Genomic DNA, 45,599 nt, shown 5'->3' on the forward strand with positions numbered 1-45,599 from the left:
GCCCACCGAGGCCAGGGCGTCGCCCATGACCTCCAGGTAGGCGCCGCGGACGTTGAGGCTCTCGCGCTGGCCGCCGCGCAGCAGCAGCAGCGCGACCACGTTGGCGGCCAGCCCCACCGCGGCCACGGCCACCACCCAGGGGCCGGCGACCGGCTGGGGGTCCAGCAGCCGCCGCACGGCCTCCACGGCGACGAAGGCGCACAGGGCGAAGAGGGTGAGGGCGTTGACGGCGGCGGCCAGCACCTCGGCGCGCTGGAGGCCGAAGGTGCGGTCGGCGCTGGGCGGCCGGCCGGCGATCCACACCGCCACCAGGGCCAGCACCAGGCCGAAGGAGTCGGCCACGGTGTGCCCGGCGTCGGCCAGCAGCGCCAGGCTGCCCGAGGCGGCGGCACCGGCGACCTGCACCACCGCCACGCCCACCATCAGCGCCAGGGCGGCGGCGAGCCGCCCGCGGTTGGCGGCGGCGGCCGTGGCGTGGCCGTGCCCGTGGCCGTGTCCGTGGCCCATGCGGATCCTCCTCGCGCGGGCGGCGCCCGAGACCGTACTGTTCAGTCGCCACTGTTTATACAGCCCGGACTGTCTATACAGCAAACGCTGTAAAATGGTTTTCATGTTGACTTCCGAGCAGCGCCTCGCCGCGATCCAGCGCCTGGGCCGGGCGCTGGCCGATCCCACCCGCTGCCGGCTCCTGCTGGCCCTGCTGGAGGGCCCCGACTACCCCGCGCACCTGGCCGACCAGTTGGGTCTTACCCGGCAGAACGTCTCCAACCACCTGGCGTGCCTGCGCGAGTGCGGCCTGGTGGCCACCACCGCGCGCGGCCGGCAGGTCAGCTACCAGTTGGTCGACGCCGCGCTCGTGCACGCCCTGGAGGACCTGCTGCGCGTGGTGTGGGGCGTGGCCCACGAGCACGTGCCGCCCGGCGAGACCGCGCCGGTGGCCGCCGGCTGAGCCGGCCGCTCGCGCTCCCGGCCGCCCGCGCCCGCCGGCCCTTGCCCGTTCCCCCGTCTCTCTTCGGCCCGCCGCCGCGCGCCCTCCCGTGCGCCGTGCGGCGCCGTGCCGCCGCCCCTCGCGGGTTCCCGCCGGGCCTGGCCGAATGCGGTCCGCCCGCCACCGTCCGCCGCCCGCCGCGCCCAAGCGCGCCGCCGGTGCGCGGCGTCGGCGCCGCTCAGCGGCCGGGGATGCCCCTGATATCCCCCTGACAGGCCCCTGACACCGGCCTGATGTCGGCCCGATCACGGTGAATTCCCGGCATATCGCGAAGTATCGTTGAAATCGCGTGCCCGGCAGTACCCCACTCGGATCCCCGTTTCGAGACAGCCGTGTGGGTGTCCATCGATCTACCGCTCGTCGCAGCGGTGCCGTTCGCAGCGCGACCATCCTTATCCAAGGAGCAACGACTCTCATGTCCCACACTGCCAAGTCCGTTCTTGGCGTCCCCTTCGGCCCCTTCCCAGCGGGCACGCGGCGGAGGGGGGCGCGGTGAACCGGCTCGCACAACTCTCCCTGGGCAACCGCGCCCTGATCCTGCTCATCACGCTGGCCGCCGCGGTCTTCGGCACCCTGGCCACCGTCAACACCGAGCGCGAGCTGATGCCCACGCTCGACGTCCCGATGGTCATGGTGAGCGCCCAGTACCAGGGCGCCTCGCCCGAGGTCGTCGAGACCGAGCTGGCCGAGCCGCTGGAGCAGGCCGTCCAGAGCGTCCCCGGCGTCGTCAGCTACACCTCCACCTCCAGCACCGGATCGGTGCAGGTCACCGCCGAGTTCGACTACGGCGACAGCAGCGAGGACGTCGTGCGCGACGTCCAGCAGGCCGTCGACCAGGCCGAGGGCATGCTGCCCGAGGACGTCGACCCCTCCGTGATGGCCTTCGGCACCGACGACATCCCCGTGGTCATGCTGGCGGCCGGCGCCGGAGACGGCGACGAGCAAGCCCTGGCCGACCCGCTGGAGGAGCAGGTCGTCCCCGAGCTGGAGTCCATCGAGGGCGTCCGCGCCGCCACGGTCACCGGCGTGCGCGAGTCCTCCGTCGTCATCACGCCCGACGACGACGAGCTGGAGGAGCGCGGGCTCACCGCCAACGACATCACCAGCGCGGTCCAGGCCGGCGGCGCGCTCACGCCCGGCGGCGACATCACCGAGGACGGCCGCACCCTGACCGTCACCACCGGTGACCAGTTCGAGTCGGTCAAGGACGTCCGCGACCTCCTCGTCACGCCCGGCGGACAGGCCGGCGCGGGCGCCGGCGCGTCAGCGGGCGCCGCCGCGGGAGCCGGCGCCGCCGGCGCGGCGATGCCCGGCGCGGCCACCGCCGCCCCCGAGCCCGTGCGGCTCGGCGAGATCGCCGAGGTCGAGCTGCGCTTGGACGAGCAGTCCAGCATCACCCGCACCGACGGCGACCCCAGCCTCGGCGTCATGGTCACCAAGACCCCCGACGGCAACACCGTCGAGATCTCCGAGCAGGTCCAGGCGGCCCTGGACGAGCTGGAGCCCATGCTCGGCGACGACGCCCAGATCACCGTGGTGTTCGACCAGGCGCCGTTCATCAACGACTCCATCGTCGCCATGGCCGAGGAAGGCGCGCTGGGCCTGGCCTTCGCGATCATCATCATCCTGGTCTTCCTGGTGTCGATCCGCTCCACGCTGGTCACGGCGGTGTCCATCCCGGTCTCGCTCCTCGTGGCGATGATCGGCGTGCAGGCGTTCGGCTACTCCCTCAACCTCCTCACCCTGGGCGCGCTGACCATCGCGGTCGGCCGCGTGGTGGACGACTCCATCGTGGTGCTGGAGAACATCAAGCGGCACATGTCCTACGGCGAGGACAAGTTCCACGCCGTGCTCACCGGTGTGCGCGAGGTCGGCGTGGCCATCACCGCGGCCACCCTGACCACCATGGCGGTGTTCCTGCCGATCGGGTTCGTCGGCGGCCAGGTGGGCGAGCTGTTCCGGCCCTTCGCCGTCACCGTCAGCCTGGCGCTGGCCGCGTCCCTGCTGGTGGCGCTGACCATCATCCCGGTGCTGGCCTACTGGTTCATGCGCCCGCGCGTGGTCCCGCCCGAGGAGCTGGAGCGCGTCAAGGCCGAGGAGTACGCGCGCGAGCTGCGCACCCCGCTCCAGCGCGCCTACCTGCCGGTGATCCGGTGGGCCACCCGGCACCGCATCATCACGCTGGCGGCCTCGGTCCTGCTGCTGGGCGCCACGTTCGTCGCGGCGGCCAACCTCCAGACCAACTTCCTGGGCAACCAGGGGCAGAACACCTACCAGGTCACCCAGGAACTCCCCGTCGGCACCTCGCTGGAGGAGGCCGACCAGGAGGCCGCCAAGGTCGAGGACACCCTCCAGGGCCTGTCGTGGGTGGAGTCCTACCAGTCCTCCGTGGGCGGCGGCGGCCCCGAGGCCATGCTCATGGGCGGGGGCGGCGCCGACACGGTGACCTACACCGTCACCTCCGACCCCGAGGAGGACCAGGCCGTCATCGAGGACCGGCTGCGCGACGCCCTTGAGGACGTCGACACCGACTCCGAGCTGCGGCTGGCCACGGGCGGCATGGGCGGCTCCACGCTCCAGGTCGAGGTCCGCGCCGAGGACCAGGACACCCTGGTCGACGCCGCCGGCATGGTCGAGGACACCGTCCGCGAGATCCCCGGCGCCGCCGACGTCGAGAACAGCATCGCCGCCGCGCAGCCCGCGCTGGAGGTCGACGTCAACGCCCAGGACGCCGCCGATGAGGGCCTCACCGAGGCCGCGATCGGCCAGGCGGTCTCCCAGGCGTTCCAGGGCGCCGAGGTCGGCACCGCCGCCATCGACGGCGCCCAGCGCGACCTGGTGGTGCGCGACACCGCGCGGCCCGCCACGGTCGAGGACCTTGAGGACCTGCGCATCGCCACGCCCACCGGCGGCGAGGTCCGGCTCGGCGCCGTGGCCGACGTCGAGGAGGTCATGCAGGCGCCGCAGCTCAACCGCTCCGACGGCGTGCGCAGCGCCACCGTCTCGGCCACCCCCACCGCCGAGGACCTCGGCGGGGTCACCACCGAGCTGACCCAGGCGCTGGACGAGCTGGACCTGCCCGAGGGCGCCACCGCCGAGATCGGCGGTGTCAGCAGCGACCAGACCGAGGCGTTCACCCAGTTGGGGATCGCCATGATCGCCGCGGTCGCGATCGTCTACCTGATCATGGTGGCGACCTTCAAGAGCCTGATGCAGCCGCTCATCCTGCTGGTCTCGATCCCGTTCGCGGCCACCGGCTCGATCGGCCTGCTGCTGGCCACCGGCCAGCCGCTGGGCCTGGCCGCGATGATCGGCATGCTGATGCTGATCGGCGTGGTGGTCACCAACGCCATCGTGCTCATCGACCTGGTCAACCAGTACCGGTCGGAGGGCATGGAGCTGCGCGAGGCGGTCGTGGAGGGCTCGCGGCACCGGCTGCGGCCCATCCTGATGACCGCGCTGGCCACCATCTTCGCTCTCACCCCGATGGCGCTGGGGATCACCGGCGGCGGCGCGTTCATCTCCCAGCCGCTGGCGATCGTGGTCATCGGCGGCCTGGTCACCTCCACGCTGCTGACCCTGGTCCTGGTGCCGGTGCTCTACACCATGGCCGAGGGCCGCAAGGAGCGCCGCGCCCAGCGGCGCCAGGCCAAGCGCGACGCCGCGGTGGAGCGCGAGCGCCAGAAGCGCGCCGACGACGCCCCGGAGTCCGCCGAGGACCCCGCGGCGGCCGAGGCCGACCCCGCCGGCAAGCCGCGCGGGTAGCCGCCCGGCAGCGGGCACAGCGGTACGGCGGTACAGCACGACGGCGGCCGCCGCGGGAGCCTCCCGCGGCGGCCGTCCGCGTCGCGGCAGGCCCGCCCGCCTTCGCCGTTTCCGTTGCGTTCCGCGCAACGCCGAGGCGCCGATTTGTGATCGGCCCTCTACGGAAGGCAAGCTGCACGCATGGATCCCAAGGAAGCCGACCTGGACGACCTGGTCCGCGAGGAGCTGGGCGACGAGCCCTCGCAGGAGGCCAAGGACTACGCGCGCGAACTGTATGAGAAGTACCGCCTGCCGGCACCGCCCCCGGAGGGCGCCTGACCCGGCCGGCCGCACCATGCGGTCAACGGGCGTGCGCGCCCGGTGCGCCCGGCCGCCGGGCGCGCGAAAGTTGCGCGTGGCGGCACCGCCGACCCGGGTCCCCTCCCCGATGAGGGGCCCCGCACCGGCGGTGCCGCCACGCGCGCGGGCGCGCCGCCGAAGGGCGGGTCAGGCGCCGGCCGGTCCGGCCGCCCCGGCCTCGCGGGGGTCCCACACCAGCTCGAACCACACCAGCCGGCCCAGGCCGTCGGAGCGGGGCTCGGTGCCCCACTTGGCGGCCAGCGCCTCGACCAGGTCCAGACCGCGGCCGTGCTCGCTGGTGTCGTAGGGGTCGCGGTGCTGGGCGCGCGGCTGCTCGGGGCTGCCGAGGTCGCGCACCTCCACCCGCGCCCAGCCGGGCGCCAGGTGCACCGACACCTCGAACTTCCCCCCGGGCAGGCCCGAGGAGCTGTGGGTGATGGCGTTGGTGGCCAGTTCGCTGGTCAGCAGCGTGGCCGTGGTGGTCTCGGGTGAGGGGGCGACCATCCGCTCGACGAAGCGGCGGGCGTACTGGATCTGGCTCGCGAGCCCGGGGAACCGGCGGCGCGCGGGCGGACGGGAGGCTCCTGGGATGGCGTGGCGCTCTTCCATGGTGTTCGCCGGACGTTCGGTGGACGGGTGGGTGATGCCTGGGGCGACGGGCGGCGCGGTACGCGGGCAGGTCCGGCCTCGCGGCCTCGCCGTCGGGATGTCGGGCACGTGGATCTCACTCCCCTGCGACAGTGGCGGACCGTCACACCGCGGACGAGCCGCTGTGACGTCGAGCGGTGCCCGCGGGGTGCGTCCGATGCCCGGATCCGGGTCACGGCGCGGGGCCGCGGGCGTAGGGGATCGCTCTTCGGATCGGTGACGTGCGTGGAATCGGTCTCGGTACGGGTGCCTCACAGGTCGAAAGGGCACGCCCGGCTTCAGAATACGCGGGTTGACTTCTGGTGAACCAGGTGGGGGTGATGAGTGACCGTCCCCCCGCGCCGAACCGGGCCGCGGCCGTGCTCCGGGCCGGAAACCGGCTACATCACGGGCGGTCACGGGTAGTCACAGGTTACGAACGGGTGACCGGATCCGGTCGGGCGGCGCCGCCGGCGCGCGGCGCCACCGGGCCGCCCGATCGGCGGTGGCGCTGCTCACGCGGTGCCCGCCCGCCGGCGCGAGGAGGTGGCTGGACAACGCGTGTGGCGAAGTTGTCAGTGCATTAACGGCGGATTCACTCAGACGAGTCTCTTGTCCGTAAAGGTCAAGGACGTTCGGGTACCCCCCGCCACCCCGGACACCGGCCCCCGGAGCGGCCCGCGCGACCCCCGCGACAGCGTCGCGCGGCCCCCCGCCCGGCGGCCATCCCCGTGAGCCATAGGAGGACCCCAGTGCCGCAAACCGCGCCTCACCGTCGCCTGCTGCCGCTGCTCGGCCAGGTCGGCGGCGGCCGTTCCCGGACCACCTGCCGCTTCCGCTGCGGCGACGCCTGCTTCCACGAGGCGCCCAACCGGAGCGACAACCATGAAGCTCACCGGCCCGGCCGCCGGCAGCGAACTGCTGCGCACCGAGGCCGACCCCCAGGGCACCCGGGTGCTGGGCATGCTCAACAACTGCGCCGGCGGCATGACCCCGTGGGGCACCATCCTCACCTGCGAGGAGAACTTCAACCAGTACTTCGTCGGCGGCGAGGGCGCCCCCGAGGACGCCAAGGCCGCGCTGGCGCGCTACGGCATCGCGACCTCCGGCGACACCCGCGAGGGCAACCGCCGCTTCGACCGGGTCGACGAGCGCTTCGACCTGTCGCGCCACCCCAACGAGGCCAACCGGTTCGGCTACGTGGTGGAGATCGACCCGTTCGACCCCGACTCCACCCCGCGCAAGCGCACCATGCTGGGCCGCTTCAAGCACGAGGGCGCCACCACCCGCCTCACCCGCGACCGCCGCGTCGCGGTCTACATGGGCGACGACGAGCGCTTCGACTACATCTACAAGTTCGTCAGCGCCGGCCGCTACCGCGAGGGCTCCCGCCGCGCCAACAGCGCGCTGCTGGACACCGGCACGCTGTACGTGGCCCGCCTCAGCGGCGACAGCCCCGACAAGGAGTTCGACGGCTCGGGCGCCCTGCCCGCCGACGGCGCCTTCGACGGCCGCGGCGAGTGGGTGCCGCTGTGCACCGACAAGAAGAGCTTCGTGCCGGGCTTCACCGTGGCCGAGGTGCTGGTGCACACCCGCCTGGCCGCCGACGCCGCCGGGGCCACCAAGATGGACCGCCCCGAGGACATCGAGGCCAGCCCGGCCACCGGCAAGGTCTACTGCGCGCTGACCAACAACTCCGCCCGCGAGCCGGGCCAGGCCGACGAGCCCAACCCGCGCGGCCCCAACCGGTTCGGCCACATCCTGGAGATCACCGAGAGCAACAACGACGCCGGCGCCACCCGGTTCCGCTGGGACGTGCCGATCGTCTGCGGCGACCCCGAGGACCCCAGCACCTACTTCGCCGGCTACGACAAGTCCAAGGTGGTGGCGATCTCCTCGCCGGACAACCTCACCTTCGACGAGCGCGGCAACCTGTGGATCTCCACCGACGGCCAGCCCGGCACCATCGGCGTCAACGACGCGCTGTTCGCGGTGCCGGTCGAGGGCCGCTACAAGGGCGAGCTGAAGGCGTTCGCGTCGGTGCCGGTGGGCGCCGAGTGCTGCGGCCCCTTCATCACCGAGGACCAGAAGACGGTCTTCATCGCCCCCCAGCACCCCGGTGAGGACGGCACGTTCGACCAGCCGCAGAGCACCTGGCCCGACGGGGACTTCCCGCGCCCCTCGGTGGTGTCCATCTGGCACGGCCGCGGCCACGACATCGGCCGCTAGCCCCCAGACGCGCCCAGCGCCCGCCCGCCGTCGGTTTCGGGCGGCGGGCGGGCGTGCGCGGGCACCGGGCGCAGACGTCCGGTTCGGGGCGGGGCGGCACCGGATGGAATGATGGGGCCCATGGTGCGAGAACACGACGTCCCCCGGCTCGACGCGCCACCGGCCGGGGTGCACACCGCCGACCCCGCCCGCTACGACGGGCGCATGCCCTACCGGCGCAGCGGCCGCAGCGGGCTGGACCTGCCCGCCGTGTCGCTGGGGCTGTGGCAGAACTTCGGCGACGACCGGCCGCTGGAGACCCGGCGCGCCATCCTGCGCCGGGCCTTCGACCTGGGAATCACCCACTTCGACCTGGCCAACAACTACGGGCCGCCGGCCGGCGCGGCCGAGGTCAACTTCGGCCGGATGCTGCGCGAGGACTTCCGGCCCTACCGCGACGAGATCGTGATCTCCACCAAGGCGGGCTACGACATGTGGCCCGGCCCCTACGGCAGCGGCGGGTCGCGCAAGTACCTGCTGGCCAGCCTGGACCAGTCGCTGGCCCGCATGGGCCTGGACCACGTCGACATCTTCTACAGCCACCGCTACGACCCCTCCACGCCGCTGGAGGAGACCATGGGCGCGCTGGCGCACGCGGTGCGGTCGGGGCGGGCGCTCTACGCCGGGATCTCCTCCTACTCCGCGCGGCGCACGGCCGAGGCGGCGGCGCTGCTGCGGGAGATGGGCGTGCCGCTGCTCATCCACCAGCCGTCCTACTCGATGGTCAACCGGTGGATCGAGGAGCAGGACCTGCTGGGCGCGCTGGAGCGCGAGGGCGCCGGCTGCATCGTGTTCTCCCCGCTGGCCCAGGGCCTGCTGACCGGCCGCTACCTGGACGGGGTGCCCGCCGACTCCCGCGCTCAGCGCGGCAAGGCGTTCTCGCGCGACTGGCTGAAGGCCGACGTGCTGGAGCGGGTGCGGGCGCTGGACGCGCTGGCGCGGCGGCGCGGGCAGACGCTGGCCCAGTTGGCGCTGTCCTGGGTGCTGCGCGACGAGCGGGTGACCTCGGCGCTGATCGGTGCCAGCAGCGTGGAGCAACTGGAGGAGAACGTGGCGGCGGTGCGCGGCCCGGCGCTGAGCGACGAGGAGTTGGCCGAGATCGACCGGCACGCGGTGGACCTCGGGGTCAACATCTGGCGGCGCTCCAGCGACGCCTGAGGCGCGCGGGCGGTGCCCGCGCGCCCGAGCGCGAGGGGCGCGGGCACCGCCGGACGGCCGGCGGGCGGGCCGCGCGGGCGCTGCGGGCGCCTGTGGACGGTCTGAGCGGAAGCGTCCGGAGGTGGTTTATATTCTGCTGTGAAGTGCGGGGATGTGAAGAAAAACTACGCTCGTTGTGCTTTCTTGATAGGCCGGTAACCTTCCGGTGTCCGAGAACAGCCCAAACTCGTGTCAATTCGGATCACTGACCGTGAATCGGATGTAAGTGGATTGCGGTCACGCCGGGGAGCCGATCCTCTCCTGCGGGACTGGACTCCATTCCTCGCGCCCGTCTGAATGTAGGTAGGCACAGAACGCACTCTGTGGGCCCAGAGGACTTGCGCCGATCGTTCACAGCAGGTCCGAACCGGTCCACCCGGGCGAGACGTAGGGGCATCCGTTGGCGAAGTTCCTGATCAGGAGACTGCTCAGCTCACTCATACTGGTCTTCCTGGCGTCGAGCCTGGCCTACCTCCTGGCCGCCACCACGCTCAGCCCGCGCTCCAACTTCGAGCAGCAGCAGCCGCCGCTCAGCGCCGAGGCGATCGAGCGCGAACTCGACCACCTCAACCTCAACGACCGCACCCCGCTCGCCGAGCGCTACGCGACGTGGCTTTCCGGTGTGGTGGTCGGTGATTTCGGCCAGACCATTACCGACCAGAGCGTCAACGAGCACATTGCCAGAAAAGCCGGGGTCACCCTGCGGCTGATCGTGGTCGGCGCGGTCATCGGCGCCACTTTGGGCGTGGCCGTCGGCGCCTACTCCGCGGTGCGCCAGTACCGCGCCTTCGACCGGGCCTCCACCGTGGTGGCGTTCTTCCTGCTGGCCGTGCCCACCATCGTGATCGCCGTGGTCCTCCAGGTCACCGCGGTGTGGATCAACGACGTCACCGGCCGCCAGCTCCTGGAGTACGGCGGCGAGTACACCGCCAACCTCGACGCCGGGTTCTGGGGCACCCTCGCCGACCGCGTCCAGCACGCCATCCTGCCCACGCTTACCCTGGTGCTGTCGCTGTTCGCCGCCTTCAGCCGCTACCAGCGCAACATGATGCTCGACGTGCTCGCCTCGGACTTCGTGCGCACCGCCATGGCCAAGGGCCTCACCCGGCGGGCCGCCCTGTTCAAGCACGCGCTGCGCACCGCCATGATCCCCACCATCACCTACTTCACCTTCACCTTCGGCATCCTCATCGCCAACGCCACCTTCACCGAGAAGGTGTTCGGCTGGCACGGCATGGGCGCCTGGGTCGTGGACTCCATCGTGACCAACGACGTCAACGCGGTGGCCGCCGTCACCTGCTTCATGGCCGTGTGCGTGATGGCCGCGTCGTTTCTGTCCGACGTGCTCTACGCCTGGCTCGACCCCCGGGTGCGGGTGAGCTGACCGTGCCCACCGCTTCCGCGTCCCCGCGCCCGGCCGGCCCCCCGGCCGCGGCGCCCCGCTGCCGCCCGGCGTTGGAGGAGATCCCGTGAGCATCGCAACCGAGCGCGAGGCCCAGGCGCCCGACGACATCCCCCCGGCCATCACCGGCCGCTGGTCCTCGCTGGCCAAGGAGGTCCTGGGCACCCCGCGCGTGGTCGTGGGCCTGGTGATCATCGGCGCCCTGGTGCTCATGGCCTGGATCGGGCCGCTGTTCAGCCCGTGGGAGTTCGACGAGCGCGACTTCTTCGCGTTCCGCAGCCCGCCCTCGGCCGAGCACTGGTTCGGCACCAACACCACCGGGCGCGACGTCTTCCACATGACCATGGTGGGGCTCCAGCGCTCCATCGTGATCGGGCTGTGCGCGGCCGTGGCCACCACCGTGGTCGCCGCGATCGTGGGCGCCTTCGCCGGCTACTACCTGGGCCCCACCGACCGCGTGCTGATGTGGATCACCGACCTCTTCCTGGTGCTCCCGCAGTTTCTGATCCTGGCGATCCTCTACCCGGTGCTGCGCGGCTCGGAGTGGCCCGTCTTCGTCATCCTGCTCGCGGGGCTGATGTGGATGGTCACCGCCAAGATGGTGCGCGGCATGACCATCTCGCTCAAGGAGCGCGAGTACGTGCTGGCCGCCCGCTACATGGGGGTCAGCAGCGGGCGCATCATCCTGCGCCACATCCTGCCCAACATGTCGTCGCTGCTGATCGTCGACATCACCATCAACGTCAGCGGCGCCATCATCCTGGAGACCGCGCTGTCCTACTTCGGATTCGGCGTGCAGCCCCCCGACGTCACCCTGGGCTCCCTCATCGCCGAGGGATCGCGCCAGGCCCTGGCCTTCCCGTGGACCTTCTGGTTCTGCACCGGGCTGCTCATCCTGCTCGTGCTGGCGGTCAACCTGGTCGGCGACGGCCTGCGCGACGCCCTTGACCCGCACTCCAGGCGCAGGAGCTAGAGGGGAACCATGACCGCCACCACCGCCCATGCCCACGGCGACGCCGCGCGGCCCGACGGCACCGACACCCCGGTCCTCCAGGTCACCGACCTGGAGGTCACCTTCCCGGGCACCCGCGGCAGCCCCGACGTCACCGCGGTGCGCGGCGTCAGCTACGAGCTGCGCCGCGGCGAGATCCTGGGGATCGTGGGGGAGTCCGGGTCGGGCAAGTCGGTGTCGTCGCTGGCCGCCATGGGCCTGCTGCCCGACTACGCCCGCGTGAGCGGCTCCATCCGGCTGCACGGCGAGGAACTGCTGGGGCTGGACGACCGCGCCATGGCCGCCAAGCGGGGCCGGGCCATCGCCATGGTCTTCCAGGACCCGCTGTCGGGGCTGACCCCGGTCTACACCGTCGGCGACCAGGTCGCCGAGGCCGTCCGCGCGCACAACCCCCACTTCGGCAAGGCCGCCGCGCTGGCCCGCGCCGTCGAGCTGCTCACCCTCGTGGGCATCCCCGACGCCGAGCGGCGGCACCGCTCCTTCCCCCACGAGTTCTCCGGCGGCATGCGGCAGCGGGTCATGATCGCCATCGCGATCGCCAACGACCCCGACGTCATCATCTGCGACGAACCCACCACCGCGCTCGACGTCACCATCCAGGCCCAGATCCTGGAGGTCCTCAAGACCGCGCAGCGCGAGACCGGCGCCGCCATCCTGATGATCACCCACGACCTGGGCGTGGTGGCCGGCCTGGTCGACCGCGTGCAGGTCATGTACGCCGGGCGGCTGGTCGAGACCGGGCCCGTCGACGACGTCTACTACCGCACCCGCATGCCCTACACCATGGGCCTGCTGGGCTCGGTGCCGCGCCTGGACCAGGACGACAAGACCCCGCTCATCCCCATCGCCGGCAGCCCGCCCTCCCTCACCGACATGCCGCCCGGCTGCCCGTTCGCCCCGCGCTGCCCGCTGGCCGTCGAGGCGTGCACCCAGGCCGAGCCCGCGCTGGAGCAGGTCGGCGCGCCCGGCCACCGGGCGGCCTGCGTCCGCGCCGGCGAGATCCAGGCCAACGGCTGGACCGCGCGCGACGTCTACCCCGTGCCCGAGATCGGCGACCCCCCGCAGGCGGCGGTCCCGCGCGAGGACCGCACCACCGTGCTGGAGGTCGAGAACCTGGTCAAGCACCACCCGCTGACGCGCGGCGCGCTGTTCAAGCGGCGGGTGGGCACCGTCTACGCGGTCGACGGCGTCAGCTTCGACATCCGCGAGGGCGAGACCCTGGGCCTGGTGGGGGAGTCCGGCTGCGGCAAGACCACCACCCTGCTGGAGATCCTCAGCCTGGACCGCCCCCAGAGCGGGGCGGTGCGGGTGCTGGGCACCGAGTCCGGCCGGATCGGCGGGCGCGAGCGCATGCGGGTGCGGCGCGACATGCAGGTGGTGTTCCAGGACCCGATGAGTTCGCTGGACCCCCGCATGCGGGTCTTCGAGATCGTCGCCGAGCCGCTGCGCACCCACGCCTACCCCAAGGACAGGCTCCAGGCGCGCGTCATCGAACTGCTGCGGCTGGTCGGCCTGGAGGCCGAGCACGCCGCCCGCTACCCGGCCGAATTCTCCGGCGGCCAGCGCCAGCGCGTCGGCATCGCGCGGGCGCTCGCGCTGGAGCCCCGGCTGATCGTGCTGGACGAACCCGTCTCGGCGCTGGACGTCTCGATCCAGGCCGGGGTGGTCAACCTGCTGGACGACCTCAAGGCCCGGCTCGGCCTGGCCTACCTGTTCGTCGCCCACGACCTGTCGGTGGTGCGCCACATCGCCGACCGCGTGGCGGTGATGTACCTCGGCAAGATCGTGGAGATCGGCGAGGTCGCCAACCTGTACCGGCACCCCACCCACCCCTACACCCAGGCGCTGCTGTCGGCGATCCCGCTGCCCGACCCCGAGAAGGAGCGGCGGCGGTCCCACATCGTCCTGGAGGGTGACCTCCCCAACCCCGCTGACCCGCCCTCGGGGTGCCGCTTCCGCACCCGGTGCCAGAAGTTCGCCGTGCTCGGCGAGGAGGAGCGCACCGCGTGCCGGGAGCGCGAACCGGAACTGCGGCGCCGCGTGGAGGGCGCGGCCGACCAGGCCGCCGCCTGCCACTACGCCGAGCGGCAGGAGCCCCTGTGACCGTCGGAGGGCCGATCGCGCCCACCCGATCCCCCAGGAAAGTGATCAGTGAGGAGACTCCCGTGCGGATGAGACGCGCCGCCAAGCTCGGCGCCCCCCTCGTGGTCCTGGCCCTTGCGGCCAGTGCCTGCGGCGGTGGCGGCGGAGACGAGGGGAACGAGAACCAGGAGACCCTGGCGGACATCCCCGCCATCGACATCAACCAGACGGACCGCGCCGACCTCCAGGAGGGCGGCACCTTCCACTGGGGGATCAACGAGTTCCCGCCGCAGTACCAGGTGCACCACACGCAGGGCAACCTCGCCAACGCCGAGCGGATCGCCTCGGCCGTGCTGCCCCAGGCCCACAACTTCGACGAGAACGGCGACCCGTACCCCAACGAGGACTACGTCCTCTCCAGCGAGATCAGCGACGACGGGATGACGCTCACCTTCGAGCTGAACCCCGACGCCGAGTGGTCCAACGGCGAGCCGATCACCTGGGAGGACTACGCCGCCCAGGTCGAGACGGTCGGCGGGCACCGCGACAACGACAGCGAGTTCGAGATCGGCGACAAGTCCGGTTACGAGCGGATCGGCGACGTCGAGCAGGGGGACGACGAGTACGAGGTGATCTTCCACTTCGACGAGCCCTTCGCCGAGTGGCCGCGCCTGTTCGACGCCCTGTACCCCAAGGAGTACATGGAGGACCCGGAGCGGTTCAACGAGGACTACGAGCTGGCCTTCCCGGTCACCGCCGGGCCGTTCGGCGACGTGGAGTTCGACGAGACCGCGCAGACCATCACGGTCAACCGCGACGACAACTGGTGGGGCGAGCCCGCCATCCTCGACTCGATCGTGTTCCACACCTACGGCAACGACGCGCTGCCCGGGGTGATGAACAACGGCGAGATCGACGGCTTCTACCTGGGCTACGACGCCGCCGCCTACGAGCTGCTGAGCGACGCCGAGGGCGTGCGCCTGACCAAGGCCATCGACAACGCCTACCGGCACATCACCTTCAACGCCGGTGAGGGCCGCCTGCTGGCCGACCGCGAGGTGCGCAACGCGCTCGTGCACGCCATCGACCGGTCGCAGATGGCCCAGGCCACGCTCAGCGGCGTCAACTGGACCACCGACCCCACGGTCAACCGGCTCATCCGCTCCACCCAGACCGGCTTCCGCGACAACAGCGAGGGCTTCGGCGAGTACGACCCCGAGCTGGCGGCGCAGATGCTGGAGGACGCCGGGTGGACCCTGGAGGGCGAGGGCGAGGTCCGGACCAAGGACGGCGAGCGCCTCGAACTGGACTGGGTGATCCCCTCGGACCTCCAGAACACCGCCGACGAGGCGGAGATCGCCAAGGCGCAACTGGCGGAGGTGGGCGTGGCCGTCAACGTGGAGACGGTGCCGAGCAACTCCTACTTCCCGGAGTACATCGTGCCGGGCGAGTTCGACGCCACGACGTTCGTGTACTCCAGCACCAACCCCTACGCGGGGTACTTCGCCGAGAACTTCACCGGCCCGGTGGGCGAGGACGAGGACGGCAACCCCACCTGGGGCAACAACCTGCACTTCTCCTCCACCGACGAGCTGAACGAGGCGTTCGACGAACTGTCGAAGGAGACCGACCCCGAGGCGTACGCGGAGAAGGCCAACGAGATCGACCGCATGCTGTGGGAGGAGAGCATGGCGGTGCCGCTGTTCCAGCGGCCCGGCATCTACGCGGTGAACCCCAACGTCGCGAACTGGGGAGCCAACGGGCTCGCCTCCATCCAGTACACGGACATCGGGTTCGTGGAGTAAGCGGAGTGATTCCTTAACCGACCCGAGCGAGCGGACCCCCTCACCCGCCCGCCCCGGCCGCGCCACCCCGCCCGGCCGCCATCCTCGCGGTACCCGTTCGGTGCCCCCGCCCTGCCCCGGGCGGGGGCACCGCCATGTGTGTGGGGGCGGGTGGGGCTGTGGGATCGGCGGACGCGAGGGCCGGGAGGGGCACCGCCATGTCGGGGCGGGGCCGGGTGTGTAAGGGGGACGGGGGAGCAGGGGAGCGAGGGCGTGCGCGGGTGTGTGCGGGTGTGCGGGGCGGGTGCGGTGGGACGCGCGTTCCGTCTAGACTCGTCCGCTGAACCGCGCACACCGGATGCTCCGGAACGCCCTCCGGCGCGCGGCAGCGGCGCCGCACGGCGAAGCGGTCCCGCGCCGGTGAGGCGGGCGGCCGTGGTGGTCACGGCGGTCACAACGATCGGGCACGGCAGGCAGCACCACGGGCCGGGGAACGCCGCCGCCGGAAACGGCGCGCGTTCGCGCGGCGGAGTGGAGCACGGACGCGGATCGCGACGGGGACGGCGCAACTCGCGGGGGATGGACGCATCCGAACACGAGTCGGCGGAGGGACAATGGTCGAGTTCGTCCGGGCCTGGATCATCGGCGCGGTGTCGTGGTTCATGCTCACCAACATCGGCGCGCTGGCGTTCCGCCTCCTCGCCCCGCCCGAGCACACGCAGAGCTTCGGCTGGGCGCTGCTGTGGCTGGGCGGGATCGGGTTCGCCGCCTACTTCCTGACCGTGGTGGCCACCGCCCTGGTCCACCGGGCCCCCGACCGCCACGACCTCGGCCGCAACGCCCTGGCGGTCCTCCCGGCCCCGGTGGTGGGGAGCTCGGTCGACACGGGCCGCCTGCTGGCGGGCACGGGCGTGAACTGGCCGCTGTACGCGAGCTGGACGGCCATCGCCCTGGTGGGCGCGGTGCTGGCCTTCCTGCTGATGCGCCGCCTCCAGCGCCCCGCCGTCGTCGAGGCGGAGACAGGCGCCCGCGTCCGCGTCCCCAAGACCTACTGGGACCGCACCGACGCCGGCTCGCCCGAAGACGCGACCGCACCGGACGAGCCCTCATCTCCCGCCGAGCCGGAAGAACAGACCCCCACCCCCAACCCGACCCCCGACTCGACACCCACCCCGGACTGACAGGCATGCGGGTGAGCCGGTCCGGCCCCATGGCACCACCCGGGTAGGCGACCGGCACCGCCGCAACCTTTTCGGTCGATCATTTCGCCCCCGGGGAGAACAAGCCGCCTGAGCACCGCGAGCGACACCGGCGGGAATCGGCGGTTGGGCCGTTCCGCTTGGACGTCGCCGGGAGGAGCAGCAGGTGGGGCTTGCCGCCTGGGCGATCTCGCCGAGGGCGGGGGTTGGCGGGGACTGGAGCGAAGAGCCGTAGGCGGTGGCCGTGGGCGGAGCAGGTCCATGAAGTAAGTGAGCCTGGCGGTCGAGCGGGCGGGCAGGCAGGGTAGGTGGCGGTCGCTGTCGTTGCCGTCCACAGTTCACGGTGTGCGTCCGGGGAGCGGTGGCCGGGCGGCCGCGGACAGGCGGGCGCCTGCGGCGCTGCCGAGGGCGAGTGCGCTGAGGGCCACGGCGGCGGCGACGGCGTCGGCCGTCCCGGCTCCGCCGGGGCCGGTGGCATGTGCGGTGATCTCAGCGACCGCCCCCACGCCCGGCACCGCCAGGGCCGCCGCGAGGCGGCGGCCGCGGCGGTCGCGGTGGGGACGGGGATGCGCGAGTCCACCGGCGAAGGCCACCAGGGCGTAGCCGACGAGCGTGGTACACCCGATCCAGGCCAGCCTGCCCGGCGACTCCGCCAGGGCACCGGGCGGCAGCCAGGCCAGGTGCGCCGCGGCGCCGGCCACCGCCCACCCCGTCCACACCGCCGCCCCGACCGCCCAGGCGCGCAGCAGATCAAGCAAACCGTCCTCCTCGTGTTCGTGTTCGTGTTCGTCGTGGGTCGTGGTCGTGGCCATCGGAATGAGCCGCGTCGCCTTTCTCCTCCACAGCGCACACGTCCGCCCCCTCCCGCCCCCGGTGGCCGCCTCAGTCGGTGCATGCCGTCAGGGGGACGAGGTCGCGGCGGCCCTCGCCATCGGGTGCGCCGAGGTAGCGGGCGCCGGTGGCGGTGCGGGAGACCGACTCCCATCCCGTCGAGCCGCCGAAGGCCCATCCGGCGAGGACGGCGTCGGCGGTGAACTCCCTGCCATCCGTGTCGACGGCGTACCGGACGGTGCTGTAGGTGGCCTCGGCGTGCAGCAGCCGGTCGAAGTCGCTGACCGGCACGCCGCTATCCCCGCCTCCACCGGCGTCGGTGCCGGCGCCCTGGTCGACCCGCGGGTCGGTGACGTCCTTGGGGCGGCCGGTGGTGGAGAGGAAGGACAGGGCGAGCAGCGGCTCCCCGCCCTCCAGCCAGGCGCGGACGGTCGCGCGGTTGGCGTCGGTGACCTTCAGGCGTGCCGTGCCCTCCGTCTGGCCGTGCTCGTCCTCGGCGTTGACGACCTGGATGGCGACCTCGGTCAGGCGCCCCGTCCGCCGGTCCCGGGTGGTGGTGAGGGCGGCGCTGACGAGCCGGTCGCTGGCGTTTTCGGGGGTGAGGACGGAACGCGGCACCAGGCGGCCGACCTCACCGGCCTCCTCGAAGGTGAACCCCACGGTCTCGGCTACGGTGCCGCGCCGCTCGTCGATCTCGCGGGAGACGTGCCCGCTGCCCTCGGCGCTCGCGGACACCAGGTGCAGCAGGTCCACGCCGCTGGCGACACCCTGCCCGCCCGGGCGCGGGTCGGCCCCGTCGGCGGAGGGGGCGGCCGGGCCACCCGCGCCGCCCGCGTCGGAGCGGTCGGGGTGGCCGGGGCGGCGCCCGCGCCCGCCCAGCGTGGCGCCCAGGTCTCCCGTGAGCCGCAGGCCGCCGTCGACCACGACCGCGCGGCGGTCGGGCGGGGGCAGGGCGCCGGTCCCGCCGCCGGTGCCGGCGCCGCCGCCGCCGGTGCCGGCACCGGCGCCGCCGCCTCCCAGGTGCTCCTCCAGCAGGCCGATGATCTGGGCGCCCACCGCGTCGAAGGCGCCGCTGTCCTCGGTCAGTTCCGCCAGGTGGACCGACCGGGCCACACGTTCGCGGAAGTCGGCGGCGGCGCGGCGGTCGGCGAGGGTCCAGGTCTCGACCGCCGTCACTCCGCCGCGCACGCCCGCCGCGATACCGGCGTCGACCTCGGCGAGGTGCCCGACGCCGACGCCCCAGCGGAAGGGGCTCGGCAGGTCCGCGGCGGCGTCGAAGCCCCGGGCGAGGCTGACCTCCACGGTGCCGTCGGAGCTGACCCGCTCGGCGATCCGGACCTTGCCGCCGGGGGACACGGCCACAGAGACGCCGGTGGCCGCCGTCATGGCGGAGGAGCCGGTGGTGCAGCCCTGCGGGCGGAAGGCGGCGTCGCGGTCGGCGGCGGCGGAGTCGGCCGCGGCCGCGCCTGCGCCCGCGCCGCAGTCCGCGAGCCGCAGGACGGCGCAGACGGCGCGCTCGACCTCCGCCAGGACGCGCCGGCCGGGTTCCGTCGAGCCGGCCACGCCGATGAGCCCGACGGCCGCGCCCGCGACCAGGGCGACGACACCCGCGTACTCCAGAATTGCCCCGCCGCGCTCGGCACGGAGGGGTCGGCGGCACAGTGCCATGGCAAGCCTCGCAAAGACAACGACCGCGGCAGGTGCGGTCGGGAACAGTGCGGTCAGGCCGGAGGAGCCAGGCACAGGTCGGCGGCGCGATCACCGCACAGCCGCGCGGGGACGATGCCGGGCACGCCGTCACAGCGGGCGGCGGGGCTGGGCATCGGTGCTAGGGCGCGGTCACCGTCTCGTCGGTGCTCCAGTCGGTCAGGGTCAGGGCGAACCAGCGGTTCTGCAAGCCCGTGCGGTCGGGCGGAAGGTGCTGGTAGTACACGAGCGGCCGGTTGGCGTCGTCCACCCACAGTTCGACGTCGACGGCGGCCTCGCCGAGGCCCATGTCGACCAGGGTGGTGTACTCGCTCCGGGCGAAGCCGACCGCGTGCTCCCGGAGATCGTCGATGTAGGCGGTTCCGCGCCAGTGCGCGGTGGGGGTGCCGTGGACCTCGACCGCGTCCACGAGGCGGAGGTCGGTGCTGACGGCCAGCGCGGCCGTGATGTGCGAGCAGTTGGCGCCGCGCGCGGCGGTGAGGTCCGGCAGGTAGTCGGAGGGGACGTCGGCGGCGCGGTAGTCGTCGCCCAGGGGCCAGAAGTCGCCGCCGGAGGCGCTGTGCAGGCCGTCGTCGGTGGCGACCGATCCGCTGGCCTGGACGTCGGCGGCGGAGGTCTCGTCGCCGTCGTAGTCGCGGCCGGGGACGAAGTCGGGCTCCAGCACGTAGCGCGTCGCGTCGCCCTCGACGCGGTAGACGCCCGAGCCGTCGCCCGAGCAGCTCAGCCGCCCGCTGTTGAGGACGGCCATGCCGCTGCTGTCGAAGCTCTGCAACCGCCACGCCGCGGAGTCCTCGGCGTCGAGCGCGGCGGTGACGGCGTCGGCCAGCTCGGTCCGGTCGGAGGCGTCGCCCGGGGTGGGCACGGCCGAGCCCTGCGGCTCAGGCGCCCCGGAGGCACCCACGCAGGCGGACAGCGCCGCGACGCACACCGCCGCCGCCGTGCCGGCGACCACCCGCCGCACCACGCGCGCCACAATCGCGCCTTTCAACGCGTCTGCCGCGGCCACCGCAGTTCCGCCCACACACACACTCAGTCCGCGTATCCCGCGCATCCCACGTACCGCACTCACCCTTGCGGCACCCGCGCCTGCCCGACCCACAGCGACTCCCAGTGCGGGTTGCCGATCACCTGGGTGACGTTGACCGGGTTGCCGGCGTGCACCATCTGCCCGTTGCCGATGTACATGCCGACGTGCGTGGGCGGCTCCATCTCGGGCATGGTGTGGAAGAAGATCAGGTCGCCGGGCTGGAGTTCGCCCTTGGAGATGTTGGGCAGCGCCGCGATCTGGTCCCAGGTTGTCCGCGGAATACTCACCCCGGCCTCGCGCCACGCCTCCATCATCAGCGAGGAGCAGTCATACCCGCTGCGCCCCGTGGCCCCCCAGATGTACGGCTTCCCCTGCTGAGCCAACGCGAACGCCACCGCCACCCGCGCGTCCCCCTCGCCGCGAACCTCCCCGTCCCAGGTACTGGAGAAGGTCCACACATACTCCTCAGGCTCCTCGGGCCGCTCATGCTCGACCCAGCTCTCACCCCCGCACTCGGGCCCCTCAACGCGACACACGTAGTCGCGGGTCGCATCGTGCAGCACATCGGCGATGGAGGAGGACGAAAGCCCGATCACGACCACAGCGGCAATGGAAACAAGAGCCGCCGTCTCCATAATCGAGGCCCCACGATCCCCCCGCCGCCCCCCAACCCGAGCCAACGGCGTCACGAACTTCCCCACCGGACCACTCCTTATCCGCCTCAGCCGACCGGGACGTCGTCGATCGGGTCAAAACCGGGGATCTCGACCGACACAGTGGTGGTGTCGGAGGGCACCCGGTAGGTCGTCCAGTAATCAGTGCTCTGGTTCGGCTCGATAAGCGGGTCATAGGGGGAGAGCGAGACGTACCCCGAGCAGAGGCAATTAGTTTCGGCGTCGATCAGCGGGTGGTGCCTGGTACTCGATGAGTTGTCGAGTAGAGTGACGCCGCTGAGGTGGGTGTGCCGATAGTCATAAACGGGATTTGAGAAGTTGTTGGCGTGAATGTTTTCCGTCCCGTTGTTGGTGATGCGTACCGTAAGGACGGTGAGTTCGCTGCTTTCTGAGCGGGTTAGCTCCAGAACTTCCGCCGTCGCCTCCGAAACGTTCTCGAGGTCACCGTTGCTTGTGGCCGTGCCGAGCGTTTGCGAAGGAGAAGCCCCTGGTGAGGCATGGGAGCCCTCCGGCGGGGAGGGTGTGGTCGCAGTCGCCGAGGCGGTTGAGAAAGGAACAACGAGTAGCGGGACCGCGATCACCGTCCAGGCCAGGCAGTGCACAATATGGCGTTTCATATTCATGTGCTTCCTTATTTCGCGAAGGTTATCGTGACCCGGCGGTTTTTCGATCTCCCCTCCTCGCTGTCATTGTTGGCAATGGGTTGACCGGAACCGTGACCTGCCACTTCATAGGAGATCCCATCCTTCTCCACGAGTTCGGCCAAAGCATCACGTACAGCTCGCGCCCGGTCTTCGGAAAGCGGGACGTTGACGCTGTCGTTCCCGGTGTTGTCGGTATGGCCCTCCACGCTGACTGTCTGTGCGGAGGAACCGTCGATCTCTCTGGCGACTTGCTGGATGACCTCTTCCGCGGCTTTGTCGAGAGCCGATTCGTTGGTCTCGAACAGAACGTCCGAAGAAAGGGAGATCGCGACCTCTTCGGAGGTCTCCTCGCGCGTGGAGTCATCCTCCAATCCTTCCTGGAGGCTGCGCACATCCCATATTTGCGGCGGAGAAAGCCCCTGGGCCGGTTCCTCGACCCTCTCACCTGGAGAGTCAGTCAGGGGAATGTCCATGATCGGGGGCGCCGCGTAGGACATGAAGATCATGTGCTTAACACCGTCGGGCGGAGCTGGGAACGCGACCCACGCTCGCACCGACTCGCCAGGTGCGAGGGAGGTGTTGTTCCAGGACTCGCAATAGCAGGTGCCATCCTCGTAGAGAAGGGGAAGATGTTTCTTGCTGTTGCTGCCGTCGATCAAGGTCAAGGACTGAAGATCACCCGGTTCGTCGCCTTCCTGCGGCGGTGAATAGATGGATACGGATTGGGTCGGGCTGACGTTCGATATTGAGAGATCGAGTGTGACGACATCGGAGTTCTGGCGGTTCAGCGAGTGGACATCGATGCGGAACTCGGAACCGATCTCGGTAGACGATGTCGTGGTACTGGCAACGACATCGCCGTCGCCGTCCTCGGAGTTGCCTCCGGTGGGCGGGGCTCCCGATTGTTCGGTGTCTATGGAGTCGTCACCGCCGCCGTCGCCGGAGGAGTCCGAGCTCACGCAAGAGACGGCCACCGCGCAGACCAAGAGCACCAGAAAAAGAGACGTACCACCGTGGCGGAGGCGTGAAGGTATTCTCCAATTTTCCACGAGCATCCCTTTTCCGTGCAGAGTTTGACCGGGACGGGCGTGCAGGAATGACAGCAGCCAGAGCCTGTCCTAGACGGAGGTCCCGATCGGTTTGTAGATGTATTGGCCCTCGCTGTTGGTAAGCCGTACATCGATGGCCCGCCGCGCCTGATTGACGTCGGTGATCTGGACGCCGTCACAGACCAGACCGCCGAGTTCCAGGCCGGATATTCCATACTCGCATTCCGGTATCACGACCTCGGCAATCGCTGCGGCATTTCCGGTATGATTCTCGTCGTGTTCCGGAGTGCCGCAGTCGATATCGGCCCAGTGGCGAGTTCGGTCTTGTTCGAGTTCGGCCTGGCACTCAGCGCTTCGTACCTCGACGCGCACGATATTGCCCAGATTTCCTTGGCTGTCGTCGCTTGCTCGTATGTCGTCGAGGATCGCTCCGTTCTCCTGGGCGTACTGCTCGGCCCTACTTCTTCCTTCTGCGGGATCGTAGAGACGGCTGTAAGGCATGTTGCTCTGGGCCAGTTCCTGCGCGGCGTGTTCGCGGGCGACCCCGGCGGCGGCCAAGGCAGCCGCGTCAGCGGCCGTCTGTGACTGTGTCCGCAGGTCATTCGCATTTCCGAGCCGGATGAATAGCAGCATGATCGCTACTAGCGACAACGTCAGGCCCACCAGCAGGTACAGGTTGGCCTGGCCACTGTCCGACGCTCTTAGGCGGTGCCGCAGGGCTGACATCACAATCCTCGATCGGCTGTCAACTAGCCCATTTCGGCGAGCAACTCGTCGACGCGCTGCTCCAGGGTGTTAACAAGGTTGTCGAATACCTGCAATTGCAGCAGCGCCACCGCAACTCCGGCGACCAGGACGATCACCGCCGCGTACTCCAGGATGCTGGCGCCCTTGTCTTGTATGGGCTGGGTGAGGTGTTTTGTGATCATTGCTCGTGTTCGGGCTTGTAGGGACAGCAGACGGTAATGCATTCAGCCCTCCCGGGGGTGTGCGAAGGGCTTGGGGGCCCTGGCGACAGTTATTAAGTTACGGGGGCCGGGACCTGTTGTGTAGGGGTGGGGGCCGGGTGTGGATGGGGGGTTAGCCACCGAGGACTCCGGTGAAGTCGATGCCCGAGCCGAGGATCATGGCGCCGCCTACCAGGAGGAGCAGGCCGGGGAGCATGGTGGCGGCGGTGATCCCCGTGACCCGGGGGTTGAGGCGCTGGGCCTTGCGGCGCATGTACTGGGCGTCCTGGCGGCGCATGTCCTGGCCGATGTTGAGGAGGGTGTGGGAGAGCGGGGCGCCCAGTTCCTCCGACTGCTGGATGGCCGTCACGAACTTGCCCAGGGCCTCGTTGCTGTTGCGCTGGCGCAGGGCCTGGAACGCCTCCCGGCGGCTGGTGCCGAGGTCCATCTGGCGCAGGACGATGCGGAACTCGTCGGCCAGGGTGCCGGGCATGGAGTCGGCGACGCGGGCCAGGGCCTGGCGGAAGGCCAGACCCGCGCCGACGCTGACCGCCAGGACGTCGAGGAAGTCGGGGAGCTGGCGCTGGATGTCGTCCTGGCGCTGGCGGGTCTTCAGCAGCAGGTCGGCGTCGGTCAGGACGACGAAGCACAGCGCCAGCATGGCGAGCATGGTCTGGCCCCGGGTCAGCAGCAGGACGGCGGCGGTGCTGTAGAGCAGGATTTCGCCGACCTTGCGCTGGAGGTAGCGCTCCACGGTCAGCCCCTCGGGGCGGCCGGCGGCCTCGATGCGCAGGCGGATGCCCTCCTCGCGCTCGGGGCCCACCAGCTCCTTGACCGCGCCGACGAACGGGCGGCCGATGAGTTCGGTGATCCGGTTGAGGATGAACGTGGACGGCCGCTTGGGCTTGGGCGGGGCCAGGGAGATGTCGCCCGCCACCTCGCTCTGCTTGGTGAACAGGTAGACACCCCAGCAGAAGACGGCCACGACCGCGGCGGCGGCCAGGCCGAGCGCGAGGATGAGCACGAAGGACATGAGGGCTCCGGGGGCGTGGCGGCTAGAAGTCGATCTTGGTGGTGATCCTGCGCACCAGCAGGAAGCCGGTCAGGAACAGGCCGCAGGACAGGGCCAGCACGACGGTCCCCGCCGGCGACTCGGTCATGGTGCGGATGGCGTCGGGCTGGAGCATGTTGACGAGGAACAGCGCGCCCACGCCCATGGCCAGCAGCGCCCACGCCGTGGACGTGGTCTCGGTGAGGATCGTGTGCACCTCGCGGCGCGACTCCTTGCGCTCCTCCAGGGTCTCGGCGATCGACCGCAGCGCCGTGACCAGCGCGCCGCCCGAGCGCGCCGACACCAGCAGGGTCGAGATCAGCACGCCGATCTCGCGCGAGGGCATGCGCTCGCGCAGCTCCCGCATCGCCTCGTCGAAGGGCTGGCCCAGCTTCAGCGACTCCGCCGCCCGGCGCAGCTCCGAACCCGCCGGGTCGTCCAGCTCCTCGGCCGCCATGTCGATGGCCGTGGGCAGCGCCAGTCCCGCCTGGGTGGCGTTGGACAGCACCCGGGCCAGCTCCGGCAGTTGCGCGGTGAACTCCTCCTTGCGCCGCTCCTCCTGGCGCTTGAGGTAGGCGAAGAAGATGAAGCCGACCCCCACCGCCGCAGCCAGCCCGAACACCGGCGCCAGCGCCTGCCACACGAACACGATGGCCAGCGCCGCCGCGCCCACCAGCAGCAGGACGAAGGTCGACACCTTCACCTTGACCCCCGCCCGCGCCAGCCGGTGCTCGATGCGCCGGCCCGGCTCGGTGCGCCGCAGCACGACGTCCAGCCGCGCCAGGGGGGTGTTGGCGCGCCGCTCGACCTCGTGCAGCGCGCTGCGCGAGGCCAGCTGCCGCCGCTGGACGGTGCCGTCGATGTAGACCACCAGGCCCCAGATGAAGACGCTGATGGTGACCAGCGACATGGCCAGGATGATCACGGTGTAGGTCACGGCCCGACCTCCGGGGACGACTCGTGCGCCGTGCGGCGGGCGCTGGCGGTGGGGGTCACAGCGGGACCTCCGGGAGGGTGAAGTCCGTGCGCGCGGAGCGCCGCGCCTGCGGGGCCGGCTGCACCCCGAACGCCGCCGGCACGGTCTCGCCGGCCGCGTGGATGCGCGTGGCGATGTGGCGCGGCAGCGGGAACCGGCGGAACTCGCCGCGCACCGTGCCGCTGCCGTCCTGGGGGTAGGCCTCGAACTTCAGCATGGGCTCCAGCCGGAACTCCTCCTGGCGGGTGGAGGCCACCACCGCGACCTCGGCCACCCGGCGCGAGCCGTCGGGGTAGCGGCTCAGGTGCACGATCACGTCCACGGCCGCGTTGATCTGGTCGCGCAGCGCCTCGAACGGGATCTTCACCTCCGACATCGACGCCAGCGTCAGCAGCCGGTGCACCGCGTCCTCGGCGGAGTTGGCGTGCACGGTCGCCAGCGAGCCGTCGTGGCCGGTGTTCATCGCCTGCATCATGTCCAGGGTCTCGGCCCCGCGGACCTCGCCGACGATGATCCGGTCGGGCCGCATCCGCAGGGAGTTGCGGACCAGGTCGCGGATGGTGATCTGCCCGGCGCCCTCGATGTTGGGCGGGCGGGCCTCCAGCCGGATCACGTGCTCCTGCTGGAGTTGGAGTTCGGCGCTGTCCTCGATGGTCACCACGCGCTCGTGCGCCGGGACGAAGCTCGACAGCGCGTTGAGGAAGGTGGTCTTGCCGGTGCCGGTGCCCCCCGAGATCACCACGTTGAAGCGGGCGCGCACCAGCGACGCCAGCAGCACCGCCGTGGCGCCGTCGACGCTGCCCTTGGCCACCAGCTCCTCGACCGTGAACGGCTTGGGGAACCGGCGGATCGTGATGACCGGACCGCTCAGCGACAGCGGCGGGATGATCACGTTCACCCGCTCGCCGGTGGGCAGCCGGGCGTCGACCATCGGGCTGGACTCGTCGATGCGCCGGTTGACCTGCGACACGATCCGGTCGATCGTCTGCATCAACTGCTCTTCGCTGGTGAAGGCGGTGTCGATGCGGTGCACCCGGCCCCGCTGCTCGATGTAGATGTTGTCGGGGCCGTTCACCATGATCTCGGTGATGCTCTCGTCGGCCAGCAGCGGCTCCAGCACACCCAGCCCCAGCGCCTCGTCCACGACGCGCCGGACCAGCGTGCCGCGTTCGCGGTCGCTGAGCACCGGCCCCTCGCGGGAGATGATGTGGCCCACGACCTTCTCCAGGCGCGTGCGCCGCTGCTCCAGGGTGAGGGCGGCCATGTCGTCCAGGTTGACCTCGTGCAGCAGCCGCTGCCGCCAGTGGGCGATCTGGTCGATGGGGTGGTCGTTGCCGTGGTCCTCGGTGAGGCGGTCTTTCAGTGCCATGGGCGTACCTGGGAATCGGTCGGGCCAAACGGGCGGGCGGATCGGGCGGCGGGGGTCGCGGGGGTCATAGCGGCATGTCCACGCGCCGGGTCAGGTCGAGGTCGAAGCCGGGGGTGGGGAACATCAGCGGGAAGTCCACCGCGATCTCGGTGTAGTACCCGCCCTCACCGTTCTCTCCCACCGTCACCTCGGCCTGATCCAGCCATGTCGGCAGCGCCGCGCGGGCGGTGGAGCCCGCCGCGTCCAGGCCCTGGAGGCCGGCGACGCGCGCACCCGCCCGCGCCGCGTGCTCCATGCGCTCGGCGGCGATGAACGCGAAGAAGGTCTCCAGCGCGATGGTCGCCACGAGCACGAACAGCGGGAAGTACGCGGCGAACTCCAGGATCTGCGACCCCCGGTCGCCGCGCCGCCGTGCCCGCGTGTGCGCTCGCATGACTCACCTTTCGTCGTGCCACGTCAGCCCTCGGGCAGGATCAGCGCCTGGCTGCTGATCCGCCACGGGCCGTCGACGCCGGGCAGGAACACCGGTGTGGCGATGCTGACCTGCACGGCCTCACCGCCCTCGGTGTCGATGATCTCGACCGAGAAGGTCCCCTCCTCGTTCCAGGGCGGGCTGACCCGCTTGGCCGCCTCCTCCTCGACCGCCTCCAGGTCGGAGGGGTCGATGGCGGCCTGGCGCGCGCCCTCGTTGGCGGCGTGGGAGGCGAACATCCCGGTCAGTCCCACCAGCAGGATCTGCCAGGTGATCAGCAGCGCCAGCCCGACGAACGGCAGCGTCGAGGCGAACTCCACGAACAGCGCCCCGGAGTCGCCGCGCCGCCGCCACGCGCGGACCCGGCGCCCGCGCGGCGAGGTGAGGTCGGGGTCGACCTCCAGCGGCCCCGACGGGGAGAACACCGCGGACTCCCCGGGGCCGGTCTGGTCGTAGGGCGACTCCGGCCGGTTCAGCATGCCCAGCTCGCCGGCGATCTGGGCGTAGGCCCGCAGCAGGTTCTCGTCGGTCAGCCGCGCCGGATTGCCGGTGTTGGCGGCCTCCTCGACCGCGCGGAAGGCCGCCGGGACCGTGGTGCGCAGGGTGGGCGTGGCCAGCAGCTTGCGCGCGAAGTCGGGCTGGATCTCGTTCTTGCGGCTGTGCCGCATCAGCAGCACGGTGGTGTTGCGGGAGTCGCGGATCTGGAGCCGCCCCCACATCGCCACCACCCGCTGGGCGGCGCGCAGCGCCGGAAGGTCGGGGTTGACCAGCAGCACCGCGGTGTCTGCCAGCTCCACCGCCATGGCCGTGGCCTCGGTGGTGGCGGCGCCGCAGTCGACGATCACCAGGTCGTAGCGCGACCGCAGCGCCCCCAGGATCTGGCGGGTGGCGCGGCCGGTGACGTCCTCGCCGCGCTCGCCGTCGTTGGGCGCCAGCAGGATGTGCAGGCCCTCGGGGTGCACGTACAGGGTGTCGGCCAGCATCGAGGCGCTGATGTCGTCGGACGCCTCGACCAGGTCCACGATGCTGCGCCGGTGCTTGAGGTCGAAGTAGCCGGGGATGTCGCCCGACTGGAGGTCGAGGTCCACCAGGCACACCAGCCGCCCCGAGCGGGCCGCGATGCGCGCCAGGTGGATGGCGCTGGTGGTGGTGCCCACCCCGCCCTTGGCCCCCGACAGGGTGATGATCGACCCCTTGCGGCCGTCCATGGGGACGTCCAGCGAGGCGGCCTCCAGGTGGCGGCGCAGGGTGCGCGACCAGTCGGCGGCCGTGGTGACCCGGGCGCCGATCTGCTCGACGGTGGCGTGGGTGGGCAGCACGCTGCGCGCGCCCGCCTCCATGGCGTTGGTGAAGGTGTCGGCGTCGACGTCGTCAACCACGAGGATGACCGCGAGCTGTGGGCGGCTGCGCGACAGGTCGCGGATGAGGTCGAGGACCGGCAGCGGCCCCATGCGCTCGTGCACCAGGACGACGTCGAGCGTGGGCACCTGCCCCACGCTGTCGCTGATCTCCTGCGAGGAGCGGTGCACACCCACCACCTCGCAGTCGAGCAGTTCCTCGAAGCGCGCGGTCAGCGCGGCCTCGACGTCGGCCGAGGGCACCCCGAGCATGACCTGGTAGGTGCTCATCACTCGCCCTCGGGCTGGTCGGCCGCGGGGGACTCCTCGGCGCCGGCGGAGGGCTCGGCGGCGCCGGGCGCGACGGTGCCGCCGGCCTCGGCGTCGTCGGCCTGCTCCTCGATCAGCTCCAACTGGTCCTCGGTGCAGAACTCCAGGTTGCCGGGGTCGCCGGAGCCCTGCGGGCTGACCGCCGCCAGCCGCAGGCTGGTGGCGAACGCCTCGGCGTAGGTGAGGTTGAGCGCCTGCTCGGGCGTGAGGCGGAAGGTGACGGGCACGACGCTGTTGGTGTCGCCGGTGGTCTCGTCGATGGAGGACCCGATGTCGCCGATGTCGAGGATCTCGATGTTGGTCAGCACTCGGTAGGCGCACGCCTGGGCCTGGCCCTCGCCCGGGTTGAACGCGGCGTAGACGTCCACCCGCGACTGGCGCACCACCTTGCCGGCCACCCCGGTCTCGGCGTCGACCATGATCGCGATCTCGCGCTCGCCCTCCTCGAGGTCGGGCGCGGGGATCACCATGCTGCGTTGCAGGAGTTCGCCCTCCTGGAGCGCGCTGGAGGCCACCGGGAGCCGCCCGACCTCCTCGCTGATCTCGCTGAAGTCGCCGATGAAGGTGTCGGCGTCGAAGAAGCGCGCGGGGACCTCGTACTCCTCCAGCATGTCGGGCGTGATCTGCTCGTAGGGCTGGACGTCCTGGGTCAGCCGCAGGGCCGTGCGGTAGCTGCCCAGTTCGTTGTTGAGCGTGCCCACGTACGACACCACCGTGAGGAACACGGCCACACCGCCGATGGTGGCGATGATCATGAGCAGAATGCCGCGCCGTTGACGAGGGTTCATGGCGCTCCATTTCTAAACGGACGGGGGGCCACTGGGCCGCTGGGGTGGACGGCGCCGGGGCGGGGCTGCCGGGCGGCGCTCATTTGGGGGCGCGGGGGATGGAGAGGTCGTGCGCGCGGTCGTCGTCGGCGGACTCGGCCGAGGCGGCCGAGGACCGGGCGGCCGGCCGCGCGGCGGCGGGGCCGGCGGCCGCGGCGCGCGGACCGGTGTCGGCGCCGGTGACCCCGCCGCCGCGGTGGTGGGCGTGCGGCAGGGCCGAGACCGGGAGCGACGCCGCGTGCGGTGCCGACTGGAGCCGGTAGCCGGGAGGCGCGGTGTCGGCGGGCGCGGGCGGCGAGGGCGCGGCGCCGGCGGGTGCCGGCCCGGCGAGCGCCGCGGACTCCGGCGGCCCGGCGGAGTCGGCGGGACCGCCGTGCAGCGGCGGGAGTTCCTGCGGGACGGGGAGGTCTTCGTCCTCGATCGGCTCGGTGTAGCGCGGGCGCGGCCGCTGCGGCGCGGCGGGGTCGGGACCCGGGTGGGGCGCCGTCGGCGGGCGGTGGGGCGCGCCGGGGCCGGTGGCCGGCGGCGGGCCGGGCACCGGGTGGGGCGCCGGGCCGTGGGCGGGCGCGGGTGTCGGTGCCGGGTGGTGCGCGGGTGCCGGGCCGTGTGCGGGCGGGGATCCCTGGGGGCGGTGCGGGGCGGCCGGCGCCGGGTGCGGTGGCCGGGTGGGCGCGGTGTGCGGCGCGGCGACGGGCGCGGGCGCGCCGGGGGAGGGCTGGGCCGGGGCCTGCGGCGGCCGGGTGCGCCCGGCGGAGGAGGCGCCGGCCGCCGCGCCGCAGAACCGGCACGCCGGTCCCACGGCGGGCTCACCGCACCAGGAGCAGGTGGTGGGCCGCACCGAGCGGGCGGGGTCGGTGAGGGCTCGCGGGTGGGCGCTGAACGCCACGAACTCCACGTACTTGGCCGAACCCCAGTAGAGCGACCCCAGCGGCTGCGGCGGCAGCCGCCGCACCGCGACCGCCCGCATGACGGGCAGGAACTGCTCCTCGAAGGCCGAGGGGTCGACGTTGTCGCCGCAGGAGTGCAGCACCTGCACGGGCTCCTGCGGGCGGAACGGCACCACGGAGGCGGGGTCGGCCTTGTTGACGCGGCCCACCTGGGGCACCGGCGAGCACACGGCGAGGTAGGTGACCCCCGGCGCGAACGAGCCGAGGTGCTGGCGCACCGAGATCGGGATGGTCGCGAGGTTGGCGACGTTGCGCAGCCAGCCGCCCGCCAGGGTGTGCCGGGGGAGTTCGTCGGCCAGGCCGGCGATCATGCCCGGCGGGAGGTAGGGCGACAGGTAGGCGAGCTGGTCGGCGATCAGCGAGAGCGCCAGGGGCGAGAGGTCCATGCCCACCGCCGCGACGGAGTCGGACAGCAGCGCGCCGCGCGCGAAGGCGACGGCGCGCCGCGCGGGTTCGCCCCGCCAGCGCGGGTAGAGCGCCACCACCTTGGCCCCCTGGGCGGTGTGGTAGCGGGCGAACTCCACGAACGCCCCCGCCTGACCGGCCAGGTCGTGACCGTCCAGGGCGAAGCGCGCCGCCTGGGTCCCGCCGAGATGCCCCGTGGTGGGGATGTCGGCGAGCAGCGCGACGACGCTGGAGGGCCTGGGGTGGTCAGAGGTCACGGGGCAAGCTCCCGGGGGTTGCGGGCTTGGTCTGGCCTTTTTCGACTTTTGTCGGCAGGAGTGTCAACGGGGTACCGACAGGCGCGGCGATAGGGGCGGGTTGGCACTGTCCCGGCATATGGTAACGGGGCGCCGCTGATCAGTGGGGTTAGAGTCGGGTCTCCTGTGCGGCGGTGGGGCTGCCGGTGCGCACGGGACGAACCCGCCCCCCTCACGGACGGCACTGACGTGCGGGATCGTCTGCGGAGCCGCCGATACCGGTCACGGGGCCGGCGCGAGCGGCCGCGCCGAAGCGGTGCGTCGCGGTCGCGCGCCGATTGCGGACGGCTGCGGAATTCCCGGTCCGCGAACCGTTCTTTGAGCTGTATTCATCTATTCCGTCGCCGTTTCGCGTCGGGTTCTCCGCGGTGTCCTCCGAAGTCGGTGGTTCCGAAGTCGGGTGTCCGAAGGGCGGGATAAACACCGCGGAGATTCGGTGGGTGGGCTCTGTTTTCAGTTGTTCGTGGGGGCGCGCAGCGGGTGGCCGGGCCGGCGGCCGTTCGGCGCGACGGGCAGCGACGCGGGGGGTTCGTGGAAGACCGCGACGGGGCGCGGCGCCCGGGCGGGGGGCGCGGTGGGCGCCGGAGCGGGCGGCGGCGAAGGCGGCGGCGCGGTGGTCGCGGCGGCGGGCGCGGACGCGGCGGGCGCGGGTTCGGCGGGCGGCGGGGCGGCGGCCCGCTCGGTGCCGGGTTCGGCGGGCGCGGGTTCGGCGCGCGGCCGGGGGACGGCCATGACCGGTGCGGGCGGCGCGGGGTCGGCGGCGGTGCCCGGGCGCGCGGCTGCCGAGCGGCGGGGGCGTACGCGCGGGGGCGGGGTGTTGGCCGCCGCGCAGAAGGGGCAGCGCCGCACGGCGACGGGTTCGCCGCACCAGGCGCAGGGGGTGGTGGGCACGGATTCGACCGCGCGGCTCAGCGCCTGCGGGTGCACGCTGAACACCGCGAACTCCACCAGGTGGTGGGACTTCCAGTACCGAGGCGCCAGGGGCTGGGCGGGTGCGGTGGCGGTCTGGCTGGGGCGCAGCAGTGGGGCGAGGTGGTCGGCCACGATGTCGGCCGCGGCGTGGCCCGAGGGCGCCGAGAGCATGCCCACCGGGGAGTCGGGGATCATCGGCGGGGGTTCGGGTTCGCCCCGGTGGAAGCGGTCGACCTGCGGCCACGGTGAGCAGTAGGCCAGGAAGGAGGTGCCGGGGGCGTAAGAGGCGAGGTGGCGGCCCAGCGTGGTGGGGAGGTCGGCGAACGAGCCGAGGGTGCGCAGCCAGGCGCCCGCCAGCACGTGGCGGGGGAGTTCGCGGGCCAGCGCCGCCACCAGCCCGGCCGGGAGGTGGGGCGCGAGGTGGGCGAGCTGGTCGGTGACCAGGGACAGCGGCAGCGGCGCGAGTTCGACCGGGACGCCGGCGATGTGGTCGGTGAGCAGCGCCGCGCGCACGAAGCCGATGGCGCGTTCGGCGGGTTCGGCGCGCCAACTGGGGTAGAGCGCCACGACCTTGCGGCCCTGGGCGAGTTCGGCGGCGGTGAAGTCGAGCAGCGGCAGGCAGCCCTCGCGGGGGTCGCCCGCGACGGGCAGGCGCGGCGCGCGCACCGGGCCGAGGTGGCCGGTGGAGGGGATGTCGGCCAGCAGCGCGACCGTGCTGGCCGAGGCGGTGCGGATGGCGGCCATGCGGGCTCCCCTCGGCGGTTGACCGGACAAACGTGCGGGGCAGGGCAGGAGTCGGGCGACGCGTGGGGCGCTGGGGCGGGCGCGGTGCGGCGGAAAATCACCAGGGATTTGTATAGTAGCCAATTCCGATCAGCGCCCGGTGGCGGAAAGAACACGCTGTGGAAAAGCCTCTGTTGCGGTTGCCGGGTCCCCTCGTCCGCGCGCTCCGCCCGGTGGTAGTGGGGAAATCCCCGCGCTGGGCCGCCGCCACACCTCCACCGCGCGGGTTGCGGGCGGCGGTGGAAGGCGCGGCAGGCGCGGCAGGCCCGGCGAGCGCGGACGGTCAGGGGCGGCTCAGGCCAGGGCCGCGGCGAAAGCGGCCGTGTCCTGGTACTCGCGCCAGTGCGCGATGCGCCCGTTGGCGGCCCGCAGCACCACCACGAAGGCGCCTCGCCCCCGGGCGCCGGTCCGCGGGACCGTGGCCGTCAACTGGTACTCGGCGATGATCACCTCGGGGTCGGCGGTCTCGTGGATCTCCACCTCACTGAACCCCTCGAACACCACGGGCAGGGCCTCGCGGCCGGCCCGCGTCATGGCCACCACGTTCTCGCGGCCCTCGGTCCGGCGGTGGGCGGGGGGAGCGAACGGCTGCTCCACGACGACGTCGGGGGCCAGCATCTCCGGGTCGAAGCCGGGGCGTCCGGCGAGGGCGTTGCGCTGGAAGCGGGCGAAAAGGTCGCGCGGGCTCTGCTCGGTCATGGGGCGTCCCTTCGAAGGAGATAAGATGAGCCGAGGCTCATCTTGAAATTATGAGCCATGACTCATCTTGTCAACGAGTGGACCCATGACACCCGAGAAGCCCCTGCGCGCCGACGCCCGGCGCAACCGCGCCCGCATCCTCGCCGCCGCCGAGGAGGTGTTCGCCGAGCACGGGGACGCCGCGTCGACCGAGGAGGTCGCCGCCCGCGCGGGCGTCGCCATCGGCACGGTCTTCCGCCACTTCCCCACCAAGCGCGACCTCCTCGCGGCGATCATGAAGGACCTGAGGGCACGGCTCGTCGACCGGGCGCAGTCCCTCGCCGCCGAGGGCGACCCCGCGACCGCGCTCTTCGACTACTTCGGCTTCCTCGTGGAAAGCTCGGCCCGCATCGGCACCGTGGTGAGCCTCCTCGCCGAGGAGGGGACGTCCGTGGAGCCGGGGGAACAGGTGAGGGCGCTCACCGACAGGTTCGGGGAGTTCCTGGAGGCGGCGCGCGACGCCGGCACCGTGCGGCCGGGCGTCCGCCTCGACGAGGTCATGGCGCTGCTCACCGCCACCGTCCACGGCGCCGTGGCCGGCGCGTGGTCCGACGACCTGCGCCATCGGACGGTGGCCCGGGTCCTGGACGCGCTTCGCGCGGCGGATGGGCCGGGAACGCGAAAGCCCCGCGGCACGGAGTCGTGCGCGGGGCCTTCGGAGCTGGGGTGAGTGAGGGGACTTGAACCCCCGACATCTTGGACCACAACCAAGTGCTCTGCCAACTGAGCTACACCCACCACGGTCGCCGACCGGGCGGGTGCCCGTGCCTGCGTCCGGGAATGATTCTAGCGGACCTCGGGGAGTGCTCCGATCAGTTTTCGGCCCCCGCGCCCTTGGTGTCCGCCGCGTCGGCGAGGCCGGTGCGCCCGGCCACCACCTCGGCCGCGATCGCCCGGGCGCTGGCGCTGTCGGGGCCGGGCGGGGGCACGAACGCGGCCGCGCGGTAGTAGCGCAGTTCGCGGATGCTCTCGGTGATGTCGGCGAGCGCGCGGTGGCCGCCGTGCTTCTCGGGGCTGGCGAAGTAGATGCGGGGGTACCAGCGCCGCAGCAGTTCCTTGATGCTGGAGACGTCGACCATGCGGTAGTGCAGGTGCTCGTCGATCCGGGGCATGTCGCGGGCCAGGAACAGCCGGTCGGTGGCGATGGAGTTGCCGCACAGCGGCGCCTTCTTGGGCTCGGGCACGTACCGCTTGATGTGCTCCAGCACCAGCTCCTCGGCCTCCTGGAGCGGCACCCCGTTGTCCAGGGCGTCGAGCAGCCCGGAGGTGGTGTGCATCTGCGTGACGAAGTCGCCCATCTGGTCCAGCGCCGCCCTCGGGGGCTTGATCACGACGTCGACGCCGTCGTCGAGCTGGTTGAGATCGCCGTCCGTGATCAGACAGGCCACCTCGATCAGCGCGTCGTGTTCGAGGTCGAGCCCCGTCATCTCGCAGTCGATCCACACCAAGCAGTCGTTCATACCGGCTAGCTTAAGCCGTTTCACCAGCGCGGGGCCTCGGCGCGGACAGGGGTGGGGACAGGGGTGCGCAGGCGGCGCCGGCGGCCCGCCTGGGCACCCGCTCCGCGGGCGGTCAGTCCAGCATGCCCAGCAGGTCGGCGTTGCCGGAGAGTTGCAGGTAGGCGCCGCCGACCAGCACCACCAGCAGCAGGATCAGCACGAACATGAAGCAACCCATGCACCCGCCGCAGCCCCCGCGCTTGCGCTCCTTGGGCCGGGGCGGCGGCTGCGGGCGGTTCCACTGGGCGGGGCCGCCGCCGGGGGCTTGACCCCAGCCCGGGGCGCCGGCGGGGCCGTAGCCCCCGGCGGCCGGGTGCGGCGGCTGGGCGGCGTGCGGCGGGAAGCCCATCGGCTGCGGGCCGCCGGGGTAGCCCTGCGGCACCGGCGGCTGGGACCGGTTGCGGCGGCCGCGCCCCTTGGGGGGAGCGGGCGGCTGGGGGCCGTAGGGCGCGGGGGCGTAGCCGGGGCCCGGCGGCGGGGGGTACCCGGAGCCCGGGTGGAAGCCCTGCTGGGGTCCTGACGAGGGCGCCGGGTAGGCGGGGGGCCGGTCGCCGAACCCGTGCTGGGGACCCGAGGGTCCCGGCGCGGACGGCGAGGGTGGGGCGGGGTAGGGGGCCGGCGGGTAGCCCGACGGGGGCGAGGAGGGCGCGGCCCCCGACCCGTAGGAGGGCTGCGGCCCCGACGGCGGCGCCGGGTAGCTGGTCGGGGGTGTGGGATCGGCGGGGGAGGGCTCCGACGGAGTCGCGGGCGCCGCGCCCGCCGGGCGCTCGGCGGCCTCGCGCGCCTCGCGCTCGCGCCGCTCCTCGTCCTCGGCGGCGCGCCGCTTGGCCTCCTCCTCGGCGCGCTTGGCCTGCTCCTGGGCGTACTTGGCCTGCTCCTCCGCGCGCCGCTTGGCCTCGGCCTCGGCCTTCTTGCGCTCCTCCTCCTGGCGCTGCCTGCGCTCCTCGGAGATCTCCGACAGGCCCTCCTTGAGGTCTCCGAGCAGCTTGTTGAAGCTGAACCGCTTGCGCGGCTTGGCCTCGGCCTCGGCCGCGCCGCCGGCGGCGGCGCCCGCGGTGAGCATGGGGTCGTCGGGGTTGAACACCGCCGTGCGGGGCGCGGCGTCGTCGCCGGAGCCCGAGCCGCCGCCCTTGAGGTCGGCGGTGGGGTCGTCGTTGGGCTTGAAGGGGTCGATGTGCATGGTGGAGCCCGCCTGGACGTCGGCGGTGGGCTCCTCGTCGGCGGGGGAGCGGCCGGCGGCGGAGGCGGCGCCGGGGTCGAAGCGCATGGTGGAGCCGGCGGCGCCGCCGGAGATGTCGGCGGTGGGGTCCTCGTCGCCGGGGCGCGCGGAGGTGCGGGGGTCGAAGCGCATGGTGGAGCCGGCCGCCCCGCCGGAGATGTCGGCGGTGGGCTCCTCGTCGGCCGGCTCGGGCCGGATGTGGCCGGATCCGGCCTGGGGGTCGACGCGCATGGTGGCGTCGTCGCCGCGGAGGTCGGCGGTGGGCTCCTCCTCGACGGGGGCCGGGGCCGGCGGCGCCGCCGGGGGCCACTGCCCCGGCTCGATGCGCATGGTGCTGGGCTCGTCGTCGACCTGGTGCGGCTCGGACCGGGGCGGCGCGGCCGGCGGCCACTGGCCGGGGTCGATGCGCATGGTGCTGGGCTCGTCGCCGATGGCGGCGGATCCGCCGAGGTCGGGCGCGGTGCGCTCGGCGTCGGCGTCCGGTGCCGGCGTCCCGCCGAGGTCGGCGGTGGGCTCCTCGGCGTCGGCCCCCGGCGCTCCCCCCTGGATTTCGGAGAGCGAACGCACGTGCTGCGTCCACTCCTCACCGTTCCACCATCGCAGCCGGTCCTCGCCGCCCTGCGGGTCCGCGTACCAGCCTGGCTCGATCGATCCACCCATGGCGCACAGACTAAGGGGTACGCGGACCGGCGCCGACCGCGCTCCCGGCCCCTTCGCGGGGGCTCAGCCGCGGGCCGCCCCCACGTAGGGCCGGGCGCCCGCGCCCGCCGGTTCGGCGGGGGCGAGCACGGGCCGGGGCGGCGGCACGGCGGGGCCGGGCGGCTGCGCGCGGTGGCGGGGGTCCAGGAGCCGCTGCGGGGCGATCGCGCCGGGGCCCGCCGCGGTCGCGCCGGGCACCTGGGAGTGCCCGAAGTGGCCGCCGCGCGCCCACAGCCGCTCGTCGCCGCGCTCGGCGGCCGGTCCGGGGTTGGCCGGCGGTGGACCCGCCGGCCAACGTCTGGGCACCCGCCAGGAGTCCAGCCAGCGCAGGATGGGGTCGAGTTCGCGCAGCGGGCTGTCGGTGAAGGGCGCCAGGGTGTGGCCGATGACCTGGATGACCAGGCACACCCGCCCCTCGCAGGCGCGGTCGGTGCCCTCGGCGGTGAGCTGGCCCGCCGCCGGCGCGGTCGCGGGCAGCAGTTGCACGGTCTCGCCGGTGAGAGGGTTCCACACCAGGTGGGCGCTGCGCCCGTCGGCGTTGAGGCGCTGGGCCACCGCCCGCGCCGAGAGCGCGGCGGGGTCCGACTCGGTCGTCGTCCACACCGCGCGCGGCGCGCCGCCCTGGAGCTGTCCTCCCCTCGCGTTCGAGCAGGGGACCCGTTTGGCGCCCGGCATCCACGCGTCGACCACAGCAGCCACCTCTCACCGCTCCCTTGCGTACCGACCCTCCCTTTGAGTACGTGAAGTCGTCCGCTAAGTCCAGAGTCGGGCGGATCTGGGCACCCGCAGGACAGGATGAACTAACCCCGCCGTCGGACCGCCCCGCCCGCCCCGCCCGGGGCGCCGCGGCTACCCGCCGGACGCGTCCGCGCCCTGCCCGGCGGTCGGCTCCAGGCGCTGGGAGAACGCCTGGAGGAAGATGTCGCCGATCTCGGTGGCGTCCTCGGTGGTGTAGGCCGCGCCGCCGGTGACCTCGGCGATGCGCTCCAGCGGCTCGGGGTCGATGTCGGGGCCGAAGGCGATCGTGAAGACGGGGATGGGCCGCACCGTCGAGGACTCCTCCTCCAGGGTGGTCAGCAGCTCCTCCAGGGCGATGCTGTCGGGGTCGTCGTTGTTGCCGTCGGTCAGCATCAGGATGGAGTTGACCCGGTCGGGCTTGTAGGTCCGCGACATCTGCCGGTAGGCCGCGAGGTAGGTGTCGTAGAGCCCGGTGTCGCCGTCGGGCACCGGCTGGAGCCGGGTGAGCGTGGTCTCCAGCGCGTCCTTGTGCGTCTGGCCGTCGACCTCGGCGGTCAGCTCCCGCACCGGCAGCAGCTCCTCGTAGTCCAGGTCGTTGTTGATCCCCACGGAGAACCGCCACAGCCCGTGCTCGGCGTCCTCGGGGAAGAGGTTGAGGCCCTCGACGGCCGCCGTGGTGGTGACCTGCATGCGGTTCATCCCGGTGCCGGGGACCTCCTCCAGCATCGAGCCCGACACGTCCACCACCGTCAGCAGCCGCGAGTCGAGCTTGAGCCGGTTCCACGCCTGGGTGAGGCGCTGCACGTTCTGCGTGGAGGGCACCGGCAGGTCCTCGGGCGTCCGCCGCTGGAACCCCTCGGCCGGGTCGAGCACATCGGGGTCGGCGGTGCCGTCCGGGGTGCGGAACCCGTGGGCGGTGATGACCTCCTGGGCGGCGTCGCGGGTCAGCCGCTCGCGGAACAGGTCGGCCGCGCGCGAGACGACCGGGTCGGTGCTGCGGTCGATGTAGGGGTAGTCGAGGGCGTAGGTGCCGCCGGCGGGGTAGCCGACGCGGGCGGGCGAGCGCTCGTGCTCGGAGTTGTAGCGCCAGGCGGCCTGCTCGGAGATCACCAGCACCCGGGCGGACTCCCCCTCCTCGGTGAGGGCGCCGAAGGCGGCCTCCTCGTCGGGGGCCACCCCGCGCTGGAGCGCCTGGAGGGCGGCCACGAGTTCGGGGCCGTTCTCCTCCTCCTGCTCCTGGCCGATGGCGCCGGCCACGAGCGCGAGCGTGGCCAGCCCGGCGGAGCTGCGCACGGGGTCCACCAGCCCGACGTCGGTGCCGGTGTCGCCGGCGGTGGGGGCCGAGGTGGGCACCAGGGAGTCCCAGGAGGGCGCCTCCTCATCGGCGTCCTCGCCCGCGCCGTCGGCCGACGCGGGCCGGGCAAGGACCAGCGGCGAGGACGCCACCGAGGTCCCGGTGTCGGTGAACACCGCGTCGCCGCCGTCCTCCTTGACCAGGTTGGACCACAGGGAGGAGTCGGGGATCCAGACGTCGGAGCCGGTGTCGCCCATGGCCGGGCCCGACCCGGTGATGCCGTAGGTCATGTTGGCCGACTCCGCGCCGCGCACCTCCACCACGACGCAGCGGCCGTCGACGCCGGGGTTGTCGGCGTTGAAGGCGGTGGCGACCTCGCGCAGCGCGGGCGCGATCTCGGGGCTGGCGGCGACGTCCAGGGCCACGTCCTCGCCGCCGCAGGAGCCGCGCCCGGCCAGGACGTACCACCCGGTGATGCCCAGGCCGACCACGACGGCGAGGGCGGCGGCCAGCGCCGTGACGGCCCGGCCGCGCCGCCGGCGCCGCCGCGCGGCGCGGCTGTCGCGCCGGTCGCGGGGGGCCGACCGGGCGGGTTCGTCTTCCGGGGTTCCGCGGTGGCGTCCCAAGATCGTTCCTCACGGGGTCTGGAGCAGGGGAGGGGGATGTGTGGAGAAAGGTACTTAAGTCCGGATTCGGGTTAAAGGCGGGTTAAAAATGGGCCCGCGCCGGCGCGGGCTCCGGATGATCTTGCTCACGGTGCGCGACGGGCGGGCCGCCAGGGCTTTCGCGAAACCCCACGAACCGCCACAGGCGCCCGCCGCGCCCGCCACGCCGGGTGACACTGTTATCCGATCGTGACCGGTGCGGGTGCCCGCCGCGCGCTACTCGCAGTCGGGCACGCACAGCCGGCGCGAGATCGAACTGAGGAAGATGTCGCCGATCTCCCCGGGGTCGTCGGCGACCGAGAGCGTGCCGCTGGTGGCGGCCGCGATCTCCGCCAGTTCGCCCCGCTCGGGCTGGTCGCCGAACGCGATGATGAACAGGGTCACCGGTCGCTCCGGGTCGAACCGATCCTGGAGTTCGGCCACCAGTTCCTGATGGGAGATCTCGCTGGAGCCGTCGTCGCGCCCGGCGGTGAGCACGATGACACTGTTGATGTGGTCCTCCTCGTAGGAGCCGTCCACCGTCTCGTAGGCGGCCAGGATGTTGTCGTAGAGCCGCGCCTGGCCGCCCTCCACGCCGATGTCCTCAGCGATGGCCTGCAACTCCTCCCGGCGGGTGGCGCCGCTGCCGGCGTCGGAGCTGCCCAGTTCCGCCAGCCCCTCGGCCTCCTCGCGGCCGGTCGGCCCGAACCCGCTGGAGAGCAGCCACAGCCCCATGTCGGTGTCGTCGGGGAACAGCGTCAGGCCCAGCAGCGCGGCCTGGCGCGTCACCTCCAGCCGGCTGGGGCCGCCCGGGGCGATGTCGGCCCGCATGTGCCCCGAGACGTCGGCCAGCACCAGCGCCTGGGAGGGCATCGACAGCCGGTTCCAGTCCTCCACCGCCGACAGCAGGGCATCGCCGGTCAGGTCGTCGTGGGTGCGGGGCCGCGCGGGGTCCACCCCGGCCAGGCCCTCCAGCCGGGCCGGCGCCGCGCCGTCGGGGTCGCGGAAGCCCATGTCGCGCAGCCGCTCCCGGTAGCGCTCGCCGCTGAGCACGGCGAACAGGTCGTCGGCCGCCTGGCGCACCACCGGGTCGTCCCCGGCCGTGACGAAGGGGTAGTCGAGGCTGACCGTGCCCTCGCGCGGGTACAGCGCCTCCAGCGGGGTCCGCGGGTCCTCGGCGTTGTAGGCGGCCACGGCCTGCTCGGGCAGCACCGCCACCGGCGCGGCGCCGCCCGGCGCCGGGTACACCCCGGCCGGGTCGATCTCGCCGAAGGCGGTGTCGGGCTGGGCGTCGCGCACGAAATCGGTCATCGCGGTGTCGGCCGCGTCGCCGGTGCCCAGGATCCGGCGCACCGCCTGCATCGCCGCCATGCCGGGCACCCCCCGGTTGGGGTCCACCATCACCAGCGGGCTGGCCTCGGGCCGCTCCTCGGGCAGCAGCGACTCCCAGGTGGCCGCCACCCCCTCGGTGCCGCGCGGCACCGCGATCACCACGGGCGAGGACGCCAGCGAGCGCGGCTCGGTCTCGATCGTGCGCGCGCCCGACTCCGAGACCCGGGCCAGCTCCACCCACGCCGAGGACTCCGGCACCCACACGTCGGGCACCACGTCGGAGCCGCCCCCGCCGCCGCCCGCCAGCTCGGTCATGACCCGGTGCGGCGGGACCTCCGCCGCCTGGGCGTACACGCAGGTGCCGGAGTACTCGCGGCCGGCGTCGTTGAACTCGTCGGCCGCCGCCTGGAGCACCGGGGCGATGCCCAGCGCCCCGGCCACGCGCAGGTAGCGGGTCTCGCCGCAGCCGGCCAGGCGCACGGCGTAGGGGATCGCCACGCTCAGCACGGCGATCAGCGCGACCGCGGCCGCGGCGAATCCGAGCGGGGAGGCCAGCGCGGCGCGGGCGCGCGAGGGCTGGCGGTGTCGGCCGTTGGGCACGTTCTCTCCGAGGGCAGGAGCGCGACGGGGGTCGGGCGACGACCTTACTCGCTGGTAACGAAAGAGAGAAGGGCCACATCCCGCCGCGCAGCGAACCGCGGACCGATGGTGACCACTCATACCGGACATGGCTAGTATGCGTACTCGGCTTCGACCGGTATCTTGCGATACGCGCACTCGCGCGGCCGGACCCTCCCGGCCCGCCGCGGCGCCGGGACGCCGACTCCCTTGCCCGCCAGGTGCGACGGGCGCGATCCCGGGAATCAGGAGCGATGCGGGAGCTTTCCCCGTTGCCCCGATGCGCAACCGAACGACTTCCTAGAGTGGCGGCCATGTCCCAGCGAAACCCCCGCCGCGGACTGCTCGGTTCCATTGGAACCGCGGTCCTCGGTTCGCTCTGCCTCGGTGGAGCGCTCGCCTACGGCCTCGCCGTGGGCGGTTCGATGACCGCTCCCGAACCCCCCGCCGCGGCCGACTCCGAGGCAGACCGGGTCAGCGACCTCAGCACGCTGCCCGAGGCGCCGGTGGGCGACCTGCGCATCCAGGTGGTCGACGAGGGCCACGCCTACGTCCAGAACCTGGAGTGCTCCGGCGACCCCGACTCCGACCCCGGCGCCTGCGCCGAGATCGCCCGCGTGGCCGCCGAATGGGCCGAGGACGACGACCAGGCCTCGGCCGACAACCCCTTCGCCGAGGTCGCCCGCGGCTCGGTCTGCACCGAGCGCGAGTACGGCCCCCAGGAGGCCGTCATCACCGGCACCTGGCAGGGCGAGGAGGTCAGCACCGAACTCAACCGCGCCGACTCCTGCGAGGAGGCGCGCTGGCAGCGGCTGCGCGCCGTCACCGCCCCGCTGGACTGACCCCCGGGCCTACCCCGCCCGGCCGGCGTGCCGGGCCGTGTCCCGTCCGAGCGGCGTTCCGGGCCGCGCCGCCACCGGCCGATAATCGGTGGCCATGGACGTCATCGAGGTGCCCGACCCCGCCGACCCCCGGCTGGCCGACTACGTGCGGCTGCGCGACACCAACCTGCGCCGCAGCATCGAGGTCGAGCACGGCCTGTTCATGGCCGAGGGCGACAAGGTCATCCGCCGGGCGCTCACCGCCGGTTTCGCGCCCCGCTCGCTGCTGCTGACCCGGCGCCGCCTCGATGCCCTGGCCGACCTCGCTGAAGCCGTGGCCGCACCCGTCTACGTGGTGGCCCAGGAGGTCGCCGAGTCCCTCACCGGGTTCGACGTGCACCGCGGCGCCCTCGCGTCCTTCCACCGCCGCCCGCTGCCCGACCCCGGCGCCGTGCTGGAGAAGGCGCGCCGCGTCGTCGTCCTGGAGGACGTGCTCGACCACACCAACGTCGGCGCGATCTTCCGCAGCGCCGCCGGCCTGGGGGTGGACGCCGCCCTCCTGGCGCCCCGCTGCGCCGACCCCCTCTACCGGCGCGCGATCAAGGTGTCCATGGGCGCGGTGTTCACCCTGCCCTACAGCCGGCTGACCGACTGGTACGGCGGCCTGGACCTGCTGCGCGACCGCGGCTTCCACCTCATGGCCCTCACCCCCGCCGCCGACGCGGTGCCGCTGCCCACCGCCCTGGCCGAGGCGGGCGACCGCCCGGCGGCGCTGCTGCTGGGCAGCGAGGGCGACGGCCTGTCCTCGCGCTGGCTGGGCCAGGCCGACACCCCCGTGCGCATCCCCATGGCCGGGCGCGACGTGGACTCCCTCAACGTGACGGCGGCGGCCGCCATCGCCTGCTACGAGCTGACCCGCCCGGCCGGCTGACCACCGGTTCCTCGGGCGGCCGGCACGGGCTTTCCGGGCGGCCGGCACGGGCTCTCCGGGCGGCCGCCACGGGCTCTCCGCACCGGCTCCCGCCCGCCTGACCACGGGCTCCCCGCCCACCGCCGCCCGGGAAGCGCTCCGCTAGGGTGCCCAGCAGCAGAGGACGACCGAGGGGATCGGGGGAGCGGAGCATGGCGGACATGGCCGACCGCGTGCTGGTGCCGTGGGTGGAGAACCGGGACAACGCGCCGGAGGGCGTGGCGTGCGACGTCTTCGACGGCACGGGCGAGCCCGAGGTGGACCTCGCCGAGGTGGCGTTCTACGTGGTGCCCTACGGCCGGGGCACCCGCCTCGACCTGATCGGCCGCATGCCCAACCTGCGCGCCGTGCAACTGCTGACCGCCGGGTACGAGACCGCCCTGGCCGTGCTGCCCGACGGCGTGGAACTGGCCAACGGGCGCGGCCTGCACGACGCCAGCACCGCCGAGCACGCCCTCGCGCTCATCCTGGCCGCCCAGCGCGAGCTGCCCCGCTGGTCGCTGGACCAGCAGGCGCGCCGCTGGGACCCGCACTACACCCGCTCCCTGGCCGACTGCCGGGTGCTGATCGTGGGCTACGGCAGCATCGGCGCCGCGCTGGAGCGGCGCCTGGTGCCCAACGAGTGCGAGGTCGTGCGGCTGGCCCGCCGCGCCCGCCCCGACGAGGGCGTGCACGGCATCGAGGACCTGCACGCGCTGCTGCCCGAGGCCGACGTGGTGGTGCTGACCGCGCCGCACACCCCCGAGACCGAGGGGATGATCGGCGCGGCCGAGCTGGCCCTGCTCGCCGACGACGCCCTGGTCGTCAACGTCGGGCGCGGCCCGCTGCTGGACACCGCCGCCCTGCTCGCGGAGAAGGGCCGGGTGCGGGCTGCCTTGGACGTCACCGACCCCGAGCCGCTTCCCGCCGACCACCCGCTGTGGGAGGCGCCCAACGTCTACATCACCCCGCACATCGGCGGCGGCGCGGCGGCGTTCTACCCGCGCGCCCGCAAGTTCGTGGACGAGCAACTCCGCCGCTGGGCGGCGGGCGAGCCGCTGGCCAACGTCGTGCGCCCGGGTGCAGCAGGGCGGGAGTAAGAGCGGCGGAGCCGCTGGGCCGGGCGTGCGGTGAGCGGCCCCGGGGCGGGTTGCCGGGGTGGCGTCGGGGCGCCGAGGCGAGGCGTGGGTCCGGGGCCGCCGCCATCGGTCCCGGGGCGGATGGTCGAAGTGGCATCGGGGCGCCGAGGTGGGTCGCAGCCCTAGGTCCACCGCCATCGGTCCCGGGGCGGGTGGCCGGAGTGGCGTCGGGGCGCCGAAGCGAGGCGCAGCCTTAGGGCCGCAGTGATCGTTCGCCGGGGCGGATGGTGGCGGTGGCGTCGGGGCGCCGAGGCGAGGCGCGGCGTCGGGGCCGCGATCATCGGTCAGCGGGCTGGTGATCGCGGGAGCGACGGCGGCGGTCCGGTGCCCGGCCTCCGCGCGGGATGGGCTTGGGAAGACGGCGGATGAGGAGAATCCGCATCTCGTCGGCGTGAGGTGCGGAGTTTCCTCATGATTTGCCCGTTTTGCTCACGGTCAAGGCAGTCGCAGGGGTGTCCTGGAGGCCCCAGCGGGGGCCGAGTGTCCGAATAGTGAGACGATCATGGTGGGCGCCGGGTGGGTTCTAGTTTTTGTTGCGACAGTGTGGTCTGTGATGGAAAGGGGGGCGGGGATGCCGGGGCGCCGGTTGAGTGTGGCCGAGCGCGAGGAGATCGCCGTGGGAATCGCCGCCGGTGAGAGCATCGCTGAGATCGCGCAGCGCA

38 protein-coding genes, 1 tRNA gene and 1 pseudogene (1 of these 40 cut by a window edge) are annotated in these 45,599 nt (G+C 72.8%); 15 read left to right on the forward strand and 25 right to left on the reverse strand.

All coding sequences use genetic code 11. The features are described from left to right. On the reverse strand, positions 1-507 hold the 5' portion of the coding sequence (locus LG943_RS02550; RefSeq protein WP_270070503.1) for a cation diffusion facilitator family transporter. 411 nt of this gene lie to the left of the window's left edge; only the first 507 of its 918 coding nucleotides appear in the window; its start codon is at positions 505-507; its stop codon lies beyond the left edge, outside the window. Between the two features lie 94 nt (positions 508-601). Between LG943_RS02550 and cmtR the strand changes: the two genes are divergently transcribed. From cmtR to LG943_RS02565, 3 genes are all read left to right on the forward strand, one after another. Further along, positions 602-949 (forward strand): Cd(II)/Pb(II)-sensing metalloregulatory transcriptional regulator CmtR, encoded by a 348-nt coding sequence (gene cmtR, locus LG943_RS02555; RefSeq protein WP_270070504.1) that lies wholly within the window; start codon positions 602-604, stop codon positions 947-949. 531 nt (positions 950-1,480) lie between these two features. After that, positions 1,481-4,753, forward strand: a complete 3,273-nt coding sequence (locus LG943_RS02560; RefSeq protein ID WP_270070505.1) for an efflux RND transporter permease subunit — start codon at positions 1,481-1,483, stop codon at positions 4,751-4,753. A gap of 180 nt (positions 4,754-4,933) precedes the next feature. After that, positions 4,934-5,071 carry a hypothetical protein gene (locus LG943_RS02565; RefSeq protein WP_270070506.1) on the forward strand — a complete coding sequence of 46 codons (138 nt, stop codon included), beginning with the start codon at positions 4,934-4,936 and terminating at the stop codon, positions 5,069-5,071. Between the two features lie 168 nt (positions 5,072-5,239). Here LG943_RS02565 and LG943_RS02570 read toward each other — a convergent pair whose 3' ends face one another. Further along, positions 5,240-5,701, reverse strand: a complete 462-nt coding sequence (locus LG943_RS02570) for an ATP-binding protein (protein ID WP_270070507.1) — start codon at positions 5,699-5,701, stop codon at positions 5,240-5,242. A gap of 879 nt (positions 5,702-6,580) precedes the next feature. Here LG943_RS02570 and LG943_RS02575 point away from each other — a divergent pair. The 7 genes and pseudogenes from LG943_RS02575 to LG943_RS02605 all read left to right on the forward strand — a co-directional run. Then, positions 6,581-7,948 (forward strand): annotated as a pseudogene (locus LG943_RS02575) (PhoX family protein); the annotation flags it as partial. A gap of 120 nt (positions 7,949-8,068) precedes the next feature. Then, the gene (gene mgrA / locus LG943_RS02580) at positions 8,069-9,145 is read left to right on the forward strand and encodes an L-glyceraldehyde 3-phosphate reductase (RefSeq protein ID WP_270070508.1); all 1,077 of its coding nucleotides are present in this window, start codon (positions 8,069-8,071) and stop codon (positions 9,143-9,145) included. Between the two features lie 439 nt (positions 9,146-9,584). Then, positions 9,585-10,568 (forward strand): ABC transporter permease, encoded by a 984-nt coding sequence (locus LG943_RS02585; RefSeq protein ID WP_270070509.1) that lies wholly within the window; start codon positions 9,585-9,587, stop codon positions 10,566-10,568. 85 nt (positions 10,569-10,653) lie between these two features. Continuing rightward, positions 10,654-11,559: an ABC transporter permease gene (locus tag LG943_RS02590; RefSeq protein WP_270070510.1), complete on the forward strand. Its 906-nt coding sequence runs from the start codon at positions 10,654-10,656 to the stop codon at positions 11,557-11,559. A gap of 9 nt (positions 11,560-11,568) precedes the next feature. Continuing rightward, a complete protein-coding gene (locus LG943_RS02595; protein WP_270070511.1) occupies positions 11,569-13,701 on the forward strand; it encodes an ABC transporter ATP-binding protein in 2,133 nt (710 codons plus the stop codon). 68 nt (positions 13,702-13,769) lie between these two features. After that, complete coding sequence (locus LG943_RS02600; RefSeq protein ID WP_270070548.1) at positions 13,770-15,485, forward strand: ABC transporter family substrate-binding protein; 1,716 nt, start codon at positions 13,770-13,772, stop codon at positions 15,483-15,485. A gap of 593 nt (positions 15,486-16,078) precedes the next feature. Beyond that, on the forward strand, positions 16,079-16,645 hold the full coding sequence (locus tag LG943_RS02605) for a hypothetical protein (RefSeq protein WP_270070512.1): 567 nt from the start codon (positions 16,079-16,081) through the stop codon (positions 16,643-16,645). Positions 16,646-17,001: 356 nt separating this feature from the next. On the opposite strand, the gene LG943_RS02610 is transcribed toward LG943_RS02605, so the two are convergent. The 17 genes from LG943_RS02610 to LG943_RS02690 form a co-directional block, all read right to left on the reverse strand. Further along, positions 17,002-17,475: a hypothetical protein gene (locus tag LG943_RS02610; protein ID WP_270070513.1), complete on the reverse strand. Its 474-nt coding sequence runs from the start codon at positions 17,473-17,475 to the stop codon at positions 17,002-17,004. A 70-nt stretch (positions 17,476-17,545) separates the two neighbouring features. Beyond that, positions 17,546-19,162 (reverse strand): hypothetical protein, encoded by a 1,617-nt coding sequence (locus tag LG943_RS02615; RefSeq protein WP_270070514.1) that lies wholly within the window; start codon positions 19,160-19,162, stop codon positions 17,546-17,548. A 160-nt stretch (positions 19,163-19,322) separates the two neighbouring features. After that, positions 19,323-20,174 (reverse strand): hypothetical protein, encoded by an 852-nt coding sequence (locus tag LG943_RS02620; RefSeq protein WP_270070515.1) that lies wholly within the window; start codon positions 20,172-20,174, stop codon positions 19,323-19,325. 92 nt (positions 20,175-20,266) lie between these two features. Further along, on the reverse strand, positions 20,267-20,824 hold the full coding sequence (locus LG943_RS02625) for a C40 family peptidase (protein WP_270070516.1): 558 nt from the start codon (positions 20,822-20,824) through the stop codon (positions 20,267-20,269). Between the two features lie 125 nt (positions 20,825-20,949). Then, entirely contained in the window at positions 20,950-21,525 is a 576-nt protein-coding gene (locus tag LG943_RS02630) for a hypothetical protein (RefSeq protein WP_270070517.1), read from the reverse strand. Between the two features lie 8 nt (positions 21,526-21,533). Further along, on the reverse strand, positions 21,534-22,505 hold the full coding sequence (locus tag LG943_RS02635; protein WP_270070518.1) for an OmpA family protein: 972 nt from the start codon (positions 22,503-22,505) through the stop codon (positions 21,534-21,536). Between the two features lie 159 nt (positions 22,506-22,664). After that, a complete protein-coding gene (locus tag LG943_RS02640; protein WP_270070519.1) occupies positions 22,665-23,321 on the reverse strand; it encodes a pilus assembly protein TadG-related protein in 657 nt (218 codons plus the stop codon). A 23-nt stretch (positions 23,322-23,344) separates the two neighbouring features. Beyond that, on the reverse strand, positions 23,345-23,566 hold the full coding sequence (locus tag LG943_RS02645) for a hypothetical protein (RefSeq protein WP_270070520.1): 222 nt from the start codon (positions 23,564-23,566) through the stop codon (positions 23,345-23,347). 109 nt (positions 23,567-23,675) lie between these two features. After that, positions 23,676-24,575 (reverse strand): type II secretion system F family protein, encoded by a 900-nt coding sequence (locus LG943_RS02650; protein ID WP_270070521.1) that lies wholly within the window; start codon positions 24,573-24,575, stop codon positions 23,676-23,678. Positions 24,576-24,597: 22 nt separating this feature from the next. Next, positions 24,598-25,503, reverse strand: a complete 906-nt coding sequence (locus tag LG943_RS02655) for a type II secretion system F family protein (RefSeq protein ID WP_408648532.1) — start codon at positions 25,501-25,503, stop codon at positions 24,598-24,600. 82 nt (positions 25,504-25,585) lie between these two features. Next, a complete protein-coding gene (locus LG943_RS02660) occupies positions 25,586-26,938 on the reverse strand; it encodes a CpaF family protein (protein WP_270070523.1) in 1,353 nt (450 codons plus the stop codon). Positions 26,939-27,002: 64 nt separating this feature from the next. Then, positions 27,003-27,371 (reverse strand): TadE/TadG family type IV pilus assembly protein, encoded by a 369-nt coding sequence (locus tag LG943_RS02665; protein ID WP_270070524.1) that lies wholly within the window; start codon positions 27,369-27,371, stop codon positions 27,003-27,005. A 23-nt stretch (positions 27,372-27,394) separates the two neighbouring features. Continuing rightward, entirely contained in the window at positions 27,395-29,038 is a 1,644-nt protein-coding gene (locus tag LG943_RS02670) for an AAA family ATPase (RefSeq protein ID WP_270070525.1), read from the reverse strand. Further along, entirely contained in the window at positions 29,038-29,865 is an 828-nt protein-coding gene (gene cpaB / locus LG943_RS02675; RefSeq protein ID WP_270070526.1) for a Flp pilus assembly protein CpaB, read from the reverse strand. Before cpaB ends, LG943_RS02670 begins: the two co-directional genes overlap by 1 nt. Positions 29,866-29,944: 79 nt before the next feature. Continuing rightward, complete coding sequence (locus LG943_RS02680) at positions 29,945-31,513, reverse strand: hypothetical protein (protein ID WP_270070527.1); 1,569 nt, start codon at positions 31,511-31,513, stop codon at positions 29,945-29,947. Positions 31,514-32,005: 492 nt separating this feature from the next. Then, a complete protein-coding gene (locus LG943_RS02685) occupies positions 32,006-33,208 on the reverse strand; it encodes a hypothetical protein (RefSeq protein ID WP_270070528.1) in 1,203 nt (400 codons plus the stop codon). Between the two features lie 333 nt (positions 33,209-33,541). Continuing rightward, a complete protein-coding gene (locus LG943_RS02690; protein WP_270070529.1) occupies positions 33,542-33,946 on the reverse strand; it encodes a nuclear transport factor 2 family protein in 405 nt (134 codons plus the stop codon). Positions 33,947-34,031: 85 nt separating this feature from the next. On the opposite strand from LG943_RS02690, the gene LG943_RS02695 reads away from it, so the two are divergent. After that, on the forward strand, positions 34,032-34,655 hold the full coding sequence (locus LG943_RS02695) for a TetR/AcrR family transcriptional regulator (protein ID WP_270070530.1): 624 nt from the start codon (positions 34,032-34,034) through the stop codon (positions 34,653-34,655). Here the strand turns inward: LG943_RS02695 and LG943_RS02700 are convergent. The 6 genes from LG943_RS02700 to LG943_RS02725 form a co-directional block, all read right to left on the reverse strand. Then, positions 34,648-34,723 (reverse strand) — tRNA-His (locus LG943_RS02700). The two genes, LG943_RS02695 and LG943_RS02700, sit on opposite strands and share 8 nt — an antisense overlap. Positions 34,724-34,797: 74 nt before the next feature. Next, a complete protein-coding gene (gene orn / locus LG943_RS02705; RefSeq protein ID WP_270070531.1) occupies positions 34,798-35,445 on the reverse strand; it encodes an oligoribonuclease in 648 nt (215 codons plus the stop codon). A 112-nt stretch (positions 35,446-35,557) separates the two neighbouring features. After that, positions 35,558-37,363, reverse strand: coding sequence for a DUF2510 domain-containing protein (locus LG943_RS02710; RefSeq protein ID WP_270070532.1), 1,806 nt, complete (start codon positions 37,361-37,363; stop codon positions 35,558-35,560). 63 nt (positions 37,364-37,426) lie between these two features. Next, entirely contained in the window at positions 37,427-38,101 is a 675-nt protein-coding gene (locus LG943_RS02715) for a hypothetical protein (protein ID WP_333486316.1), read from the reverse strand. Positions 38,102-38,251: 150 nt separating this feature from the next. Next, complete coding sequence (locus tag LG943_RS02720) at positions 38,252-40,060, reverse strand: substrate-binding and VWA domain-containing protein (RefSeq protein WP_270070533.1); 1,809 nt, start codon at positions 40,058-40,060, stop codon at positions 38,252-38,254. A gap of 255 nt (positions 40,061-40,315) precedes the next feature. Next, complete coding sequence (locus LG943_RS02725) at positions 40,316-42,010, reverse strand: substrate-binding and VWA domain-containing protein (RefSeq protein WP_270070534.1); 1,695 nt, start codon at positions 42,008-42,010, stop codon at positions 40,316-40,318. A 431-nt stretch (positions 42,011-42,441) separates the two neighbouring features. On the opposite strand from LG943_RS02725, the gene LG943_RS02730 reads away from it, so the two are divergent. From LG943_RS02730 to LG943_RS27730, 4 genes are all read left to right on the forward strand, one after another. Next, complete coding sequence (locus tag LG943_RS02730; RefSeq protein WP_270070535.1) at positions 42,442-42,870, forward strand: hypothetical protein; 429 nt, start codon at positions 42,442-42,444, stop codon at positions 42,868-42,870. Positions 42,871-42,964: 94 nt separating this feature from the next. Beyond that, the gene (locus LG943_RS02735) at positions 42,965-43,780 is read left to right on the forward strand and encodes a TrmH family RNA methyltransferase (RefSeq protein WP_270070536.1); all 816 of its coding nucleotides are present in this window, start codon (positions 42,965-42,967) and stop codon (positions 43,778-43,780) included. A 200-nt stretch (positions 43,781-43,980) separates the two neighbouring features. Further along, positions 43,981-44,898: a 2-hydroxyacid dehydrogenase gene (locus LG943_RS02740; protein ID WP_270070550.1), complete on the forward strand. Its 918-nt coding sequence runs from the start codon at positions 43,981-43,983 to the stop codon at positions 44,896-44,898. Between the two features lie 610 nt (positions 44,899-45,508). Next, the coding region (locus tag LG943_RS27730; protein WP_408648533.1) for a helix-turn-helix domain-containing protein at positions 45,509-45,599 on the forward strand (91 nt) is incomplete at its 3' end.

It is taken from the genome of Streptomonospora mangrovi (assembly GCF_027604915.1).
Lineage (GTDB): Bacteria > Actinomycetota > Actinomycetes > Streptosporangiales > Streptosporangiaceae > Streptomonospora > Streptomonospora mangrovi.

Excerpts from the sequence above, each read along its gene's own strand:
- LG943_RS02690 (WP_270070529.1), bottom strand. The coding sequence starts at position 33,946 with ATGACCGAGCAGAGCCCGCGCGACCTTTTCGCCCGCTTCCAGCGCAAC.
- LG943_RS02695 (WP_270070530.1), top strand. The coding sequence starts at position 34,032 with ATGACACCCGAGAAGCCCCTGCGCGCCGACGCCCGGCGCAACCGCGCC.
- LG943_RS02650 (WP_270070521.1), bottom strand. The coding sequence starts at position 24,575 with ATGTCCTTCGTGCTCATCCTCGCGCTCGGCCTGGCCGCCGCCGCGGTC.
- LG943_RS02570 (WP_270070507.1), bottom strand. The coding sequence starts at position 5,701 with ATGGAAGAGCGCCACGCCATCCCAGGAGCCTCCCGTCCGCCCGCGCGC.
- LG943_RS02595 (WP_270070511.1), top strand. The coding sequence starts at position 11,569 with ATGACCGCCACCACCGCCCATGCCCACGGCGACGCCGCGCGGCCCGAC.
- LG943_RS02610 (WP_270070513.1), bottom strand. The coding sequence starts at position 17,475 with ATGGCCACGACCACGACCCACGACGAACACGAACACGAACACGAGGAG.
- LG943_RS02670 (WP_270070525.1), bottom strand. The coding sequence starts at position 29,038 with ATGAGCACCTACCAGGTCATGCTCGGGGTGCCCTCGGCCGACGTCGAG.
- LG943_RS02600 (WP_270070548.1), top strand. The coding sequence starts at position 13,770 with ATGAGACGCGCCGCCAAGCTCGGCGCCCCCCTCGTGGTCCTGGCCCTT.
- LG943_RS02655 (WP_408648532.1), bottom strand. The coding sequence starts at position 25,503 with ATGTCGCTGGTCACCATCAGCGTCTTCATCTGGGGCCTGGTGGTCTAC.
- LG943_RS02740 (WP_270070550.1), top strand. The coding sequence starts at position 43,981 with ATGGCCGACCGCGTGCTGGTGCCGTGGGTGGAGAACCGGGACAACGCG.
- LG943_RS02665 (WP_270070524.1), bottom strand. The coding sequence starts at position 27,371 with ATGCGAGCGCACACGCGGGCACGGCGGCGCGGCGACCGGGGGTCGCAG.
- cmtR (WP_270070504.1), top strand. The coding sequence starts at position 602 with ATGGTTTTCATGTTGACTTCCGAGCAGCGCCTCGCCGCGATCCAGCGC.
- LG943_RS02565 (WP_270070506.1), top strand. The coding sequence starts at position 4,934 with ATGGATCCCAAGGAAGCCGACCTGGACGACCTGGTCCGCGAGGAGCTG.
- LG943_RS02685 (WP_270070528.1), bottom strand. The coding sequence starts at position 33,208 with ATGGCCGCCATCCGCACCGCCTCGGCCAGCACGGTCGCGCTGCTGGCC.
- cpaB (WP_270070526.1), bottom strand. The coding sequence starts at position 29,865 with ATGAACCCTCGTCAACGGCGCGGCATTCTGCTCATGATCATCGCCACC.
- mgrA (WP_270070508.1), top strand. The coding sequence starts at position 8,069 with ATGGTGCGAGAACACGACGTCCCCCGGCTCGACGCGCCACCGGCCGGG.
- LG943_RS02630 (WP_270070517.1), bottom strand. The coding sequence starts at position 21,525 with ATGAATATGAAACGCCATATTGTGCACTGCCTGGCCTGGACGGTGATC.
- LG943_RS02615 (WP_270070514.1), bottom strand. The coding sequence starts at position 19,162 with ATGGCACTGTGCCGCCGACCCCTCCGTGCCGAGCGCGGCGGGGCAATT.
- LG943_RS02605 (WP_270070512.1), top strand. The coding sequence starts at position 16,079 with ATGGTCGAGTTCGTCCGGGCCTGGATCATCGGCGCGGTGTCGTGGTTC.
- orn (WP_270070531.1), bottom strand. The coding sequence starts at position 35,445 with ATGAACGACTGCTTGGTGTGGATCGACTGCGAGATGACGGGGCTCGAC.
- LG943_RS02640 (WP_270070519.1), bottom strand. The coding sequence starts at position 23,321 with ATGTCAGCCCTGCGGCACCGCCTAAGAGCGTCGGACAGTGGCCAGGCC.
- LG943_RS02660 (WP_270070523.1), bottom strand. The coding sequence starts at position 26,938 with ATGGCACTGAAAGACCGCCTCACCGAGGACCACGGCAACGACCACCCC.
- LG943_RS02735 (WP_270070536.1), top strand. The coding sequence starts at position 42,965 with ATGGACGTCATCGAGGTGCCCGACCCCGCCGACCCCCGGCTGGCCGAC.
- LG943_RS02645 (WP_270070520.1), bottom strand. The coding sequence starts at position 23,566 with ATGCATTACCGTCTGCTGTCCCTACAAGCCCGAACACGAGCAATGATC.
- LG943_RS02710 (WP_270070532.1), bottom strand. The coding sequence starts at position 37,363 with ATGGGTGGATCGATCGAGCCAGGCTGGTACGCGGACCCGCAGGGCGGC.